At 65.5% G+C, this 57671-nt stretch carries 51 protein-coding genes, 1 tRNA gene and 1 pseudogene (1 of these 53 cut by a window edge); 24 read left to right on the top strand and 29 right to left on the bottom strand.

The genetic code is table 11. From position 1 onward, the window contains the following. The 4 genes from GFY24_RS18815 to GFY24_RS18800 all read left to right on the top strand — a co-directional run. Positions 1-1245 carry the 3' portion of an MFS transporter gene (locus GFY24_RS18815; RefSeq protein ID WP_309231028.1) on the top strand. The gene continues 129 nt to the left of window position 1, outside the view, so the window shows 1245 of its 1374 coding nt (coding positions 130-1374); its start codon lies beyond the left edge, outside the window; it ends in the stop codon at positions 1243-1245. Beyond that, a complete protein-coding gene (locus GFY24_RS18810; RefSeq protein WP_153806380.1) occupies positions 1238-1654 on the top strand; it encodes a MarR family winged helix-turn-helix transcriptional regulator in 417 nt (138 codons plus the stop codon). Before GFY24_RS18815 ends, GFY24_RS18810 begins: the two co-directional genes overlap by 8 nt. Before the next feature lie 37 nt (positions 1655-1691). Further along, entirely contained in the window at positions 1692-2465 is a 774-nt protein-coding gene (locus tag GFY24_RS18805) for an N-acetylmuramoyl-L-alanine amidase (protein WP_309231027.1), read from the top strand. A gap of 235 nt (positions 2466-2700) precedes the next feature. Then, positions 2701-4563, top strand: coding sequence for an amino acid transporter (locus tag GFY24_RS18800; protein WP_228566454.1), 1863 nt, complete (start codon positions 2701-2703; stop codon positions 4561-4563). Between the two features lie 12 nt (positions 4564-4575). On the opposite strand, the gene GFY24_RS18795 is transcribed toward GFY24_RS18800, so the two are convergent. The 3 genes from GFY24_RS18795 to GFY24_RS18785 all read right to left on the bottom strand — a co-directional run bounded on the left by GFY24_RS18795 (position 4576) and on the right by GFY24_RS18785 (position 7415). Then, a complete protein-coding gene (locus tag GFY24_RS18795) occupies positions 4576-4752 on the bottom strand; it encodes a DUF6374 family protein (RefSeq protein WP_153806378.1) in 177 nt (58 codons plus the stop codon). Between the two features lie 61 nt (positions 4753-4813). Beyond that, positions 4814-5506 (bottom strand): lysophospholipid acyltransferase family protein, encoded by a 693-nt coding sequence (locus tag GFY24_RS18790; RefSeq protein ID WP_309231026.1) that lies wholly within the window; start codon positions 5504-5506, stop codon positions 4814-4816. A gap of 46 nt (positions 5507-5552) precedes the next feature. After that, a complete protein-coding gene (locus GFY24_RS18785) occupies positions 5553-7415 on the bottom strand; it encodes a methyltransferase domain-containing protein (protein WP_194852924.1) in 1863 nt (620 codons plus the stop codon). 122 nt (positions 7416-7537) lie between these two features. Here GFY24_RS18785 and GFY24_RS18780 point away from each other — a divergent pair, with 122 nt between their 5' ends. Beyond that, complete coding sequence (locus GFY24_RS18780; protein WP_153806376.1) at positions 7538-8185, top strand: TetR/AcrR family transcriptional regulator; 648 nt, start codon at positions 7538-7540, stop codon at positions 8183-8185. Positions 8186-8231: 46 nt separating this feature from the next. Continuing rightward, entirely contained in the window at positions 8232-9371 is a 1140-nt protein-coding gene (locus tag GFY24_RS18775) for a sulfite oxidase (protein ID WP_153806375.1), read from the top strand. 102 nt (positions 9372-9473) lie between these two features. On the opposite strand, the gene GFY24_RS18770 is transcribed toward GFY24_RS18775, so the two are convergent. Further along, on the bottom strand, positions 9474-9767 hold the full coding sequence (locus GFY24_RS18770; RefSeq protein ID WP_153806374.1) for a hypothetical protein: 294 nt from the start codon (positions 9765-9767) through the stop codon (positions 9474-9476). Between the two features lie 191 nt (positions 9768-9958). On the opposite strand from GFY24_RS18770, the gene GFY24_RS18765 reads away from it, so the two are divergent. Beyond that, positions 9959-10267 (top strand): hypothetical protein, encoded by a 309-nt coding sequence (locus GFY24_RS18765; protein WP_309231025.1) that lies wholly within the window; start codon positions 9959-9961, stop codon positions 10265-10267. 154 nt (positions 10268-10421) lie between these two features. Here GFY24_RS18765 and GFY24_RS18760 read toward each other — a convergent pair whose 3' ends face one another. The 5 genes from GFY24_RS18760 to GFY24_RS18740 all read right to left on the bottom strand — a co-directional run bounded on the left by GFY24_RS18760 (position 10422) and on the right by GFY24_RS18740 (position 12948). Then, positions 10422-10631: a hypothetical protein gene (locus tag GFY24_RS18760; RefSeq protein ID WP_153806373.1), complete on the bottom strand. Its 210-nt coding sequence runs from the start codon at positions 10629-10631 to the stop codon at positions 10422-10424. 136 nt (positions 10632-10767) lie between these two features. Continuing rightward, entirely contained in the window at positions 10768-11586 is an 819-nt protein-coding gene (locus GFY24_RS18755; protein ID WP_309231024.1) for a TIGR02452 family protein, read from the bottom strand. Then, positions 11583-11963, bottom strand: coding sequence for a tyrosine-type recombinase/integrase (locus tag GFY24_RS43760; protein WP_375336065.1), 381 nt, complete (start codon positions 11961-11963; stop codon positions 11583-11585). The genes GFY24_RS18755 and GFY24_RS43760 overlap by 4 nt, the downstream gene beginning before the upstream one ends. Positions 11964-12341: 378 nt before the next feature. Beyond that, positions 12342-12415: transfer RNA gene (locus tag GFY24_RS18745), tRNA-Ile, on the bottom strand. A 161-nt stretch (positions 12416-12576) separates the two neighbouring features. Further along, entirely contained in the window at positions 12577-12948 is a 372-nt protein-coding gene (locus GFY24_RS18740) for a DUF4234 domain-containing protein (RefSeq protein ID WP_153806371.1), read from the bottom strand. 129 nt (positions 12949-13077) lie between these two features. On the opposite strand from GFY24_RS18740, the gene GFY24_RS18735 reads away from it, so the two are divergent. The 3 genes from GFY24_RS18735 (at position 13078) to GFY24_RS18725 (ending at position 15324) form a co-directional block, all read left to right on the top strand. After that, positions 13078-13506, top strand: coding sequence for a nitroreductase family deazaflavin-dependent oxidoreductase (locus GFY24_RS18735; RefSeq protein WP_153806370.1), 429 nt, complete (start codon positions 13078-13080; stop codon positions 13504-13506). A 214-nt stretch (positions 13507-13720) separates the two neighbouring features. Further along, entirely contained in the window at positions 13721-14737 is a 1017-nt protein-coding gene (locus GFY24_RS18730; RefSeq protein ID WP_153806369.1) for a TerC/Alx family metal homeostasis membrane protein, read from the top strand. A gap of 95 nt (positions 14738-14832) precedes the next feature. Continuing rightward, positions 14833-15324 (top strand): hypothetical protein, encoded by a 492-nt coding sequence (locus tag GFY24_RS18725; protein WP_228566440.1) that lies wholly within the window; start codon positions 14833-14835, stop codon positions 15322-15324. Positions 15325-15825: 501 nt separating this feature from the next. On the opposite strand, the gene GFY24_RS18715 is transcribed toward GFY24_RS18725, so the two are convergent. From GFY24_RS18715 to mraY, 5 genes are all read right to left on the bottom strand, one after another. Further along, positions 15826-17610, bottom strand: a complete 1785-nt coding sequence (locus GFY24_RS18715) for an SDR family oxidoreductase (protein WP_309231023.1) — start codon at positions 17608-17610, stop codon at positions 15826-15828. 43 nt (positions 17611-17653) lie between these two features. Then, positions 17654-18763 (bottom strand): PDR/VanB family oxidoreductase, encoded by a 1110-nt coding sequence (locus GFY24_RS18710; RefSeq protein WP_153806464.1) that lies wholly within the window; start codon positions 18761-18763, stop codon positions 17654-17656. A gap of 23 nt (positions 18764-18786) precedes the next feature. Further along, positions 18787-19692, bottom strand: a complete 906-nt coding sequence (locus tag GFY24_RS18705; protein WP_153806367.1) for a metal-dependent hydrolase — start codon at positions 19690-19692, stop codon at positions 18787-18789. Between the two features lie 200 nt (positions 19693-19892). Further along, positions 19893-20348, bottom strand: coding sequence for a hypothetical protein (locus tag GFY24_RS18700; RefSeq protein WP_153806366.1), 456 nt, complete (start codon positions 20346-20348; stop codon positions 19893-19895). A 110-nt stretch (positions 20349-20458) separates the two neighbouring features. Further along, positions 20459-21535 (bottom strand): phospho-N-acetylmuramoyl-pentapeptide-transferase, encoded by a 1077-nt coding sequence (mraY, locus tag GFY24_RS18695; protein WP_153806365.1) that lies wholly within the window; start codon positions 21533-21535, stop codon positions 20459-20461. A gap of 121 nt (positions 21536-21656) precedes the next feature. Here mraY and GFY24_RS18690 point away from each other — a divergent pair, with 121 nt between their 5' ends. Next, a complete protein-coding gene (locus GFY24_RS18690; protein ID WP_153806364.1) occupies positions 21657-23420 on the top strand; it encodes a long-chain fatty acid--CoA ligase in 1764 nt (587 codons plus the stop codon). On the opposite strand, the gene GFY24_RS18685 is transcribed toward GFY24_RS18690, so the two are convergent. Beyond that, on the bottom strand, positions 23417-23827 hold the full coding sequence (locus GFY24_RS18685; protein ID WP_153806363.1) for a PaaI family thioesterase: 411 nt from the start codon (positions 23825-23827) through the stop codon (positions 23417-23419). The genes GFY24_RS18690 and GFY24_RS18685 overlap by 4 nt on opposite strands. Positions 23828-24014: 187 nt before the next feature. Here GFY24_RS18685 and GFY24_RS18680 point away from each other — a divergent pair, with 187 nt between their 5' ends. Next, the gene (locus GFY24_RS18680; protein WP_309231022.1) at positions 24015-27185 is read left to right on the top strand and encodes a BTAD domain-containing putative transcriptional regulator; all 3171 of its coding nucleotides are present in this window, start codon (positions 24015-24017) and stop codon (positions 27183-27185) included. Positions 27186-27384: 199 nt separating this feature from the next. Here the strand turns inward: GFY24_RS18680 and GFY24_RS18675 are convergent, their stop codons facing one another. Next, positions 27385-28752: a serine hydrolase gene (locus tag GFY24_RS18675; protein ID WP_153806361.1), complete on the bottom strand. Its 1368-nt coding sequence runs from the start codon at positions 28750-28752 to the stop codon at positions 27385-27387. Positions 28753-28999: 247 nt separating this feature from the next. Here GFY24_RS18675 and GFY24_RS18670 point away from each other — a divergent pair, with 247 nt between their 5' ends. Continuing rightward, entirely contained in the window at positions 29000-30037 is a 1038-nt protein-coding gene (locus GFY24_RS18670) for an alpha/beta hydrolase (RefSeq protein WP_375336063.1), read from the top strand. 76 nt (positions 30038-30113) lie between these two features. Here the strand turns inward: GFY24_RS18670 and GFY24_RS18665 are convergent, their stop codons facing one another. The 3 genes from GFY24_RS18665 to GFY24_RS18655 all read right to left on the bottom strand — a co-directional run bounded on the left by GFY24_RS18665 (position 30114) and on the right by GFY24_RS18655 (position 33530). Beyond that, positions 30114-31727, bottom strand: a complete 1614-nt coding sequence (locus tag GFY24_RS18665) for an NAD(P)/FAD-dependent oxidoreductase (protein ID WP_153806360.1) — start codon at positions 31725-31727, stop codon at positions 30114-30116. A gap of 150 nt (positions 31728-31877) precedes the next feature. Then, positions 31878-32252 (bottom strand): metalloregulator ArsR/SmtB family transcription factor, encoded by a 375-nt coding sequence (locus tag GFY24_RS18660; RefSeq protein WP_153806359.1) that lies wholly within the window; start codon positions 32250-32252, stop codon positions 31878-31880. Between the two features lie 3 nt (positions 32253-32255). Continuing rightward, positions 32256-33530 carry an MFS transporter gene (locus tag GFY24_RS18655; RefSeq protein WP_309231021.1) on the bottom strand — a complete coding sequence of 425 codons (1275 nt, stop codon included), beginning with the start codon at positions 33528-33530 and terminating at the stop codon, positions 32256-32258. A 79-nt stretch (positions 33531-33609) separates the two neighbouring features. Between GFY24_RS18655 and GFY24_RS18650 the strand changes: the two genes are divergently transcribed. Next, on the top strand, positions 33610-34419 hold the full coding sequence (locus GFY24_RS18650) for a hypothetical protein (protein WP_153806357.1): 810 nt from the start codon (positions 33610-33612) through the stop codon (positions 34417-34419). Positions 34420-34432: 13 nt separating this feature from the next. On the opposite strand, the gene GFY24_RS18645 is transcribed toward GFY24_RS18650, so the two are convergent. Continuing rightward, complete coding sequence (locus GFY24_RS18645) at positions 34433-36112, bottom strand: TerD family protein (RefSeq protein WP_153806356.1); 1680 nt, start codon at positions 36110-36112, stop codon at positions 34433-34435. Between the two features lie 104 nt (positions 36113-36216). On the opposite strand from GFY24_RS18645, the gene GFY24_RS18640 reads away from it, so the two are divergent. After that, positions 36217-36708, top strand: a complete 492-nt coding sequence (locus GFY24_RS18640) for a hypothetical protein (protein WP_153806355.1) — start codon at positions 36217-36219, stop codon at positions 36706-36708. A gap of 191 nt (positions 36709-36899) precedes the next feature. Here the strand turns inward: GFY24_RS18640 and pabB are convergent, their stop codons facing one another. Further along, a complete protein-coding gene (pabB, locus tag GFY24_RS18635; protein WP_153806354.1) occupies positions 36900-39242 on the bottom strand; it encodes an aminodeoxychorismate synthase component I in 2343 nt (780 codons plus the stop codon). Between the two features lie 125 nt (positions 39243-39367). Here pabB and GFY24_RS18630 point away from each other — a divergent pair, with 125 nt between their 5' ends. Continuing rightward, entirely contained in the window at positions 39368-40423 is a 1056-nt protein-coding gene (locus GFY24_RS18630; protein WP_153806353.1) for a phosphotransferase family protein, read from the top strand. A gap of 107 nt (positions 40424-40530) precedes the next feature. On the opposite strand, the pseudogene GFY24_RS18625 reads toward GFY24_RS18630, so the two are convergent. Next, positions 40531-41532: pseudogene (locus GFY24_RS18625) on the bottom strand (agmatine/peptidylarginine deiminase); the annotation flags it as partial. A 100-nt stretch (positions 41533-41632) separates the two neighbouring features. Beyond that, a complete protein-coding gene (locus GFY24_RS18620) occupies positions 41633-42823 on the bottom strand; it encodes a serine hydrolase domain-containing protein (protein ID WP_153806351.1) in 1191 nt (396 codons plus the stop codon). 63 nt (positions 42824-42886) lie between these two features. Between GFY24_RS18620 and GFY24_RS18615 the strand changes: the two genes are divergently transcribed. From GFY24_RS18615 to GFY24_RS18595, 5 genes are all read left to right on the top strand, one after another. Further along, positions 42887-43477, top strand: coding sequence for an amino acid permease (locus GFY24_RS18615; protein ID WP_309231020.1), 591 nt, complete (start codon positions 42887-42889; stop codon positions 43475-43477). 48 nt (positions 43478-43525) lie between these two features. Further along, on the top strand, positions 43526-44338 hold the full coding sequence (locus tag GFY24_RS18610) for a serine hydrolase domain-containing protein (protein ID WP_309231019.1): 813 nt from the start codon (positions 43526-43528) through the stop codon (positions 44336-44338). A 119-nt stretch (positions 44339-44457) separates the two neighbouring features. Continuing rightward, entirely contained in the window at positions 44458-44988 is a 531-nt protein-coding gene (locus GFY24_RS18605) for a DUF3145 domain-containing protein (protein WP_309231018.1), read from the top strand. Between the two features lie 49 nt (positions 44989-45037). Next, positions 45038-45454 (top strand): hypothetical protein, encoded by a 417-nt coding sequence (locus GFY24_RS18600; RefSeq protein ID WP_153806348.1) that lies wholly within the window; start codon positions 45038-45040, stop codon positions 45452-45454. Positions 45455-45675: 221 nt separating this feature from the next. Further along, a complete protein-coding gene (locus GFY24_RS18595) occupies positions 45676-47067 on the top strand; it encodes an FAD-binding oxidoreductase (RefSeq protein WP_309231017.1) in 1392 nt (463 codons plus the stop codon). A gap of 123 nt (positions 47068-47190) precedes the next feature. Here the strand turns inward: GFY24_RS18595 and GFY24_RS18590 are convergent, their stop codons facing one another. The 6 genes from GFY24_RS18590 to aceE form a co-directional block, all read right to left on the bottom strand. Continuing rightward, positions 47191-48621 (bottom strand): acyl-CoA carboxylase subunit beta, encoded by a 1431-nt coding sequence (locus GFY24_RS18590; RefSeq protein WP_153806347.1) that lies wholly within the window; start codon positions 48619-48621, stop codon positions 47191-47193. Positions 48622-48790: 169 nt separating this feature from the next. Beyond that, complete coding sequence (locus tag GFY24_RS18585; protein ID WP_309231016.1) at positions 48791-50041, bottom strand: KasA/KasB family beta-ketoacyl-ACP synthase; 1251 nt, start codon at positions 50039-50041, stop codon at positions 48791-48793. 11 nt (positions 50042-50052) lie between these two features. Next, positions 50053-50358: a meromycolate extension acyl carrier protein AcpM gene (gene acpM / locus GFY24_RS18580; RefSeq protein ID WP_309231015.1), complete on the bottom strand. Its 306-nt coding sequence runs from the start codon at positions 50356-50358 to the stop codon at positions 50053-50055. Between the two features lie 103 nt (positions 50359-50461). Beyond that, the gene (locus tag GFY24_RS18575; protein ID WP_309231014.1) at positions 50462-51376 is read right to left on the bottom strand and encodes an ACP S-malonyltransferase; all 915 of its coding nucleotides are present in this window, start codon (positions 51374-51376) and stop codon (positions 50462-50464) included. A 140-nt stretch (positions 51377-51516) separates the two neighbouring features. Beyond that, positions 51517-52803, bottom strand: coding sequence for a helix-turn-helix domain-containing protein (locus tag GFY24_RS18570; RefSeq protein WP_309231045.1), 1287 nt, complete (start codon positions 52801-52803; stop codon positions 51517-51519). Positions 52804-52848: 45 nt separating this feature from the next. After that, on the bottom strand, positions 52849-55719 hold the full coding sequence (aceE, locus tag GFY24_RS18565; RefSeq protein ID WP_153806456.1) for a pyruvate dehydrogenase (acetyl-transferring), homodimeric type: 2871 nt from the start codon (positions 55717-55719) through the stop codon (positions 52849-52851). Between the two features lie 208 nt (positions 55720-55927). Between aceE and GFY24_RS18560 the strand changes: the two genes are divergently transcribed. The 3 genes from GFY24_RS18560 (at position 55928) to GFY24_RS18550 (ending at position 57631) form a co-directional block, all read left to right on the top strand. Then, positions 55928-56485 (top strand): hypothetical protein, encoded by a 558-nt coding sequence (locus GFY24_RS18560; RefSeq protein WP_153806346.1) that lies wholly within the window; start codon positions 55928-55930, stop codon positions 56483-56485. 171 nt (positions 56486-56656) lie between these two features. Beyond that, entirely contained in the window at positions 56657-57079 is a 423-nt protein-coding gene (locus GFY24_RS18555; protein ID WP_309231013.1) for a DUF3052 domain-containing protein, read from the top strand. Positions 57080-57166: 87 nt separating this feature from the next. Beyond that, complete coding sequence (locus tag GFY24_RS18550; RefSeq protein ID WP_153806344.1) at positions 57167-57631, top strand: peroxiredoxin; 465 nt, start codon at positions 57167-57169, stop codon at positions 57629-57631. Positions 57632-57671: the final 40 nt, after the last annotated feature.

Below are 57671 nucleotides of genomic sequence, written 5' to 3'. Positions count from 1 at the left end.
GATCTCGGCGCGTCGCTCACCCGGCTGCAGTGGATCGTCGACATCTACACCCTCACCCTGGCCAGCCTGCTGATGCTGTCCGGAGCCATGGCCGATCGCTTCGGCCGCAAACGTGTCTTCCGAATCGGCCTGCTCACCTTCGCGGTCGGCTCACTGCTCTGCAGCATCGCGCCCACCATCGAATTCCTCATCGGCGCAAGGTTTTTGCAGGCCGTCGGCGGTTCCATGCTGAATCCCGTTGCCATGTCGATCATTACCACCGTCTTCACCGGTCGCATGGAACGCGCACGCGCCGTTGGGGTTTGGGGTGCGGTCGTCGGTATCTCGACCGCCATGGGTCCGCTGGTAGGTGGACTGCTCATCGATTCGCTGGGCTGGCAGTCGGTGTTCTGGGTCAATCTGCCGATCGTCGCGGTGGCGCTGATGCTGACCACGATCTATGTGCCGGAATCCAAGTCGCAGCGGCATCGTGGAATGGACTGGGCCGGACAGGGTTTGGCGATCGCCTTCATGTTCACCCTGGTGTTCGGCTTGATCGAGCACAAGCCGGTGATCTTCGTGCTGACCGCTCTCGCGCTGGCCGGATTCCTGTGGCATGAGGGGCGGCACCCCACGCCATTCATCGATCTGCGCTTCTTCCGCAGTTTCCCATTCGCCTCGGCCACCATTATCGCGGTGTGCGCGTTCGCGGCACTGGGTGCGTTCCTGTTCGACGTCTCGCTGTATCTGCAAGGGGTGCGGCACTTCTCGGCCGTGCACACCGGTCTGCTCTACCTGCCGATGGCGCTGGGCATGCTGATCTTCTCGCCGATCTCGGGCCGGTTGGTCGGCCGGTACGGCACGCGGCCGTCACTGGTCATCGCGGGCACCCTGATGGTCATGGCAGCAGTCGGATTGACCCGGATGGCCCCGAATACCGCTGTGTGGCAACTGGTTCTGATGTTCGCGGTCTTCGGTATCGGCTTCGGCATGGTCAATGCCCCTATCACCACGGCGGCGGTCAGCGGTATGCCGTTGGATCGCGCCGGCGCGGCCTCCGCGGTCGCCTCCACCAGCCGTCAAGTCGGGGTGAGTATCGGTGTGGCACTGTGTGGTGCGCTCACCGGGTCGGGACTGTGGTGGACCATTGCCGCGCTCGCGCTCGCGATACCGATGCTCGGCGTGGCGGCGAACACCTCGTGGGCGTACCGTACCCGCGACCGTGTCGCGCCACTGCTCGAACAGAAGGTCCCCGCAAATGTCTGACGCGCCCACCCCCGACGAGGTCTGGGGGCAGCTCACCCACCTGGTGATGGACACTCGAGACGGCTGGCGACGCGCGGTCGTCGAGCGAACCGGGTTGCCGTTCAGCAGGTTCCGGGTCATGAAACGCCTACTGCCCGGGCCGATCTCGGTCAAGCAGCTCGCGCACGCGGCCGCCATGGACGCGCCCGCCGCCACCGTCACGGTCAATGATCTGGAGGAGCGCGGTCTGGTGGTGCGCGAGATCGATCCGACCAATCGGCGCTGCAAACTGGTCTCGCTCACCCCGACTGGACGCGAACTCATCCTGGACGCGCTCGCCACGCCCGATCCCGCGCCCAGCCCCGTCGCGGCCCTCACCCCGGCGGAACTGCGCACACTCGCGGAGTTGCTGCGCAAGCTCGAAGAGTGATTCAACGGTGCGCCGTTCGGCCCGTAGGGTGGGCCGGGTGCGTAACCGACACTGGAAAGCTATGGCGGCCATCTGCGGTGCACTACTGATCGCGGCGGGGGGAACCGGGACGGCCGCAGTGCCGCGCCCAGCGACGGAATGGCCTGCGCTGCCGGGCTTTCCGATCGCCGAGCGGGTAGTGGTGCTCGACCCCGGCCACAATGGCGGTACGGCGGGGCACCTCGATGAGATCAATGCGCAGGTCCCGGACGGGCGCGGCGGTATGAAGGCGTGCAATACCACCGGGACCAGTGCCAATGACGGTTATACCGAGCACGAGTTCAACTTCGATGTGGCGCTGCGCATGCGCGATCTGCTCAGCGCGCGCGGGATTCGCGTGGTCATGAGCCGCGACAATGACAATGGCTTCGGGCCGTGCGTCGACGAGCGCGGGACGCTCGGGCAGCGGGTGGGCGCGGCGGCGGTGGTCTCCATTCACGCCGATGGCGCTCCGGCGGGTGCGCACGGCTTCCACGTGGCCTATTCCGCGCCCGCGGTCAATGATTCGCAGGGTGAGCCGTCGAGTCGGTTGGCGACCACGCTGCGCGACGGACTGGTCGGTGCGGGCTTCACCACCTCGACCTATGTCGGTTCGAATGGGATGAACCCGCGCGCGGATCTGGCGGGGCTGAACTTCGCCGAGCGTCCGGCGGCACTGGTCGAATGCGGCAATATGCGCGATCCGGACGATGCCGCCATGCTCGAATCCCCGGACGGCCGTGCTCGATTGGCCACCGCTCTCACCAATGCCGTCATGGCCTACCTCGGCTAGCACCCCGGTCATTTCGGTCTAGCACAGGGGCCGCGGCGACTTGCGGCGCGGGGTGTGTCCGGGCTCGGAGTGTCGTGAGTACATTGGCCACGACTATTCGGCGAAATCCGGGAAACCGGACACACGGGTTCCGGGGAGGACTCTCTTGACCACGACCCAGGCGCAGCCACGCTCGCGATTCGCGGCTTGGCTGCTGGAGGACGCGGGGGAGCAACACTCCCAAATACCCGGGCCCATGGCGAAACGCGCGCCCAGGGAACATCAACATTCCTGGTGGAAGGTGATGTGCCTGACCGGTGTCGACTACTTCTCGACGCTCGGCTATCAACCCGGTATCGCGGCACTGGCCGCGGGCGTGCTGTCACCGCTCGCCACGCTCGTACTGGTGGCGCTGACACTGCTGGGCGCGCTACCGGTGTACCTGCGGGTGGCCAAGGAGAGTCCGCATGGCGGCGGATCCATTGCCATGCTCGCCAAGTTCCTGCCGAACTGGTGGGGCAAGCTGCTGATTCTGGTGCTGCTGGGCTTCGCGGCCACGGACTTCACCATCACCATGACGCTCTCCGCGGCCGACGGTGCGGCGCACATTGTGGAGAATCCGCTGGTGCCCGATGCGCTGCACGGGCACAACATGATCATCACGCTGGTGCTGCTCGCATTGCTGGCGGCGGTGTTCCTCAAGGGTTTCAGTGAGGCGATCGGCATCGCGGTGGTGCTGGTCGGTGTCTACCTATCGCTGAATCTGGTTGTCGCCGTAGTCGGTGTGGCGCAGGTGATCACGCACGGGTCCATGGTGACCGACTGGACGCACGCGCTGACCGCGCAGCACGGCAGTCCCATCGCCATGATCGGCGTCGCGCTGCTGGTGTTCCCGAAACTCGCGCTGGGCATGTCGGGATTCGAGACCGGTGTGGCGGTCATGCCGCAGATCAAGGGCAGCCCCGAGGACACCGAAGAGTATCCGCGCATGCGCATTATCGGCGCGCGCAAGCTGCTCACCACCGCCGCCTTGATCATGAGCGGCTTCCTCATCGTGTCGAGCTTCATCACCACCATCCTGATTCCCGAGGACGCGTTCAAGGACGGTGGTCCGGCCAATGGTCGCGCGCTGGCGTACCTGGCGCACGAGCATCTGGGCAATGCCTTCGGCACCGTCTACGACATCAGCACCATTGCCATCCTGTGGTTCGCGGGTGCCTCCGCCATGGCGGGCCTGCTGAATCTGGTGCCGCGCTATCTGCCGCGCTTCGGTATGGCACCGGAGTGGGCGCGCCAGATCCGGCCGCTGGTGCTGGTTTTCGCGGCGGTGTCGTTCGGCATCACCTGGTACTTCGATGCCAGTGTCGATGCCCAGGGCGCGGCGTACGCGACCGGTGTGCTGGTGCTCATCACCTCTGCCGCGGTCGCGGTGGCGCTTTCGGCGGCGCGCCGGCAACAGCGGTCGCAGGTGATCGGTTTCAGCGTGGTGACGGTGATTTTGATCTACACCACCATCGACAATGTGATCGAGAAGCCGGAGGGTGCGCAGTTGGCTCTGCTTTTCGTCGTCGCGACCCTGCTGGTGTCCTTCGCCTCCCGGTTCCGCCGCGCCTTCGAATTGCGTGCTGTCACAGTCACCTTCGACGACAAGGCCGCCGCCATGATCGACGCGCTGGCCGCGCGTGGCGAGGTCCGCATCGTCACGCACGACATCGACAAGCGCGAGCCGGAGGAGTACGCCGAAAAGGAAGCCGATCAGCGGCGCGAAAGCCACATCCCCGAAACGGAACCGATCCTCTTCCTCGAGGTAATCGTCAAGGACCCTTCGGAATTCAGCACCGAACTGCTGGTCACCGAATTGGAGATCGACAAGTACCACATCCTCTCGGTGGAGGCGGCCGCCGTGCCCAACTGTATCGCCGCCATCCTGCTCGCCATCCGCGACCGCACCGGTGTCCCGCCGCACGTCTACTTCGAATGGACCGAGGGCAACCCGCTGATGAACCTGCTCCGCTTCATGTTCTTCGGCGAAGGTGAAGTGGCCCCGGTAACCCGCGAAATCCTGCGCCGCGCCGTACCCCGCCGCTCCCAGCGCCCCCACGTCCACGTGGACAGCTGAGCCGGGATCATCTCAGCGAGGGTGGTCGGTCTCCTCTCGGAAGATTCGCAGGCCCTCGCCGATTTTTCCGGCGGCGTTCTCCAACTGCTCGGGTGTCATGTACTTTCCGAACGCGGCGGCGTCGAGCAGTTGCCGCCGCACCTGCTCGAGGTTCATCGTCGCCCACTCGTGGCGAGACAGTTCCGGCATGGGACGGGAGACTACCTCGAGTCGAACCTTTGTTCGATACCGAATGGTCTGTCGTGGCGATTCACTCGCGCAGGCCCTCGATTCGCTGCCGGAGGTGATCGAGGAGTTTGTCCGGATCGTCGAAATCGGCGGGATCGATCGGCGCGCCGAAGTGGATCGTCACCTGCTGGGTACGGTCGAATTTGGGGCCGTCGCCGCGTAGTCGGCGCATCGGCAACACCCGATCGGTGCCCGTCGTTCCCACCGGAATAATCGGAACACCGGTCGCCAGAGCAAGTTTCGCGACGCCGGGCTTGTACATCTCATCCTCTCCCGGCGCGACCAACCGCCCCTCCGGATAGATGATCAACACGCCCCCGTACCGCAGAATCCGCTCGGCCTGCGATAGCGCCGACTGCCCGGACTCGCTGTCCCGCCGCAGCACCGGAATCTGCCCGAGCCGCCGCACCAACCAGCCGACCACCGGCCAAGACCACAACTCCGCCATGGCAATAGCGACGGCCCGCCGCCGCAGCGCACCCCACAGGAACACCGCATCGAGCATCGAAATGTGATTGCTCGCGATAATCACCGGCCCGGTCGCCGGCACCAGTTCCCGGCCGATCACAGTGACACGCACAAAATTCGACCAGGCCAGCGTCCGTAGTATCCGCCGCACGAACTGGGTGGTGAGCCAAGCTCGCTTCCCCAGCCCTTTGGGCCGCCGATCCAACTTCTCATCCATCACAACCCCGCACTCTCTGTCCGCGAACACATTTCATCCTCGTCCGCGGACGGGAAGCGCGACACCGGAGAACTACTCAGTGGCGACGGGCTCGGGCGATGCCCTGGACGGCGTGCAGTCTGCCGTCGGCGAGGGCGGTGGTGAGGTTCTTCAGTTTTTCGGGGAAGTTGGGGTTGAAGGCGTGGAGGCCGAGGGGGTTCGGGGGTAGGGCGAGGATTGCTTGCATGGTGGTGGCGGATTGGTCGGTGAGGTCGTTCCACTGTTCGATCTCGAAGCCGGATGCTTCGATGATGTCGCGCAATTGGGTCGAGTCGACCAGGTGACTGAGGTTGGGAGCGTCGGCCCAGGGGAGTGGATAGTCGGGGTCGGGGAGGTCTCCGGCGGTGATATCCCAGATGGCGAGTAGTCCTCCGTCGGTCAGGACGCGGTGGGCTTCGCGGTAGAGGCTGTGTTTGTCGGGGATGTTCATTTGCACGTGTTGGCTGAAGACGGCCTGGTAGGAGGCGTCGGCGAAGGGTAGGGCGGTGACGTCGCCGTGGTGGACTGTGATTCGATCATCCAGTCCGACAAGGCGATTGAGCCAGCGGGCGGTGTCGCAGTAGTCCTCGGTGAGATCTACCGCGGTTACTCGGCATTCGAATCGGCCGGCGAGATACCTCGCGGTGCCGCCGATTCCGCTGCCCGCGTCGAGGACCTTGGTATCGGGGCCGATATCGGTGAGGTCGGCCAGTTGGGTGGTGGCGATGCGGCCCATGGTGTGGAAGTCCTCGACCAGCATCAGATCCGTTGGTTGCAGGTCGTCGAGGTTCTTGCCCGCGGTGGTCAGGGCCTGTTCGATATTGCGCCGGGAGTTCCCGGTGGAGTACTGAATCAGCTTGTCGCCCTGGTGTTCCGCGCGCCAGAAGGCTGATTCGCCCGACAGTCGGGGTTGTGCGGGCTGAGGATGCTGCTGCATGCGGTCGAACTTGTCGAGTCGATGCATCGGCACGAATGCCATCAGGAATGAGTTGCCAAGTGCGCGAGCGATATTGCCGACGGTGCGCTGGGCCGCGGGGTCGGCGGCGTAACGGCGGGCGATGGTGAGGAAGTCCTCGGGCTCGACGCCGGCGACATCGCGAACATGGGTCGTGGGCCCACCGACTTCCCAGGTTCCCAGGGCGTGTTCCGAAAGATAGTGGCGCAGACCGGTTTCGAGGAACATGTCGGCCTTCAACCGCTTGGCATCCATCCGGACGGCACGCATGAACATCGACGGCGGAACCTCGATATGCCGCACCTTCCGGCCGACAGCCTCGCCGATCGCATCGGCAATTTCCTTTGCCGACAACAGTTTCGGCCCGGTCGGCCGGTACGCCATACCGTCATGCCGGTGCGGTTCGAGCAGTCCGCCGACCGCTACTCGCGCAATGTCCTCATTGGAGGGCGGCGCATTGCGGCCCACACCGGCGGGCATGGGGAACACCCCGAGCAGTGCGGCCGTCGGAACGAGCTGCAGGTAGTTGTCGGCGAAGAACCCCGGATCAACCGCGATATGCGCGGTATCCGGCAGCAGATCGAACACCTTGTCCGTCAACCACTGCTGCCGTGTCAGCAGCGACGGATGCTCCGGACTCGCCAACCACTGCCCGAGCGCGACCACCGCCTCGACGCCGGAACGCCGTGCCGCCACCGCGAACGCGACACCACTGTCCAGCGCGTGCGGATGCACCGGCGGATTGAAAAACACCCGCCCGACCCCCGCCATCGCGGCTTCGACCTGCCGATAGTCGAACATGTCGGCCACGGCAACCTCCACCCCCAACTCGCGCAGCCGAGCGCTCCGATCATCCTCCCGATGCACCAAAGCCCTTGTCGCTACCCCCTTTTCGATCAGCTGCGCGGCGACCGCCCCGCCGATCCTGCCCGTGGCCCCCGTAACCAGCACCCGAGTCCGTGCCATCGGATTTCCTTCCACATCGATAGCCATTCGCGAAACCAGCAAAGTAACCACTGGTCACATTCAGTCTCGACACAAATGTGACCACTGTCAACACCGAACCCTGAATATGCGATCCTTGACCCATGAGCTCAGCCGATGCCGCCCCGGATCGCCGCAGGTCCTACCACCACGGCTCCCTCCGCACGGCCCTCATAGACGCCGGCATCGCACTGGCCCGCGAGGGCGGCCCCGACGCCGTCATCCTCCGCGAAGCAGCCCGAACCGCCGGCGTCTCCCACTCCGCCGCCTACCGCCACTTCGCCGACCGCGAGGCCCTACTGGCCGAAGTCTCCCGCCACGCCCGCGCCGAACTCGCCACCCAAATGCGCCAGGGCATAGCCGCCGCCCCCGACCCCCTTACCCGACTGGGCGCGGTAGGCACCGCCTACATCAACTTCGCCCTATCGCAACCCGGCCTATTCCGCACCGCCTTCAAATCCCACCCCACCCACGAAAACCATGACACCCCAACCACATCCGAACTAGACCCCGACACCGCCGAACCCTACGAAATCCTCAGCCAAGTCCTCGACCAAGCCCAATCCGCAGGCCTCCTGGACCCCGCCCGCCGCCTTGGCGCTCCCCTAGCCGCCTGGTCGGCCGTCCACGGGCTGGCAAACCTCCTGATCGATGGTCCCCTCCCCACCACGCCCGCCGAAGTCGATTTCGCCCTCAATCAGGTACTCGAATTGGTGGCGAGGGGGCTGTTGAAACAACCACCAGCCGGATAATCCGATCGCCGAGTCCATCGGCGGGGTGCGCGAGTAGCTTGAATTCATGGGCCCACGTATCGGCGAGGTCAGCGCGCCCGGTCGGCTTGCCGATCCCGGGGAGGGGATCAGCGGGGCGGAACTCGCGCTCGCGGCGTGTAATCATGGGCTGCCGTTGGAAGCGTTGCGGTACGACGTCACGCCGCCGGGTCTGCATTATGTGCTCACGCATTACGACATTCCGGCGACCGATGACACGGCATGGCAGTTGGTTGTGGGTGGGGCTGTGCGCTCGCCGCGTGCGTTCGGAGTGGGGGAGTTGCGAGAGTTCGATGCCGAGACCTATCGCGTCACGATGGAGTGCGCGGGGAATGGGCGCGCCCGGTTGACTCCGCGGCCCATCAGTCACCCTTGGCTTGTTGAAGCGGTCGGGACCGCCGACTGGACCGGCGTCCCATTGCGCGTGCTCCTCGATGAAGTCGGGCTGGACCCCGAAGCCGTCGATATCGTATTCACCGGTGCCGACCATGGTGTCGAACGTGGCGTCGAACAGGACTATGAACGCAGCCTGCCGCCCGCGATCGCGGTGGGCGACGATCCCCCAGTTCTGGTGGCGTATGAAATGAACGGTCATCCGCTACCGCCGCAACACGGCTCCCCGGTGCGGTTGATCGTGCCGGGGTGGTACGGGATGGCGAGCGTGAAATGGTTGCGCGCCATCACCGCAATCACGGTGCCTTTCACCGGATTTCAGCAGGCGGTGGCCTACCGCGTCCGGAGCACCGCGGACGAGCAGGGCGACCCGGTCACGCGAATCGCCCCGCGGTCCCTGATCCTGCCACCGGGCTTTCCCGACTTCATGAGCCGCGACCGCGTGGTCCGCCCCGGCCACATACGTGTCGAAGGCCGTGCCTGGTCCGGCAATCCGCCGATCACCCGAGTCGAGTTCAGTTCGGACGGTGGCCGCACTTGGTCCGACGGCGAACTGGCCGCCCCCGACCACCCGTGGTCATGGCGCCGCTGGCACTTCGACTGGACCGCGACCCCCGGCACCCACACCCTGTGCAGCCGCGCGACCGACTACACGGGTGTCACCCAGCCGATCGAACAAGCTTGGAACCGTGGCGGATACGCCAATAATGCCGCCCAGCAGGTCCTGGTCCACTGCATCGAAGCTGCCGTATCCGATAGTGGTGAGTTGACCTAAACGCCGCACATGGACTGCAGCACACCCTTGACAATCGGGGTGCCGAACTGTGTCGGTGCGAAGGCTGGCGTCTGGATCATGGCCAGCGGATCGGCGGCAGGTCTAGTTCAAGTAGTTCGCCCGCACCTGATCGAGCTGGGAGTCGAGGCGGATGTTGCAGGATCGGCTCCAGTTGATGAGCGCATCCTGCTCGTCGTTCAAGCTGCGAGCCTCCTGATTGGAGTTTTCGACGGCACCGCGATTGTCGCCGCTGATTGCCATAGCCTCCCCATTGTGTGCGATGATCCTGCTGACGAGCGCCCGTGCGTCCGATTGCCCTTGCTCCGCAGAGCATCCCGATGGCACTGCGCCCGCCGGTGTGGCATTGATCAGCGCTCCCACTGCGAGCAAAGCCACGCCGGACATGAGGACCGACCGTCGAATTCTCTGATTGATGATCATGCCGTCGATAGTTCTGGACGGCCGCTGTCTACGCGAGATCAATCCCGACCCGACCACGGTTTCGCCCTGCTCCTCAGCGGTTTTCGAGTTTTCCGGTCCGGACGAGCGCTACTTCCTCTTCACCTCTCGCACTATCGATCGGACAAGTGAGCCGCACTGATTTCTACCAGGATCCGAACGCGCCGAAGGCGAACAGTCTCGAGATCGCGTTGAGCGCGCTGGTTCGGGTGTCTTTCTCCAATCCCGAACATATGATCGCGTATGACGACGGAGAGGTCCGCCAGGAGTTCTCGATCTGCTTCACCGCGAAGCCGGTTGGCGGGAAGCTGCAAACGAGCTCGGAGTCGAAGGAAGTCGGTTGGATCGATCCCGAGGGGCTCGCCAATCTCAACATTCATCCCTCGATCTGGCTCCGGATCGAGCGCGCTCTAGAGGGCGAGCCTTATTACACATGAAGCCCAACACCGGATCGCGGAACGCTCACCGGCTTACTGTTCGGTGGCGGTGTGTTGGGAAGGTCGGTTGCCACGGTGTTGGCCGTGGGCGCCGTCGCCGTTGAGGCCTGAGAAGAGCGCTGGGAGTCGAGGAACGCTACTCCGACCCGATTTCTTACAGGCACCAATACAGGGACGCCGACCCCGGCAGTGGGATTGAGAAACAGAAACCAATCGATCCGTCCACGGGCTTGGCCTGCGGTTCGCTGGCCGATGCTGCCGACGCTCCGATCACGCCGAGCGAAAACACAACCGCGGTCAGAGCTGCCGAGCTTGCGATTCTTGCGATCATTTTCATCAACTCCTGTTGCGTGAAATCGATCATCCGAGAAAAACTCTCTCCCCAACGGTAGGCACCTGCCCCTCCCGCCGTAACCGCATCGGTTGGCCCTGATCAGTGGTGGCACTCGCCAGTGCCCCTTGAATCTCGAGCATGCTGTGACCCCTACATGTATTCGGATCTACTCTCCCGCGAAGACGGTTCGGAAGGTAGTGAGGATGGTCTCGCCGGGGGTCCGGTCCAGTATCGCGAAGGTGATCTCGTCGAAGTGCCCGCTGAACCGCCCACCGTCGGATAACAGTGCATGGAAGACACCGGCCACCATGCCTGGGTCATTGCCGTAGGCGCCGCAGCCCCAGGCACCCAGCACCAAACGCCGGTAGCCGACGGCTGTTTCGAGAATGCGCTCAGCGCGGGTGGCCAGCACCGCGGGTATTCGATACGCCTCGCTGGCCAGCTCCTGCACGATCACGTTGGTCCGGGGCGCCGGGCAGGTGAGGAAGCCGACCGTATACGGGCTGTCGAGCAGGATGCCCGTGTCGTCGCGGAAGAGGGGCACGGCGGGAGAAAGGATCACGCGGTCGCTGTAGAAAGGATCCGGTGTGCGGCGGTGGTGCTCGTAGTATTGCGGCACGGCCAGCAGGGTGGTGTACAGCGCCGACGCTCGGCACAGGGCTTCTTCTTGGGTGCGGGCGCCGGCGAGGTAGTGGCCGCCGGGATTACGTGCGGACGCGAAATTCAGGACGGCGACCGGCTCCGGATCGGTGTCGAGCATCCGGCGCGCCGCGACGAGGCTGCTCTCCCCGGTCACCGTGATGACGGTGGTGGCCTCGCTGCGGGTGATGACCGGGACCGGATCGGGACCGAACATCCGGGTGCCCTGGACGGCGGCTTGCACCCTCGATGTCAACGAGACATAGTGTCCGCCGGGCGTCCGGTAACCGCCGGCTGCGATGATCTGCTCGTTGTCGGCGGCGATGGCTCGCAGGCGTTCGGTCACGCCCACGATGCTCTCATGGCTCGAGACGAACCACGTACCACCGCTTGCGATCTCGGATGCGGTAGTGGGTTTTCCCGGTGGCCATATCCAACGGCCCGAATTCGTCGACACAGATCACCCGCCCACACGGTGCGGTCCGCGGTCCGCGGTCTTCGGCCCTTGCCCAGGACGAGCGCGGTGTTTTCGGTGAAGTCGAGGTCATCGAGACTGAGCCCGGCGAGTTCTCCTGCGCGACAACCAGTGTCGGCGAACATGCGAATGATGGCAGTATCGCGGAGGTCGTTGAAGCCGGTGCCGGAGCATTCGGCGAGGAGCTGGCGGAGGGCGTCATCGGGTGGGACCTCGACAAGTTGTTCCGGTGCGTCAGGCAATGTCATTTTGTCGAACGGGTCGGCGGTGATTATCTCTTCTGCCGCAAGGTATTTGAAGAATTGTTGAAGGGCGCGGTGGCGGCTGCGGGCGTACTCCGAGGTGAGCGGCGTCCCGGTGCGCTTGTTGGGGCGAGTCAGCAAGGACCCGATGAAGTCGCCGATTTGGTCGCGGGTGACATCCGGCCCAGCGATCGACAGATCGTTCTCCGCGAGGAACTCGATGAAGCAGTCGATGCGGATCAGGTAGCCGCTGATCGTGTCCTTGCTACGGTTCCGTCGCTGCAGTTAGGTGATTCGATGAGTGGAATCCATTGCTGTAGGCGCGTGGGGTGCGATCGCGGCGCGGAGCATTCGTGGCGTTGATGCTGGTCAGAGAGCAGTTTGTGGGGCGGGTGGGGCTCGAACCCACGACCAATGGATTATGAGTCCACGGCTCTAACCGACTGAGCTACCGCCCCGGGCCGCAGGTTGAAGCTGCGGGCCTCGCGATGCTACCTCGACCCTGGAGGGGAGGCCTAGTTGGGGGCAAGGGTGTCGGAAGTTCGGGGGGAGATCCCCCGGCGAGGGAGCGGCCGGGGGAGTGGAATGCCCGAATTTCGTACGGGGAGATGGGGTTCCGTTATTGGGTGGCGATCTTGTTGAGTTCGAGCTGGTAGTAGAGGATGCCTAGGCCGAAGGCGAAGTTCAGGAGGAAGCCGACCAGGGGGTTGCAGGTGCCCTCGAGGCCTGCGGCTTCTTGGGATTGCTTGATGCGGTTGCCGGTGCGCCAGAAGCTGATGAGGGCGGCGATTCCGGTCCAGGACAGGAAGATCATGACCAGCAGCGGGCCTGCTACCGGGGCTTCGGGGTCGCGGCGGAGTTCGGCCATCTCCTTGTGGATTTTGTAGTACCAGACGAAGAAGTAGATGCCTAGGGTAATGAGCGGCCAGACCAGCCAGACCAGGACGGGGTTGCGGGGTTGGATGGGGGTGGCCACCTGGGTGGGGTGCATTTGTTGAATCCTGTTGTTGTCGAGGGGAATTCGGGGTCCCGGTAGGCGGGGTGGGGTGAACCTATCGGGGGCTTCGTGATCGGATCGTGAAGGGCCTAGGCTGGGGTTGACCACTCAGCGGGAGGAATCATGGCGGATCTGTTCGTGAACGTGCTACGTGGACATCAATTCATCTATGAGAAGAGCGGCGGGCGGGTTGGGCATCGGCTGCTGTTCGGGAATCCGACGCTGCTGCTGCGGACGGTCGGGCGTAGGACAGGGCAGCCGCGGACTTCGGCACTGACCTATGCCAGGGATGGCAAGGATTATCTGGTGACGGCGTCCAATGGCGGGTCGCCGCGGCCGCCGGGGTGGCTGGCGAATGTGAAGGCCAAGCCGGACTGCGAGATTCAGGTGGGGACCACGAAGATTCAGGTCACCGCGACGGCCACGTATCCGGACGATTCGGACTATGCGCGCCGGTTCGCGTTGGTCGACAAGGTCAATGGCGGGCGGTACGCGGAGTATCAGAAGAAGACTTCGCGTCCGATCGCCGTGGTCGTGCTCAGCCCCAGGTAGACCCGGGCAAGCCGTGCTGTGGCAGCCGCTGTCACAGCGCGGCGAGTTGGACAGCTGAGCTAAGGGTCGGCTATTCTCTGCGGCGAGGGGAGTACTTCCCAAGAATCATTCCGGTCAGTACGGATCGCGCCATCGTGATCCCCGGGTGGTTGCCCATCGGACACGGGTGAAGGAGACCTCAGGCGGTTTTTTTCCTGCCCGAGGAGGTCCCGATATGAGTACTGATCTATCCGTCCTGGCGAGCCCCGCCGCCATCGAATCCGTTGGTACGCCCTGGTTGTGGGCCGGCACCATCGGTGTGGTGCTGGCGCTGCTGGTGCTCGACTTCGCCATCACCCGCCGTCCGCATGAGGTCTTCATGCGTGAGGCGCTGGCCTGGACGGTCTTCTATATCGCACTGCCGGTGGTCTTCGGCATCTTCCTGTGGACCCGCAATGGCACCGAGACCGGCATGGAATTCTTCACTGGATATTTGCTGGAGAAGTCGCTCTCGGTCGACAACCTCTTCGTATTCATGCTGTTGCTGTCCGCCTTCGCGGTACCGGTGGCGCTGGCGCAACGGGTCCTGCTGTACGGCATCGCCGGTGCGCTGGTCTTGCGCGGCATCTTCATCGCGCTCGGCGCGGCCGCACTCGCCACCCTGGACTGGGCGTTCCTGCTGTTCGGACTGATCCTGCTGATCACCGCCGTGAAACTGCTGGCCGACGCGGCCGGCGGGCATGAGCAGAACGTCGATGTCTCATCGATGAAATCGGTCAAACTGCTGCGCAAGTTCATGCCGGTCACCGACGACTACCGCGGCACCAAGATGACCGTCATGGAGGCCGGGCGCCGCGCACTCACCCCGCTCGCACTGGTAGTCGCCGCGGTCATGGCCACCGACCTGGTCTTCGCCGTCGACTCCGTGCCCGCCGTGTACGGCGTCACCGGCGACCCGTTCCTGGTGTTCGCCACCAACGCCTTCGCGCTACTCGGTTTGCGCGCACTGTATTTCGTGCTGCACGCGGCGCTCGCGCGACTGGTGCACCTGGCGTACGGCCTGGCCGCCATCCTCGCCTTCATCGGCGTGAAGCTGGTGCTGCACTGGGCGCACGGCATCTGGAGCGGTGTGCCCCAGATCCCCACGGCCGCTTCGCTGGTCGTGATTGTGGTGGTGCTGGCGACGGTAACCTTCACCAGCCTGCGCGCCACCCGCGGCCAGACCGAGAACGAGATCGAACCGGCCAATTGAGTTGCGCCGCCGGGCAGTAGCACTGCCCGGCGGTAACCGGATCCCCCAAAAAACGAGGCCATGTGCGCTCACCGGCTTCCGACGTACCGTGAATCATGATGCTGCAACGTTTCCGGCCGATCGGCGTCGACAGAATCAACCGAGTCGTCGACGAACTCGAGCTCCCCGAAGCCGTGTACAAGACCTGCCCGTGGCAGCCCCGCGAATTGGTGGAAACCGGTCTGCGGCAATGGCTTCGATGCTGCGGCGCGGCAATGCGGGACGGGCAGGTGATCGGAATGCCGTCCTTCGCGGTGGATGAGGCCTGGCACGGACTCATCCTGTGCACCATGCGATATCAGCGCTTCTGCGATGCCGCGTACGGCCGCTTCCTGCATCACTTCCCGGCCGGTGAAGGCTCGGGCAACCCGGCCGATCCGATGGTGGATCAGCTCGGCCGCACCGTGGTCGCCTGGTCGATGGTGGCGCGACCGGGCGAGGACTGCGTGCTCTGGAACCTGGACACGGTTGTGGCAGTGGATGATCCGTGGGGAATCCCATCGGAGCGAGTCGACCTCATCGAAGCGGCGCTGCGGGCCGAAGCCTGAAACCCGCAGCATCGCAATCGGAGAAAGTGATCGAGTAGTTCAGCTGCCTCCACCGCAACCTCCGCCGCCGCAACCACTTCCGCCGCCACAGCCCCCGCCGCCACAGCCGCCATGGCCGTGCCCACCTCCGCCGCAGCCGCTGCCTCCGTCATAGCCCGAACTACTCGAGCCTCCACTGCTGCCGTAGCGGTAGCTCGAACTCCGCTTGCGCGGCCGACGGGTCTCGATTTCCGATCGACTACTCGCCCGGACCATCGCCCACGTCGCCCCTGCCAGCGCGAAGAGAATTCCAAGACTTATCAGCACGGCCATTGCCAGCCACCTCCCCAGTGTTAATCGCTACGGCTGAAAGCTACTGCCTGGCTGGATGATTCGACAGACCCAGCAATTCGGGGAATTGGTCAGGGTGTGAATACCTCCGAAGATGGGTACCGGCAATTCCGGGGGTGATACGAAAGCGCCCCTCGCGGATATCCGCGAGGGGCGCGTGCTTATTTCGTGTTATGTGAGCTTCACGCGCGCCGCGAAGAACCGCGCCACGGCGGGGGCGAACCGGTTGAAGCGGTACTGCAGCCACGCCTCGGGCGTCACCGGAACCACATCCCGGTCCTGTTCGACGGCTTTGAGGATCTGCGCGGCGACCTTCTCCGGGCCGTAGCGGCGCGCGGCGTACAGCTTGTCGAAGCGCTGCTGTTTGGCGGCCTCCTCCTCGGCCGAGACGCCCGCGAATCGGGTATTGGCAACAATATTGGTGTGCACGATGCCTGGGCAGATGGTACTGACGCCAATTCCCTTGCCGGACAGTTCGGCACGCAGGCAGTCGGAGAACATGAATACCGCCGACTTACTGGTCGAGTACGCGGAGAATCCGCGCTGCGGGGTATAGGCCGCCATCGAAGACAGATTCACGATATGCCCGCCGAGCCCGCGCTCGGCCATTGCCTTGCCGAAGGCGCGGCAGCCATTGATCACGCCGTACAGATTGATATTGAGCACGCGATCGAATTCCGCTGCGGGAGTGTCGAAGAAGTCGCCGGCCTGCCCGATGCCCGCATTGTTGATGAGGATGTCCGGCACCCCGTGCGCGGCGATGACGGTGGCGGCGTGCTCGGTGACGGCCGCCTCGGAGGAGACGTCCAACTGGTAGGCGTGTGCCGTACCACCTTCGCGCGCAATGAGTTCCGCGGTCTCCTTGGCGGAGTCGAGGTTGATGTCCGAGAGCACCACCTCCGCGCCCTGCCGGGCGAAGGCCAGCGCTGTCTCACGCCCGATACCGCTGCCGCCGCCGGTGACGACCAGTAGTCGATCCTCGAAACTCCGCTGCTCCCTGCCGACTTCGGCCCGCCGCAGGGTGCGCGAGGTCTCCCCGGTGCGCAGCGAATCGATGAGTTCGCGGGTGGAGGTGGCGAGTAACTCCGGATGCGAGAACGGCAGCCAGTGCCCGCCGCCGACCTCACGCCGGTACAGGTTGGGCGCCCACTCCTGGGTGTCGGCGTACGGCGCGGGCCGCACCGCCACATCGCGGCGCGCGATGATCAACTGCACCGGCACCTCGGTGCGGCGCTCGCGCGGACCGGTCACGCGCTGCAGGATATTGGCGCGGTAGATGCGCATTCCGTCGAAGAAGTCGCGCCGGAACTCGGGCCCGAATTTGATGTTCTCCGGCGAAGTGTCGTTCATCAGCCCGACGAACCGCGACCACACCTTCTCGGTGCCCAGCGGCCGCAAGAGCACACGCGGCAGCACGGGCGTCATGAACAGCCCGGTGTAGGTCGAGGACAGCAGTTGGGTGAACGGCCCCCACAGCTTGCCGCGCGCGACATTCTTCTGCATCCAGGTGCCCATATGGTCCAGGTTCGGACCCGAGACCGAGGTGAAAGACGCTATGTGCGAGGCGCCTTGGGGCTCGCACACGGCTTCCCACATCTGCACCGAACCCCAGTCATGCGCCAGCACATGCACGGGCGCGTCCGGGCTCACCGCGTCCGCGACCGCGAAGAAATCGGCGGCGAAATGCTCCAGCCGGTAGTCCTCGGTGCGCTCGGTGCGGGTGGAACGCCCATGCCCGCGAGTGTCATAGGTGACGACGTGGAACCGGTCGGCCAGCAGCGGCACGACCTGATCCCACAGGTGATTGTCGTCCGGCCAGCCATGCACCAGCACAATGGTCTCAGCCGCCGATGGCTTGCCGTATTCGTATACGGCGATATCGAATTCGCCGCTGCGGACAGTGCGCTCGGTGGCAGGGACAATGCGCTCGGCGGCAGCAAGGATGGTCTGGGTCACGATTTCTCCATGAGGCTAGAGGTATGGAGCCGGAGGCGGGCAGCTAGAGGTCCAGCACCAAACGGTCGCCGGTACAACGGGATACGCAGATGAGCATGTTGCCCGCGGCGCGCTCGGCAGCGGTGAGCACGGTGTCGCGATGCTCGATCGCACCGCCCAGGGTGCTCACCCGGCAGGTGCGGCAGAAGCCTTGGCGGCACGAATACGGGCTGTCGGGACGGACTTTCAGCACTTGTTCGAGCACCGACTTGTCGGCGGGCACGTCGATGATCTCGCCGGTGCGGGCCAACTCGACCTGGAAGGCGGTGCCGTTCACGACCGGCGGCGGTGAGAAGCGCTCGGAATACAGTTCCACGCCCCGCATGTCGCGCACGGCATCGGCAATGGCCTGGGTCATGACGACGGGACCGCAGCAGTAGATCGAGGTGTCGGTGCCGACGCCGGTCAGCAGATCGGCGGCGGTGGGCAGGCCGTGTTCGTCATCGGTGCGCACGGTGACGCGCGATCCGAACGACTCCACTTCTGCCAGAAAGGGAATGGTGTCCCGGCTGCGGCCGACATAGGTCATGGTCCAGTCCACGCCGAGCCGATGCGCCATCCGAACCATCGGCAGAATCGGCGTGATGCCGATGCCGCCCGCCACGAAATGCACTCGAGCGGCGGAGGATCCGTAGCCGGGCAGCACGAACGGGAAGGCATTGCGCGGCCCGCGCACGGTGACCGGTGTGCCCACGGTCAGCGTCTCGTGCACTTCGAGGGAGCCGCCGCCACCATTCGGTATGCGGCGCACCGCGATTCGATACGCGTGCCGGTCGGCCGGATCGCCGCACAGTGAATACTGCCGCACCCGCCCGGACGGCAATTCCAGGTCCAGATGCGCGCCGGGCCGCCATGCGGGCAGCGCGCGGCTGTCCGGTGCGGTGAACATCAGGCTGATCACATCGGTGTCGTGCGCCTCCACCTGGCGTTCCACCAGAACCAGCGGAATCCGCCGATCGTCCACCGGCGCGGGTGGCTGCCTCCGGTTCACGAAAGTGGTCCAGCGCAAACGGCTTTCGGCGATCAGATCCAATACCCTGGTCGCCCGGTCGGAGCGGGACTTGCCGTACAGGTCCAGCGGCGGCACGGCGGGAACGGGCCGAATGACGTTCATCTCGGGTTCGTTCCGAAGGGCGGTCACGAGGCCAGGGTCCGCGCCGCCGGGGACTGCGCCAGGTAGGCCAGGGCCTGGGCGGTCGATCCGACCGGTTCGGGTGAGTAGCCGGGCTTGAAGGTGGACAGCGCGCTGATCAGCAGCGACGGAATGCCCGGCACCGAACCCCGCCACATGGCGGCGAAGATCCGCCCGACCAGCATGGGATACCGGTGATTGGGCAGCGTCGGATCCTGGTGCACCAGATACTTGGTGCCGCGCAGCAGCAGCGCGATGAAGATCGGGAAGACGATCAGCATGAGCGCCCCGCGCCGCACATATCCGACCCCGAAGTACTCGGCCACATCGTGCGCGACCATCCGATGCTCGACCTCTTCGGCCCCATGCCAGCGGAACAGATCCAGCATCTGCGGGTCGGCGTCGAACTTCTCCAGGTCGGTATTGAGGACCCAGTCGCCGAGGAAGGCGAAGAAATGCTCCAGGGTCGCGATTACACCGAGGCGTTCCACCAGCACCTGCTGCTGTGCCGCGGCGGTCGGCATATCGCGGGGGCCGAGAGTCTTGCGGAAGAGGAATTCCGCTTGGCGCACATAGGGTTCCACATCGATGCCGTGGGTGGCGAGTACCTCTTCGAGGGCCCCGTTATGGCTCTCGGCGTGCATGGATTCCTGCCCGATGAAGCCGATCATGGCCTCGCGCAGCTTCTCGTCCCGCACCAGTTCCAGGGCTTCGCCGTAGGTCACCAGGAACATGCGCTCGCCCTCGGGCAGCAGCATGCTCAGCGCGTTCAGTACATGTGAGCCGATCGGTTCCGCGGTCATCCACACGGGTGCGGTCCGCGACCAGTCGAACTGCACATTTCGGGCGTGCAGGGCTACCTCACCGGGTTCGTTCACCTCGCGGCGCGCCAGCTTCGGAAGTAGCTTCATCGATACTCCTGGTTCGTTCCAATAACACAGCGTCATGGCGTCGACGGCGGGTCGGCAGACCCGCGGCGATCGTTTGCTGCGTGAGCGTAGCAATATTCTACGCATATATGGAACCCGCAGTTACATCTAAATCCGCGGCGATTGCGCAACGAGCCCCCGGCGGCAGCTGGGCCGCTGGGGGCTCGGATCGCACGATCGGGTCAGCTGGTCTGGGTGCCCGACCAGCCGAAGCTGAAGCTGTGCCCCTTGGATGTGCAGCTGAATCCGCCGCGGCCACCGCCGTGGCAGCTGGCACCCGCGTAATTGATGGTGGAGCCGTAACCGATCGGGCCGCCGCCGAGGGTGCCCGCATCTGCGCGGGCGTAGTGGCCGAAGACGCCGAAGGTCGGGTGCGCGGGCAGGAACGGTACGTCGATGGCGAGATCGCTGACCGGAATCATATTGAGCCACTTGGCGATACCGGGGGTGATATCGCAGCCGACATCACCGTTCGCCTTGATGGAGCAGCTGGCTATGCCGCTGTTGAAATAGGCGGTGTCACCGACCAGATAGTCGTTGACGTTCACCTCGTCCGAATCGGCGTGCGCGACCGAGGTTCCGGCCAATGCGAGCGCCGCAGCCGCCATGGTGACGCCGAAGAATGCCCTTGCCTTCATAGATTTCCCTCTCAGTTCCAAGTCCCGACCCGAACTCACGACTGTAGGTATGTCGGCCCGCCGCAGGTATCAGTTACCTGCCCTAACTTTTCCGGTGTCGGACCGGAGATTCAGTGCACGGTGGCCAGGTGCTCGCCGTAGAAGAGCATCAGGCCCACACCCGCCGCGATCCCGCCCAAAAGCCAGAAACGAATGATGACAGCGGTCTCCGGCCAGGCGCTGAGCTCGAAATGGTGGTGGAACGGTGCCATTTTGAACAGGCGGGTGTGGGTGGTGCGGAAGACCGCGATCTGCAATGCCACCGAAAGAATTTCGGCGACGAAGAGCGCGCCGACAACCGCCATCAGCAGCTCGGTGCGGGTGGTGATGGACAGGCCCGCGATCAGGCCGCCCAGCGCCAGCGAACCGGTATCGCCCATGAAGATCTTGGCGGGATTGGCATTCCACCACAGGAAACCGATACAGGCCGCCGCGCCCGACGCGCAGACCAGGGCCAGGTCGAGCGGGTCGCGGACCGAATAGCAGGCCGGACCGGGCTTGATCGAACAGGCATTGGTGTACTGCCAGAGCGTGACGATCACATACGCGCCCAGCGCCAGCGCCATGGAACCCGCGGCCAGACCGTCCAGTCCGTCGGTGATATTGACGGCATTGGACCAGGCCACTACCAGGAACACCACGAACAGCAGGAAAACCACCACGCTGAAGTAGAAGAAGTTGTAGTCGCGCACGTACGACAGGTGGCGGCTGCCGGGTGTCAGGCCGGAATTGTTCGGGAAGCGCAGCGCCAGCACGCCGAACACCACGGCCGCCGTGATCTGCCCCAGGTATTTGCCCTTGGCGGTGAGGCCGAGATTGCGGCGCTTGGTGAGCTTGATGTAGTCATCGAGGAAGCCGACGATGCCGAGCGCCGTCGCCAAACCGAGCACGAGCAGGCCCGAGACGGTCAAACCCTCTGCGTCATAGCGGATTCCGATCAGATGCGAGCCCAGGTAGCCGGCCCACATACCGACCAGGATGGCAATGCCGCCCATGGTCGGGGTGCCGCGCTTGGCCTGATGGCTGGCCGGGCCGTCGGATCGGATCTCCTGTCCGACATTCCTTTTCGCGAAGAGCCGGACGAGCAGCGGTGTCAATGTGATCGACACCGCCAATGCGATCATCACCGCGAAAAGAATCTGCCTCATCTGCCCACCTCGTGCCGCCGAACATTCGCCTTGACGCTATCGCCAGCCCCCATCACGGTCGACAGGCGGGTTCGGCTCACCCGGCTGCCACCTGGTATTTGCTGAAAGTATGCTCACCTTCATGACCGCAGGATCCCCCACCATGTGCTCGGCATTCCAGGCGACCGTCGAACGGGATCCCGGGGCGGTCGCGGTCCGCACCGCCGGCGATACCCGAACCCTGACCTTCGCGGAGTGGGCGCGGCAGGCGCGCGAACTGGCCGCGGGATTCGCGGCCCTGGGGGTCGGGCGTGGATCCAAGGTCGCGCTCATGCTGGCCAATCGACCCGAGTTCTATCCGGTCGACACCGCCGTGGTGCACCTTGGGGCCGCACCGTTTTCGATGTACAACACCTCCTCGCCGGAGCAGATCAAGCATTTGCTGAGCGATTCGGGAGCCGAGGTGGTGGTGTGCGAAACCCAGTTCCTCGCCGCTGTCGAGAAGGGGCGCAAGGGAACCGGCGTCAAACACGTGGTGTGCATCGACGGATCCGGGGACGGCACGCTGAGCCCGGCCGAGGTGATCGCGGCCGCCGATCCGGAGTTCGACTTCGAATCCAGCTGGCGCGCAGTACGACCCGATGACGTGCTGACCCTCATCTACACCTCCGGTACCACCGGTTCGCCCAAGGGCGTGCAGCTCACGCACGCCAATATGCTCGCCATGGTGCGGGCCACCATTCGGCTCGCCAATGGCACCCGGGACGAGCGGGTGCTGTCCTTCCTGCCATCGGCGCATGTGGCCGATCGCTGGTCGGCGCTGTATCTCTGCATGGTGCTCGGCAATCGGATCACCACGGTCGCGGACCGCGCGGGATTCACTGCCGGACTGGCGGATTGCCGCCCCACCCTGCTCGGGGCGGTACCGCAGGTGTGGCAGAAACTGCGCGGTGGCATCGAGGAGAAGCTGGCCGAATCGACCGGAGCCAAGGCGAAACTGGCGACCTGGGCGGTGCGAGTGGGGCGGCGATACTCCGATACCCGACTCGACGGCGGGCGGGTCTCGGCCGGGCTGCGCGCGCAATACGCCTTGGCGGACCGGCTGGTGCTCGCGAAAGTCCGTGCGGCACTTGGCCTGGACAGCATCAATATCGCCATCTCCGGTGCGGCCCCGGTCTCACCCGAACTGCTGCGCTACTTCAACGGGCTCGGTATCGAGGTCAGCGATGCGTGGGGGATGTCCGAACTCTCCGGCATGGCCAGTATCTGCCCGCCGGGTCAGGTTCGGCTCGGCACCGTCGGAAAGCCGGTGGACGGCTTGGAGATTCGCATTGCCGACGACGGTGAAGTGCTGGTGCGCGGGCCGCTGGTCATGAAGGGGTACCTGAACAAGCCCGAGCAGACCGCCGAGGTCATCGACTCCGACGGCTGGCTGCACACCGGTGATATCGGCGACCTCGACGGTGACGGCTACCTCCGAATCGTCGACCGCAAAAAGGAACTCATCATCAATGCGGGCGGCAAGAATATGTCGCCGTCGAATATCGAGAACTGGGTCAAGGCGTTCGAACCGCTGATCGGGCAGGCCATCGCCATCGGCGACAATCGCAAATACAACGTGGCGCTCATCGTGCTCGATCAGGATGCCGCCACCGTGTTCGCCGAAAAGCTGGGCGTGGCAGCGGATCCCGCGATTCTCGCCTCGCACCCCGATGTCGACCGACTGGTCGCCGCCGCGGTCGAACTGGCCAATGCCAAGCTGTCGCGGGTCGAGCACATTCGAAAGTTCCGTATTGTCGGGGACTTCTGGCAGCCCGGCAGTGAATTGCTCACGCCCACAATGAAACCGCGGCGCAAGCCCATCAATGAGCGGTACGCCGCGGCCATCGAAGAGCTGTACCGCTAGAGCACGGCCTGCGTCTGGGTGACCTTGGCGACGAGTTTGCCCGCATCATCGCGGATCTCGGTCTCCAACACAATGAAACTGCGGCCCACGTGCAGCGGGCGCGCGGTCGCCGTGGCATAGCCGGAACGCACACCGCGCAGGAAATTGGTCTTGGACTCCACCGTTGTGGTGCCCTGCTTGCCGTCGGGCAGATTCAGGAACGCGCAGACCGCGCCCGTGGAATCCGCCAGCGCCATGAGTACACCGCCGTGCATCGACCCGCCCAGCGTGCACAGCGATTCATCCCAGGCAAGGCGGCTGCGCACCTGCTCCGCGCCGTGGTCGAGCACCTCGATACCCAGCCGGTCGGCGAACGGCATGGTGCTGAACAGTTGGCTGCCAATCGAATCCAGGGCGATATCCGTCATGTGATCGACTGTGCCGGAAGTCCCGCCCCGCGTCGATTACCTCACGGGTAATGCACCTCGCGCCTGCCCGTCCATGGGGTGCTGCCCGACCACGCGGCTGATATCCGCCGCCTGATGCCGTGCGTACCGGATTCCGGGTCGGATGACTCGCTCGCACAGGGCTATGCGTTTCTGCCAGACTCGGCGGGTGCGGGTAGGTGTACTTGGGCCGGTGGTGCTGTGGGCCGAGGACGGGGCGTCGATCGAGATCGGCGGCGTCAGAGTGCGCATGCTGCTGGCCCGGCTCGCCCTGGAGGCCGGGGGAGCGGTACCCGTCGCGGCGCTCATCGACGGATTGTGGGGCGAGGAGCCACCCGCCGAGGCCGGCGGTGCACTGCAGGCGTTGGTATCGCGACTGCGACGGGCGCTGCGCGGAGTGGGGACCGTCGAGCTCACCGCCGGCGGGTATCGGCTGCCCGGCGTCGAGGTGGATGCCGAGCGATTCGAGGAACTGGTCAAGCGCGGGCGGCGCGAACTCGCGGCGGGACAGGCCGATTCCGCGGCGGCCGTGCTGGCGGAGGCGCTCGGATTGTGGCGCGGGCCGGTACTCGGCGATATCGAAGACGCGCCCTTCGTCCAGGCGGTGGCGGCGCGATTGGAGGATCTGCGGGCCGCGGCCGTGGAAGATCGCTTCGCCGCCGAACTCCAATTGGGGCGCTACGCCGAGATTCTCGTGGATCTCGAGGTCGCCGGTGCCGAACATCCGCTGAGCGAGCGGCTCGCCGCACTGCGCATGCGCGCCTTGGCCGCGGCCGGACGGCAATCCGACGCACTGGCGGTGTACGAGGATATGCGCGAGCGGCTCGGCGATGAACTCGGCATCGATCCCTCAGCGGAATTGCGCGACACGCACTTGGCATTGTTGCGCGGCGAGCTCGAAAGTCCTGCCGCGCGAAGGGAACCCGTCGGGAGTACGCTGCCCGCGCGGCTGACCAGCTTCGTGGGCCGCGACAGTGAGCTGGATGCGGTAGCTCGGCTGCTCGCCGACTCCCGGCTGGTCACCATTGTCGGGCCGGGCGGGGCCGGAAAGACCCGGCTCACACTGGAAGCCATGTCCCGATACCGAAGTGGCCCGGTATTTTTCGTGCCCCTGGCCGAAATCGGGGCACCCGACCAGCTAGCCGACGCCGTCGCCGGAGCCCTGGACAGTGGTGGTGACGGGCTCCCCGCCGATAAGACCGCGCGCCTGGCCGAACTGCTGGATGTCGGTGCGGCAGTACTGGTTCTGGATAATTGCGAGCACCTCATCGCCGCCGCGGCCGAACTCGCCGAACGCCTGCTGAACCGGCTACCGCAGCTGCGCATTCTCGCCACCAGCCGCGAACCGCTCGCGATTACCGGTGAGGTGCTCTGTCACCTGGGACCACTGGCGATACCGGGGGAGGCGACCGAACCCACTGCCGCACAACGCTTCCCGGCGGTGCGGCTCTTCCTGGACCGTGTCGCCGCCATCCGGCCCGGCTTCACCCTGGACGAGCGCACCATCGGCCCGGTGGTGGAGATCTGCCGCCAACTCGACGGCGTCCCACTGGCTTTGGAGCTGGCTGCCGCGAAACTCCGCTCCATGAGCGTCGATCAGATCGCGCGCCGGCTGGACGATCGCTTCCGCCTGCTCACCTCCGGCAGCCGGACCGCGCTGCCCCGCCAGCGCACCCTGCTCGCACTCGTCGAATGGAGCTGGGACCTGCTCGAAGAGCCCGAACGTGTACTGGCGCGGCGGCTCTCGATATTCCCCGGCGGCGCGACAATCGAAGCGCTGGAAGCCATCTGCGCGGATGATTCGCTGCCGGCCGACGATATTCTCTATATCCTCGGCGCCCTGGTGGAGAAGTCCGTGGTGGAATCCTCCGACGGTGACCGGCCGCGCTACCGCATGCTCGAAACCATCCGCGCCTACGCCGCCGACCAACTCGCGGCCTCGGCCGATGACCTCGCCGACGCGTTCGCGCAGCAGTACCTCAATCTCGCCGAACAACTTGAGCCGCTCCTACGGACCAGTGAACAGCTCAGCGCCATAGCGGTTTTCGATGCCGAACACGCGAATATGGCGGCCGCCCTGCGCGCCTCGTCGGCCACGGAGCCCGTCGACACGGTCTCGGTGCGAGTCAAACGGGCCTGTCGATTCGCGCGAGCCATGTTCTGGTACTGGGGAATTCGCGGGATGAGCAGTCAATTCGAGACCGCCGTCGCCGGGGTGCTGCGATTCGGGGACGCACTGCCCGCCGACGCGCGCGCCGCGTTCCGGGTGATTCAGTTGATGGCGGGAGCACCCGCCGAGGAGACCGTCTCGGTTGCCGAGCTGATCGCGGACTGCGATCGGACCGGGGCGCTGGACTTTCATCCCGCACTGCCACTGTGGACTTCGCTGTTGGCCTTCCAATCCGGCGACACCGAGCTGGGGGAGCGGCAGCTCGAACGAGCCCTGGAATGGCCCGATCCATGGCTGCGGGCCAGCGCCCACCTCGCGCGGGATCTCGCCTGCACCGGGCGGGGCGAATTGCTCGCCGGTGCCGCCGAACGGCGAGAAGCACTGCGGGACTTCGAGATTGCCGGGGACCGCTGGGGTCTCGGCCTGGCATTGCTCGCGGTCGGCCGGGATCATTCGCTACGTGGCGCGCACCAGGAGGCCATTGCTGCCTTCGGCCGCGCCGTGGTCGTCGCCTCCGAACTCGGCATGGAGGACGATGTCTTCAACAGCCGCACCGAGCTCACCCGCGAGCGGATGCGCAGTGGCGATCTCGCCGGAGCCGAATCCGATATCCGAGCCGCCGAGCGAGTCGCCGAAGAGCGAGGTTACACCCGCATGGCCGCGATTCTCGGCTTCAGCCGCGCCGAATTACACCGCCGCACAGGCGATGTGGCGCAGGCCGACCGCGACCTCGAACTGATCGAACAACGCCTTCGCCGCCTCCCGGTCCCCGAAGGCATAGCCCTGAACCGAATCGCCATGGCCCGCATGGCAAATCGCCTTGCCGACAATTCCCCCGCCGCAGCCCGCAAACGACTCCCCGAAGTCATCGAAGGCTCATTCATCTACGGCGATGTAGCAGCGGTAACCGAAGCCCTCGCCCAAGCCGCTGAACTACTCGCCAAACTCCGCCTACAGGAAGACGATCCAACCGCAGCCGCCACCGCGCTCGGCATGAGCGCCGTAATCCGCGGCGTCTTCGACGACGGCGAACCCGAACTCCGCACCCTCATCACCGACCTTGTCACCCGCCTCGGCGAGGAAGGCTTCCGCGCCGCCTACCTCACCGGCTCCGACCTCCCCCGCGAAGCAGCCCTGACCCGCCTGCGCGCGGAGACACCGACCGGCTGAGCTGCCCGCCCTCCCCCCTCCTCGTCATCCCGGCGCGCTTTCGGCCGGGATCCACCGATATAGGTTGCTGCGCTGCGGATGTGGATCCCGGCCAAAAACATGCCGGGATGACGGGAGGAGGAGGGCTCCGCAACGGCGAGTGTGCACTCAGGGCGGGGGATTGTCGGGATTCCCGCCGTGAGTGCACACTCGGTGGTTGTCAGGCTCGGGTGAAGAGGCGGCCGGCGAGGTCCAGGCCGATGATCTTGCCGGAGTCGTTGCGGCTGAAGTAGCCGCGCTGGCCCTTGAAAGAGCCCTCGGTGATGATGTATTCGTCGCCTTCGCCGGGGAGCAGGCCGAAGGGGAATGGCGGGTGATCCTGGGGGAGTTCGGTTTCGGCGGCGGCGCGGATCTCGGGCTTGATCTTGCATTCCAGGGAGAGGCCGGAGTCGCCGGCGAGGACGGTCATGGTCATGGCGTCGATGTCGTAGGTGCCGAGCAGTTCGTGGGCGTGGGACGGGTCGAAGGGGAGGGGCTCGGGGTCCTGGTCGATGACGCCGAGGTAGTGCTCGAGCGCCCAGCGCACGATCGCCACATTGGACGGAATGCCGTCGCTGGCATTGGACATGACCGAGATGGCGAAATCGCGCTCGGGGACCAGCAGCAGTTCGGCGAATTGGCCGAAGGCCGAACCGCCGTGGCCGACGGTGCGCACGCCATCCACATCGCGCAGGAACCAGCACAGGCCGAGGGCGTCCCCGAGGGTGCTGGCCTTCAGCTCCACGGTCGGCTGCTTCATGAGTGACAGCCATGCGGCGGGCAGGACTGTCTCGCTGCTCTCGGTGGTGCCGTCGCCGAGATGGAAACGGGCCCAACGCAATTGCTCGGCCACCGAGGAGGAGATGCCGCCGCCGGGATTATTGGCGCGGGTACCGTTCCAGGACCGGATGATCGACAGTTCGCCGTCCTCGCCGCGCTCATGGCCGACCGAGAAGCGGCGGGTCATGATCTCGTTGCGAAGGTAGCCGGTGGTGGTCAAACCCAGTGGCGCGAGCACCCGGGTGCGGACCACATGTTCGAAGCTCTGCCCGGTGACGTTCTCGATGACCCGGCCCAGCAGATTGTATCCGGCCTGGCTGTAGGAGGCGCGCGCTCCGGGAGCGCCGATGAGCGGAATCTCGGCCAGTTCGGCGACGAACTCGGCGAGCGCTTCATCGCCCTCGCCGGTGTCGTTGATGAGGTTCCAGTCCAGTCCGGCGGTGTGGTTGAGCAGCTGCTTGACGGTAATAGTGGCCGCAGCGGTCTCGTCTATGAGGGTGAGCTCCGGCACGTAGGTCCGTACCGGTGCGTCCAGGTCGATGCGGCCCTCGGCGACCAACTGCATGACGGCGGTGACGGTGAAGGTCTTGCTGACCGAGCCGACGGTGAACAGCGTGTCGCGGTCTACCGGCACCGGGTTCTCGATGCTGGTGACGCCGTGCGAGGCGAAAATTTCCCGGCCGTCGACCCAAATGCCGACGGTAATGCCCGGAATGCCGAACTTGGTGGCGGTGGCCTCGACGAACTCCTGCAGCGCGGTGTCGGACATTTCAGTACCTCTCGTATGGCGTGGTGTGCGGCCCGTTTCCCGGGCGCTCATCCGGTCTGAAATCAGAGTGCGGGGGGTCGCTGACAATCGGCCGACAGTGCGCTGACAGTCATCGCGAACGCGTTGACAGAGGTCAAGTAGGCTCTCTCAGGTGCCGATAAGGCTCGATATAGCAAACGCACAGTGAACTAGAGCAGGGTGGGTCCTTCCATGAACAACTAGTTCATCTACTGAGGAGATAACCGGCGTGCGATTGTCCAAGACCTGGGGAAGCGCGGTTGTTGCATTGACCGCAACCGTCCTGCTACCAGTCGCCGCGGGTACCGCCTCCGCCGATTCGCCCGCCATGCTGAGCCCTTCGGGCACCTCTTCGGATGGTTCCAAGGTCGTCTCGAGCACCGCCTCGGACTCCCGCACGCTCAAGCTCGAGGTCTACTCGGCGGCCATGGACAAGAACATCGAGGTCGACGTCCAGCGCCCCGCCGACACCTCCACCCCGGCCCCGGTGCTCTATCTGCTCAATGGCGCCGGTGGCGGTGAGGACTCCGCCACCTGGCAGCGGCAGACCGATGCGCTGAACTTCCTGTCCGACAAGGACGTCAATGTGGTGCAGCCGGTGGGCGGCGGCTTCAGCTACTACACCGATTGGCGCGAATCCGATCCCAAGCTGGGCGTGAACAAGTGGAAGACCTTCCTCACCGAGGAGCTGCCTCCGCTCATGGACCGGGCGCTGAATACCAACGGGCGCAACGGGATTGCCGGACTATCCATGGCGGGTACCTCGGTGCTGCAGTTGCCCATCGCCGCGCCGGGGCTCTACCAGTCGGTGGCCTCGTACAGTGGCTGCGCGCAGATCAGTGATCCGATCGGCTGGAATCTGGTCAATACCGTGGTGGCCGCGGGCGGTGGCGATTCGGCGAATATGTATGGCCCGCAGGGTGATCCGATGTGGGCGGCCAATGATCCCTATGTGCACGCCGATCAGCTGCGCGGACTGAATCTGTACATCTCCAGCGGCTCCGGCCTGCCGGGTCCGTGGGACACCCTCGACGGTCCGCGCACCCTGCCCGGCTGGGGTGGTCTGGTCAATCAGGTCGGCTTCGGCGGTGCTTTGGAGGCCGCGACCAACTACTGCTCGCACAATCTGCAGGCCAAATTGGGGCAGCTGGGTATCCCGGCCACCTTCAACTTCACGCCGACCGGCACCCACTCCTGGGGCTACTGGCAGGATGACCTGAAGAATTCCTGGCCCGTGCTGGCAGCCGGACTCGGATTGCCCGCCTGACCGGAATTCTTTCCCGCACAAAGACACCGGCTCGCCGCCAAGGGGATGTGGAGGCGAGCCGGTTCTTGTCGCGTTGTTACCCGGTGAACTCGAAGCTGGGGTAGCCGCTCTCGCGCTCGTCATCGCAGAACCGGCGGTAATTGCCGAAACCGCCTATGTACGGCATGAATACGCGCTTCTTGCCCTCCACATTCGCGCCCATGTACCAGGAGTTCGCCTTCACGAACAGCGTGCCCTCGGCGACCTCCATGAGGTGATCGGTCCACTTGGCCGCCGCCTCTTCGCGGGCCTCGACCTGCCGAATCCCTTGTGCACGGCAATGTTCGACGAGTGCGAGCACCCAATCCAACTGCTGCTCGGAGTGCAGCACCATATTCGCCATCACCGACGGGGTACCGACGCTGTTGATGCTGAACATATTCGGGAAACCGTGAATACCGAAGCCCAGGTAGGTGACCGGGCCATCCGCCCAAGTGTCCCGGAGCTCGGTATTGCGCGCACCCCGGATATCGATGCGCAGTAGCGCACCCGTCATGGCATCGAAACCCGTTGCGTAGACCAGGGTGTCGATCTCGATGAACTTGTCCCCGGTGCGAATACCGGTGGGAGTGATCTCCTCGATCGGCTCGCGGCGCAGATTCACCAGCCCGACATTCGGGCGATTGAACATCTCGTAGTAGCCCGAATCGGTGCAGATGCGCTTGGTGCCGATCGGATGATCATTCGGAATGAGATCGTCTGCGACAGCGGGGCTCTCGACCTTGGCGCGAATCTTGGCGACCGCGAATTCGCGTACGACCTCATTGGCGGCCATATCGCTGTTCTGGTCCGGGAACACCTTGTTGAACAGCACACCGCCGCCATTCCAGCGATCCTCCATGGCCTCCTCGCGCTCCCGCGCGCTGAGCTCGAGGGCCTTGGTCTGAATGCTGGGGTGTGGGGTGGCGGCCGGAGCGTAGTAGGACTTCTCCCGGCGCTGCCGGTAGGTGGCGCGGATCTCCGTCTGTTCCTCGGCGGTCCACGGCCGATTCGGTATGGGCACGCTGAAATTGGGGGAGCGCTGGAAGACGGTGAGCGCCTGCGCTTCCCGGGCAATGATCGGGGAGACCTGGATACCGGAGGAGCCGGTACCGATCACGCCGACCCGCTTACCCTCGAAGGACGCGCCCTCCTCCGGCCAGCGCGCGGTGAAGAGCTCTTCGCCCGCAAAGGTTTCCACGCCCGGGATATTCGGCTTGATCGGCGCGGAGAGACAGCCGGTGGCGAAAACCACGAAACGGGAACGGAACTCGTCACCCGACGCGGTGGTCAGCGTCCAGATCGAGGATTCGTCGTCGAAGCGGGCCGCGGTCACGGTCTGCTCGAAGCGGTAGCGCTGCTTCAGATCGAAGCGGTCCGCCACATGATCGATGTAGGCCAGGATCTCCGGTTGCGCGGCGAAACGCTCGGTCCAGGTCCAGGACTGCTGCAGGTCCTCGTCGAAGGAGTACGAGTAGTCGACGCTCTCCACATCGCAGCGCGCGCCCGGATAGCGATTCCAGAACCAGGTGCCGCCGACATCCGCACCGGCCTCCAGGCCCAGCACGTTCAGCCCGGCGCGGGCCGCCCGATGGACACCGTAGAGCCCGGCGAATCCGGCGCCGATGATGATCACATCGTATTGACTGGCCTGCTCTGCGCTGGCATGCATGCGTGCCCTCTCGACTTCGTCTAGAACTATTTCGACTAGGCATATCGTCGAGTGCGCAGCGGCAGGTCGCGAGAGTACGTCCCACTGACCAGGAGACGAATCCCCGTCATCGCGGCGTGCTTTTGCCGGGATCCCCCTTACCGGCGTGGATTATTCGTGCGAGGGCTCGCCCGTAACCACATGGTCGGCGTGGTTCAAACCCTCGCGAACCAGTCGCGCCAGGTGCCCATCGCGAATGCGGTAGATGATGCGGCGGCCATCACGCCGGGTATCCACCAGTCCGGTGAAACGCAGCTTGGCCAAATGCTGGCTGACCGCCGTCCGCGACGCCTCACACGCCTCGGTGAGCGCGCTGACATCGGCCTCACCCTCGGTGAGAATCCAGAGAATATGCAGCCGAGTCGGATCCGAGAGCATACGGAAGGTAGCGGTCGCCGCATCGAGACGAGGCTGATCGGGTACGACCGGGTGGGCGAGACTGGGCGCGGGGGCCGTCAATGCCTTCGCATCGCGCTTGCTCGCCATCACTCACCCTTCTGCCGCCACCACCTCATCGCCCACCGGTATGGACGCGGGCCACACCCGAGCGGCCGTCGTAGCAGCCAGTGTAGCCAGCACCGCGAGCACAACCGCCGTGATCGGCAACCCGGCCAGCGCGCCGAGACCGCCCGCGATCGGATAGGTGAGTAGGAAACACGCATGCGACAGCGAGAACTGCGCGGTGAAAACCGCTGTGCGGGAATCGGAATCCGATTCCGCGCGCAGCAGGCGGGCCGAGGGAGTGTTGATCATGGACGTGCCCGCGCCGAGCGCCATCCAGGTCACCGCGAGGAGTATGCCGGCCGTTCCCGTGGTGAGCACGCTGAATGCCCGGGTAGCCGCACCCGCCGGTGCGGTCAGCAATGGAATCACCGCCGCCGCCACCAGACCGACCGGCAGGATGCGACATCCGGTCAGCATGACCCGGCGATCCGGGATATCCGCCAGCACCCGCGGCAGCACCAGCGCCACCACCATGGAGCCGAATCCGAAGCAGCCCAACGCCAGGGCCACGCCGGTATTCGATCCGCCGAGCCGATCACGCACGTAGACAACGGTATTCACGACCACCAGCGAAGTCGCCGCCGCCACAACCAGATTCATGGCGAGCAGGCCACGCAGTACCGGGCGATCCAGCATGAGACGCGCGCCGTGGGTGATGCGCGCCCACAGTGGGCCTGCGCCGGTACCGGTGAGCCGGGGCAGGCGCGCGCTCCACACCATGGTCGCCGAAACCACGAAACCGGCCGCGGTGCCGACGAACAGCGCGTGATAGCTGATCACGGTGAGCGCGGCGGCCGCCAGAATCGGGCTGAGCAGCGACTCCAGGTCGTAGGCCAGGCGGGACAGCGACAGCGCGCGGGTGTATTCCCGCTCACCCGGCAGCACATTGGGTATCACCGATTGGAAGGCGGGCGTGAAAGTAGCCGAGGCCGATTGCAGCAGCGCGATGAGGATATAGATCTCCCAGGTGCGCGTCACGAACGGCAGCAGCAGCGCGATGGCGGCGCGTATCGCATCGGCCGAGATCAGTAGCGGGGTGCGTGGCACCCGTTCGGTGAGGGCCGAAATCACCGGTGCGACAGCCACATACGCGAGCATCTTGACGGCCAGCGCGATGCCCAGCACCGCGCCCGCGTTCGCCCCGGCCAGGTCGTAGGCGAGCAGTCCGAGCGCCACCGTGAGCAGTCCGGTGCCGATCAGTGCGACCACCTGGGCCGTGAAGAGTCGCCGGAATTCGGTATTCCGCAGAGCGTCGATCACGATGCCAGTATATGCCAATACGTGCGCAGCTGTGCACATGATGTCCGGTAGGCGGCGGCGGACCGCTATTCTCGCCGTTATGTGGAGGAAGCTTGCGGTCTGCACTGTGGCCGCGGTTTCGGCACTGCTGCTGACCGGCTGCGCGCGACAGGACACCGAAACCACCGCCACCCTCGAGGCGACCGTGGTGCCGGTGGCCTCCGGCAACGCCGCACCCGCGCCGAACGGTGCCGCGCCCACATCGGATCCGCCGGCCGTTGACGTCGACGCACCACTCTCGCCCTGCGGCGATATCGGCACGGCCGCAACGCTTCCCGACTGCATGCTGCAATCCCATGATGCCGCCGCACTGGCCTTCGAGGTCCGGCACACCGGCAGCCGCGCGCACGTCGTCACCACCGTGAACGTGCTCAGCGGCGGCCAGGCCCGCCAGAGCATTGTCGAATCCGATACCGACGCCGCCGGAGCCATCCCGAAACTCCGCGATCTGGACGCCGACGGTCGCGACGAACTGATCATCCCGCTCGCCCTGACCACCGCGAATGCCCGCTATGCCATCTACCACGTCACCGGCGGCGCCCTCGACTATCACCGCGCGGGCGAACTCTCCGGAGTCGGCATGGACACCTCCGGGGCGGGCTACGTCATCGTCTCCGCGCGCGCCGGCTACGCCAGCTGGGACATCGAATTCTGGACCTTCGTTACCGACACACTCCACCCCCTGATCACCGCCCAGGTCCGCCCCATCGACGACGGCAGCGGCAAGGTGGCCGGAACCACCTGCACCACAATAGATTCCGGCGGCCTCGACATCACCGGCCTCACCCAGGACCAGGCCACCCAGCAATTCTGCGCCGAACCCGCCGTTCAGCGAGTCCGCCGGCACTAGGGATTTCGAGCGGTCAGATATTGGCCCCCTTCGTGCGATTGCAAGCGCGGCAGAGGATTTGGAGGTTGGCGGCACTGGTCGCACCACCCCGGCTGAGCGGGATGATGTGGTCGAATTCGAGGTAGTGGCTGTCACCGCACTCGATGCATTTACCGCCGTCACGCTGCCAGACCTGGGCCTTGATCTCCTGCGAGATGCTGCGGGTATCGCGGCGGCCGGGGGACAGGGCCAGGCGTTTGGCCACCCGCAGCGCACCCTCCATGGTGGCCGCGACATGATCCGGATCGGCCACCTCGAAGACCGCGCCACCGCGCGCCGACGTGGCGGACACCGCCACCCGGCCGCTGGTGGTGGTCACCGAAACCACTCGGGCCCACGGCATTTCGGTGCCGGTATCGGGGCCGGTGAAACGGAGCTTCTTATTGCTGCAGATGAGCCGGCCCTCGGTGAGCTTCGGGCCGCGCGCCAGCTGACGGATGTGAATCGCCGGAACATTCAGGTGCAGTTGCTCCGCGGGATCCAGGTGCAGTCCGGTCGCGGCCAGCATCGGCAGCTCCCCACCGCGCAGCCGAGTCAGCATGCGGCCCCGGCCCATTCGGCGGCGCAGATCCTCGATGAGCGGGCCCTGCAGGGCCAGGGCGGTAATCGCGGCGTCGAAATCGTCCATCTCGGACTGCTCGATAGTGCCGTCCGCGAACGCGAATGCCACCAGCCGCTCCACATGATCGTGCGCCATCGGTTGCAAGGTGCCGAAGCCCGCCGCCGCGTCGATCCGCTGATAGCGCAGCGCCGTCCACAATCCATCCCAGTCGTCGCCGCGCGGGCCACCCGCGCGCAGTACACGCTCGGCTCGGCCACGCCACCCCGACAGGTACGTCTCGATCTCATCGGCGCACTCCCGGCACAGCGCGGGACCACCGAACACTCGCCAGCGCCGCGCCCGGCCACAGCGTGAACAATGCCGCGCGTCCGTGGGTAGTGCCGCACGCGTCGCGGCCGTCCAGGTCTGCCCATCCCACCAGCGCAGTCCCGTCCCCTCCGGGTTCGGATGCCAGTCCGCCCGTTCCGGATTCGGCGGCAGGATCGGCGCGGGCGGCGGTACCTCCCGCTCGATGGAGAACCCGCGCCCGGTCGAGCGCGCCGGTGCACTCGCGGCGGCCGCGGAGCCGGGCCGGTCTCCCTCGCCCGCTCCCGAATCGTCCACCCGGACCCCGAATTCGGTGACGATTCCGGCCAGCCCGCCGGCCCACCCCTGTCCGATCGCCCGGAACCGCCACTCACCGTCGCGGCGATAGAACTCGCCGAACATCATGGCGCGCACCGGTTCCGCATCGCCGATCTCGTACCACGCCACCGGGCGATTGTGATCGAAGACGGTGAGAATCAACCCCGGCACCTCGGTGAACGACCCGGTCACCGATCCGGTCACCACAATCCGCGCCACCTCGGACTCGGTGCGCGGCAATGAGACCGAGAGTCTCGCCGACCCCGGGTCCGGCTCCGGATCGAGCGTCACCGCCTGCGAGACATGCCGGGGCGCGTTGAAGAAGACGAAATCCCGATCCGAGCGCACCCGCCCGGCTTCGGAAAGCAGCAAGGCGTGCGCATCCACCTCATGATCGGACTGCCACGAAAGGACAACCGTCAGAAGCGATGTGGGGACCGGCGCATGACCACCCTTGGTGAGTTTCATTGTGATCGAACTATGCCACGCGCCTCCGACACCCTCCGACACGCGGAAAACCACCCGGTCCGATACCTGATGTACACGGCCCGAACCTGCGGCACAGTGGAAACATGACCACCCCCAAGGGTCCCGGCCGCCAGCCCCCACGCGGCAAGCCCCAAACCCCGCGCGTGCCGACGCCCGGTGAAATCCTCGCCGCCGCCCAGGCCGCGGTCGTCGCCGCCCAGGCCGCCGCCGGAGACGCCCTCGACTCCGCCCAGTCCACCGCCACCCAAGCCTTCGACACCGCCGTCCGACTCCCCCCGGCCTCCATGCAACTGGCCGCCCAACTCCCCGACCTCATCGGAAACCTCACCACCGCGGTCGAACGCCTCAACTCCACCATCGACCGCCTGGACCGCACCCTCACCCTGGCCGAACCCGCCCTGGTCGCCTACGACAAACTCCTCACCCGCCTCGAATCCATCTCCGCCGCCGGCGAAGACCTCATCTCCCGCCTGGATAAACTCCCCGGCGCATCCCTGCTCGGCCGGCTCACCGGCATCACCCGCGAACAACCCGAACCCGAACCACCCCACCCCCGGCCCCGCCGAATCAAATAGCCGCGCAGCTTTCCCCGTCATCCCGGCATGGTTTTGGCCGGGATCCATGTCGGCTGTACTCCAGCGGGTTTCGTGGATCCCGGCCAAAAGCGCGCCGGGATGACGGGGTGGTGTCGCGCCGGGATGACGGGTGGTGTCGCGCGGGGTTGCGGAAGTGGTGTCGCGCGGGGGACCGGCCGCCCAAGGAGCGGCTAGGCGGAGGGGAGGGGGGTTTTGGGGGGGACTGCCAGGCCGGGGAGGGCGCGCAGGGCGGTGGCGGCCTTCCATAGCATTTCCTGGTACTCGGCGTGCGGGTCGGAGTCCAGGACGATTGCGCCACCTGCGCCGACGCGCCAGGAACCGTTGTGGCGCACCGCTGTTCGGATGACGATATTCAGGTCGGCGGTACCGCCCAGTCCCAGGAAGCCGATGGTGCCGGAGTAGATGCCGCGCGCCTCGGTCTCCAGGGCATCGATGATCTCCATCGTGCGGAGCTTCGGCGCACCGGTCATGGAACCGCCGGGGAAGCAGGCGCGCAGCACATCGATCACATCGAGGTGCGGGAGCAGGGTGCCGCGCACGGTCGAAACCAGTTGGTGCAGAGTCGTATACGTCTCCACAGCCATGAGGTTGGGGACGTGCACCGAACCGATCTCACACACCCGGCCGAGGTCATTGCGGAGCAGATCCACGATCATGAGATTCTCGGCGCGGGTCTTGGGATCCAAGGCCAACTCCGCCGCCAGCCGCTCATCCTCGGCGGGCGTATGGCCGCGCGGGGCGGTGCCCTTGATCGGCTTGCTCTCCACGATGCCCGCGCGATCCAGTTTGAGGAAGCGCTCGGGCGACGACGACGCCACTTCGAGGTCCTGGAAACGCAGGAAAGCCGCGTAAGGGGCGGGATTGCAGCGGCGCAGCGTGCGATAGACACTCAGCCCGTCACTGTCGGCGGGGAGATACGCGCTGTCGGTGATACAGATTTCGTAGGACTCGCCGGCGTGCAGTTGCGCCTGGCAGGCTTCGACATCGGCGAGATAGCGTGCGCGTCCCCGGGTCAGCAGGGGAGCGACCATGCTCTCATCGGTGTGCAGCTCCAGATCCGGCGGATTCGCCCAGGTCGGCAGCGCTTCCATAGTCACACGTGTGGTGTCCAGCCAATCCCGCGCGGCGGCGACGGAATCCGGGGCGGCAGCCGTGGGTTCCGGCGTGGTGGCGAGGGAAATCGGGTCGGTGGCAAGGGAATCCGATTTCGACTCGGCCAGGGCAAGTAGATATGTGCGCCCCGCTTCGTGATCGACCACGATCAGTCGATCGGCGAAGAGCCACTGCGCATCCGGGGTTGGTGCGCGATGCGTGACCTCGGCGCCACAATCGGCCTTCATCTCATAGCCGAGATATCCCACATATCCGCCGACGAAATCGAAAGGCACATCCGGGAATTCGATATGTCTGCGGCGTAGCTCGCCGGATAGGTAATCCAGCACCCCGCCCGGCACCCGGCGCGCTCCGGCGGCGGAGGTGACCTCGACCATGCCCGAACCCACTCGGTAGCGGACGGTTTCGGCCAACGGCCCCGAGTCGTCGCCCAGGAAGGAGAATCGATCCAGCCCGGGCTCGACATGCTCGCTGTCCAGCCAGAACGCGGTGCGGGAATCCCGGTACAGCCGATCGAAGACCGCTTCGGCATCCACCGCCCGATCCAAGACCGTGTGCTCGACCCGGTAATGGATTGCGGGCGGCGCGGTTTGGGGGAGCGGGTCACCTGCGCGATTCGATTTCACGCCAATTGGTGTGTGCGGCAACGTCATCGGTGATGCGTCGTGGACCTTCGCCCGAGTGCCCGTGGCCTGACCGCCGACTGTGACGGGAACGACACTACCCGCTCGCGCAGATCCACCCTTCGGCTCCTGGACTACTGCGGCCCCGCGCTCGTTGGAACCGATCGGATTGCCCGCCACCGTGATTCGATTCGCATTACCCCGGTGCGCCCGGGTGAGTTCGGCGAAATTGCGCAGCAGCAGCGGACCGTACTCGCTCGAAATCGATTCGGGATGGAACTGCACCCCCCATTGCGGCCGGGTGCGATGCCGGACGCCCATGATCACACCGTCGGGCGCGGTGGCGGTCACCTCCAAGGAGTCCGGCAATGGCCTTGCGGCACATAGTGAGTGGTAGCGCACCGCCGTGAAGTCCTGTGGCACACCGGCGAAGAGTTCCCGGCCGTCATGGGTGATTCGATCCGGATAGCCGTGCCGCGCCCGCGGAGCGCTGGTCACCGCACCGCCCGCGGCGATCACGATCCCCTGATGTCCGAGGCATACGCCCAGCAATGGGAGTTCGGACTCCGCGATCACCGCCGCCGAGATCCCGAAATCGCGGGCGATATCCGGCCGCCCCGACCCGGGTGAGATCACGATATTGTCGAAGCCGTCGAGCGTCGAACCCTCGACCTCGTCATTGCGCACGACGACGGGTTCCACCCCGTTCACCTGACTGATCAGTTGATACAGGTTGTAGGTGAACGAGTCGTAGTTGTCGATCAGCAGCGTGCGCATTTGGCTGGCAACTTTACGCCACGCCCACCCGCGCCCCGGGTCTCGACCTGCGTGAACGAGGTCACCACCACTTCTGCTGGCATACGCCTTCAGTTGCACTGGACGGCTGCGGCACAATGTGGGACATGTCTGAAGTGCAGCCGGTCGATGTGGATCGTGACCTTGTCGACTTCGCGGTCGTCGGGAAGTGGATGGATGAGCAGGGCTTGCCCAGCGGTGAATTCGAGGAGGTGAAACCCCTCGGCGGCGGCACCCAGAACATCATGCTGCGCTTCAGCCGCGGCGGACGCGACTACGTACTGCGGCGCGGGCCCAAGCATCTGCGGGCCGCCAGCAATAATGTGATCCGCCGCGAATCCCGCATTCTCGAGGCCCTCGCCGGGACGGGCGTGCGCGCGCCCCGGGTGATCGCCGCCGGGGCCGACGAATCGCTCATCGGGGCCTACTTCTATCTGATGGAGCCGATCATCGGCTTCAACCCGCAGAACGAACTGCCGGCGCTGCACGCGGGCGATCCGGAGATCCGGCGGCAGATGGGGCTCTCGGCGGTGGAGGCCATCGCCCGGCTCGGCTCGCTCGACCACGAGGCGCTCGGACTCGCGGATTACGGTAAGCCCGAAGGCTTCCTGGAGCGTCAGGTACCGCGCTGGCTCAAGGAGCTCGAGTCGTACGGCGTCAACGAGGGTTACCCCGGACCCGAGATCCCGGGCGTCGACCGCGTCGGCGAATGGCTCGACCGCAACCGCCCCGCGCAGTGGCAACCCGGCATCCTGCACGGTGACTGCCACCTCGCCAACATGATGTTCTCCTATGACGGCCCGCAGGTCGCGGCCATGGTCGACTGGGAGATGTCCACCATCGGCGACCCGCTGCTGGACCTGGGCTGGCAGATCGCCACCCGCCCCGAACCCGGCACCACCGGCGCGGCGCTCATCGGCAGCCTCGGCGCGGTCGGCGGCCTGCCCACCGCCGCGGAGATGATCGAGCACTACGGCAAATTCTCCGACCGGGACCTGAGCAATGTCACCTGGTACACGGTGCTGGCCTGCTTCAAACTCGGCATCGTGCTGGAGGGCACGCACGCCCGCGCGTGTGCGGGCAAGGCGCCCAAGGAGATTGGCGACTTCCTGCACGCCATCACCCTGGAGCTGTTCGGCAAGGCGCATCAGCTGATGGAGTGAGACCGGCCGCGACTGCGCCCACCACGGTCGGCGGACGCAGTCGCGGTTCACGATCTTGCCGGGGTACACCATGCCCACGATGTCGAGAACCGCGGTGCCGCAACCGCTCAGCCGATCCGCGGCTCCTGCTGGGTGGTGCAGTGGATGCCGCCGCCACCGGCCGCGATGGCGTCGATATTCAGCTGAACCACCTCGCGGTCGGGGTACAGGCGCTGCAAGGTGGATTTGGCGGCCGCATCGCGTGGGGTGTCACCGAATTGCGGGGCGATGACCCCGCCATTGCAGAGGTAGAAGTTGATGTAGCCCGCCGCGAAATCCGCGTCCACCCACTCCGAACGCACCGTGTCCGGGCCCTCGATCACCTCGATCTGCAGGGGTCGCCCATGCTGGTCGGTCGCCTCTTTCAGAATGTCCAGATGGGTGCGGGTGACCTCGTAGTCGAAGGCGTCCGGATCGTTCTCCAGGCCGGCGACCACCACGCCCGGGCGGGCGAAGCGGGCGTAGAAATCGGTGTGGCCGTTGGTGATATCGCGTCCGGCGATACCCGGCAGCCAGATGATCTTCTCCACCCCGAGCAGGCGCTCCAGCTCCTGCTCCACCTCCGGTTTGGTCCAGCCCGGATTCCGATTGTCGTTCAGCACACAGCTTTCGGTGATGATCGCCAGGCCCGCACCATCCACCTCGATGCCGCCGCCCTCCCAGACGAGTTCGGTGTGCACCGCCTCCGCCCCGGCTCGCGCGGTGATGAAACTGGCCACGAGGGCATCCTCGGCATGCTCCTGCTTATCGCCCCAGCCATTGAAATTGCAGTCGATACCCGCCCGCGCGCCGGACTCGTCGACTACGAAGACCGGGCCCGAATCGCGCAGCCACAGATCATCCAGGGGCGTTTCGAGCAGTTCGATATCGGGGCCGACCAGGGTGCGCGCTGCCGCGAGCTCCTGCGGGCGTACCAGCATGGAGACCGGTTCGAAACGGGCGATGGTGCGGGCGATATCGGCCAGGGCGCGCCGGGCCAGTGGTAGCAGGTCCGCGGTCCAGACCTGCTCGCTCGCCCCGAACGCCATCCAGGTGCGCTGGTGCGGGCGGCCTTCGTCGGGCATCCGGTATCGCTGCATCGAACGGCTCCTGACCTCATAACAGTGCGGGCAAACCGCTGGCGAATACGAGGTTAGCGGGTGTTCGAGGCGGTTCCGGGGAGGAACGCGATCACACGCTGCGGCGCAGCGCCTCGCGCAGATTGCGGGAGCGGACATCGTCCAGCACGGCCATACCCAGGCGGTTCATCGTGTAGCCGAAGCCCAGACCCGTTGCCGGATCAGCGAATCCGAGGGAGCCGCCATAACCGGTGGTGCCGTAGGCGCGCGCATCGGTGCCGAAACGGAAACTGCCACAGGACTTCCGGAAACCCAGGTGATAGCGGCTCGGGGTGAGCAGCACCAGATCCTCGGCGGGGACATCCTGGGCGGTATCGGCGGATGCCAAGCGGTCCAACAGTTCCGCGTCGATCGGGAGCTCACCGGTGTTGCCCGCGGCAGCACCGTAGACGCGGGCCAGCGAACGGGCGGTGCCGACACCACCGGCGGCCGGGCTCTCCACCTCCAGGAATTCGCGGCGGGCGGCGCGGGCAGGCGCGCCGACCTGCGGGGAGTTCAAGGCGCGGAAGGAGAGTCCGCGCTTGGCGTACAACTGCACGCCGATACGCAGCGGCAGATCACGCTCGTAGCGCAGGATATCCAGGCCCTCGGTGGCGGACAGGGTGGCCACGCGATCCAGCGAAACCGATTCCGGCAGACCGATATAGAAGTCCAAGCCGAGCGGCTTCGCGAAATCCTCGGCGAAAACCCGGCCCAGCGTGCGGTGCTCCGGATCGACACGGCGAATCAACTCGCCTTGATAGAGACCCGCCGTGATCGGGTGATACCCGTGCCGAGTTCCCGGCTGCCACAAGGGTTTCTGCTCCGCGAGCACGACGGCCAGCCCATCCGGATCCGCCATATCCCGCAGCCGCACCGGCCGATCCAGCGCCGCCAGCCCGGCCTGATGATCCAGCAATTGGTGAACGGTAATCGACTCCTTACCGTTCACCCCGAACTCCGGCCAGTACTTCGCCACCGGAGCCTCATAGTCCAGCAAACCCCGAGAGACCGCCGCCGCCACCACAAAAGCCGTAATCCCCTTGGTAGACGACCACACCGGAGCCATAGTGTCCCGCTCCCAAGGCAGCCCCCGCTTGCGATCCCGCCACCCCGCCCAAAGATCCACCACCGGCCGATCCCCCTCGAAAACAGCCACCGCCGCCCCGATCTCCCCATGCCCGGCGAAATTCCGCCGAAAAGCATCCGCGACCGCCCCGAACCCGCTGTCCACCTCACCGTGGACCGTGACCTGCTCACTCATGGTGAACCCGATCGTAGCCGTGCTGATCACGCCCAATGCTCGTGGTGCCGAGGCCGAGGGCTGGTGGTTGCGGTTACGGCATTCGACTCCGGCAATCTGCATCCGTTCGCACCGGAGGGCGTGGCCGGGATCGGGGCGGCGGCGTCCATGGTTTTCTTCTCGTTCATCGGCTTCGATGCCGCCTCCACCGCTGGTGAGGAGGCCGAGAATCCGCAGCGGGATCTGCCGCGCGCCATCATCATCTCGCTCGGCATCGTGACCCTGGTGTACGTGCTGGTGGCATTGACCGCAGTGGCGGCCGTCGGCGTGGACGATGTCAGCTCCTCGGGTGCGTCACTGGCGACCGTGCTGTCGCAGGTCACCGGAAGGGGTTGGCCCGCAATGATTCTCGCGGCCGGAGCGGTCATCGCGATTGCCTCGGTGGTGCTCACGGTGCTGTACGGTCAGACCCGAATTCTGGTCGCCATGTCCCGCGACGGGCTCATGCCCAAGGTGCTGTCCGAGGTCGGCGCCAAGCGGGTACCGACCACCAATACCCTCATCGTCGGCGGTGTCGTCGCGGTGCTGTCCGCGCTGATTCCGCTGGGTGAACTCGTCAATGCCACCAATATCGGCACCCTGGTCTCACCTACGGCCGCCACCGCTCCGCCCTGAATCGGTCCCGGCCGGACGCGGTGCGGGCCGGGTCGTAGGCTCGTGAGTGTGCGAGCGCTGGAGCAGATTCGAGAGTGGCCGGTCCGGCATGCCGCGGCGGGTGTCGTGGTCCGGGGTAAGGGTGTCGTGGATGCCGAGGGCGAGCTCGATCGGGCATTCCGCCTCGCCTCGGTGACCAAACCCCTTGTGGCATACGGGGTACTGGTCGCGGTCGAGGAGGGCGCGATCGAGCTGGACCAGCCTGCGGGCCCGCCCGGGTCCACCGTGCGGCATCTGCTCGCGCACACCTCCGGCCTGGCCTTCGATACCACCGAGGTGCTGGCCGAGCCGGGTATGCGGCGCATCTACTCCAGCGCCGGGTTCGAGGTGCTGGCCGATTTCGTCGCCGAGCAAACCGGTATTCCGTTCGATCGCTATCTGCACGAGGCCGTTTTCGAACCGCTCGGCATGGAATCGTCGGTGCTGGCCGGGTCCGCCGGGCATGCGGCGCGCTCCTCGGTCGCAGATCTCCTGCGGTTCGCCGGAGAATTGCTGAACCCCACCTGTGTTACTGCCGAATTGCTCGGTGAGGCAAGCACAGTGCAGTTCCCAGGACGCAATGGCGTACTCCCCGGTTACGGGTCGCAGCGCCCCAACGACTGGGGTCTGGGATTCGAAATTCGTGATCACAAAGTCCCGCACTGGACCGGTGGCGCGAATTCCATGCGCACCTTCGGGCACTTCGGGCAATCGGGGACTTTTCTCTGGGTTGATCCGGAAGTCGGCATGGCGTGTCTCGCTTTGGCGGACGAAAATTTCGGTGACTGGGCGCGCGCGGCCTGGCCGACCCTCAGTGATGCCGTGATCGCGGAGTTTGCGTAGAACTCCGACACGGCCGATAAGTAACACACGTAACTCCGAGCACTCCAGTAAACTCGGGCAACGCTGGCTGGAGCGGGTCGTTGGGGAAGACGTCCCCGTCGAAGCCGGAGGTGTTAGTGGTGCGCGGAACGAGTCAGTTCGCCGACGCGACGTCTGGTGTGGTCTACATTCATTCGTCGCCGGCCGCGCTGTGCCCGCATATCGAATGGACGCTCACCTCCACCCTCAAAGCACCCGCGAAACTCCGCTGGACCGCACAGCCCGCGGCCCCCGGAAATTTGCGGGCGACCACCGATTGGTACGGCCCAGTCGGTACCGGCGGACGGTTAGCCGGAGCATTGCGAGATTGGCCGGTACTCGCCTTCGAAGTCACCGAGGACCCCAGTGAAGGGGTCGACGGCGAACGCTACAGCTTCGTCCCCGGCCTCGGCCTCTGGCACGGCGCGACCAGCGCCAGCGGCGATGTCATGGTCGGCGAGATGCGACTGCGCTCGATAGTCGCCGAGGCGCGCGAGCGTCGCGCCGACGCCAATGACATTGCCGCCGAGATCGATCGCGCGCTCGGCACGGCATGGGACGATGCCCTCGAACCCTTCCGCCTCGGCGGCGAGGGCGCGGAGGTCACCTGGCTGCGCCGCGACGTCGGCTGATCCACCGCAACGCAATAGCCCGATCGGTCTGTGCGAAAAGGAGATTTCTGTGCGGGGAATCCAGGGTCCACTAGCTGTGGCGGCCGTCGCTGCCGCCGTACTCACGGTGACGGCCTGCGGTAACGGTGATCGCGCCGCTGCCGCCGTCACCAACGCATCGCGGCCGAGCACCACTCCGGCCGCCGCCTCGACACCACTGCCGGGCCAGGAGTCCGTCCAATGTGGTACCGGCCCAGGCGGACTCGCCGTCGTCACCTACACCACCAAGGGCGCGGACTTCTGCCCGACCGCCCTGCTCGTGGCCACCACCTACACCCAGGAACGAGCGAAGAAGACCGGCGGCGACTTCGCCATCCAAGTCGCCGATATGCGCTGGGTCTGCGGCGAGCGCCAAGGCGACCCGAACCCGTATCAGGAATGCGCCAGCCAGAACGAATCCGCCGACAAGGTCCGCCTGCTCTCCTGATCGAACGCTCGGCGCGCCTTTCTTCGCTGATCTTGCTTCGGCTTCGCAAGATCGCATCGTGCGCGATGAACTCCGCATCGCGTCGCCGCGTAACTCTCGTGTGGCGGCATGAGACACGTCAGCGCCGGGCAAGAGCGACCGACCATACGGGGTGCGACTCCGCCACGCGCTCCGGTTATCGCTTCCCGGCAGCATGACGCGGCACGCGAGGGAGCGGCACCGTGACAACGGCTGGAATCGATATCGAAGGACTGCGCGCCACGATAGACGGCGCGGTCATCACCCCGAAGGACGCCGAATACGATACGGCGCGACAAGTATGGAGTGGCTGTTTCGATCGCCGTCCGGCAGTTATCGTGCAGCCCACATCGGCGGCGGGAGTGGCCCGGGCGCTGCTGCACGCGCGGCGGCACGGACTGGAGATCACCGTGCGCGGCGGGGGACACAATTACGCCGGGCACGCGGTCGCCGATGACGCCATGCTCATCGATCTCGCCGCGCTCGACAGCGTCACCGTGGACCCGGAGGGCAAGACCGCCCGCGTCGGCGGCGGAGCCACCTGGGCGCAGGTCGACGCCGCCACCGCCGAGCACGAGCTCGGCATGACGGGCGGATTCATCAGCGATACCGGAGTCGGCGGTCTCACCCTCGGCGGCGGTATGGGCTGGCTCACCATGCGCTGCGGATTGTCTTGCGACAGTGTGGTTTCCGCGCAGGTCGTCACCGCCGACGGGCATATCGTCACGGCCTCGGCACAGGAGAATCCGGATCTGCACTGGGCGTTGCGGGGTGGCGGCGGCAACTTCGGCATCGTCACCGAATTCACCTTCGGCCTGCACGACCTGCCGCCCATGGCTCAGCTCACCATGCTCTGCTGGACCCCGGCGGATGCCCCGGCCGGTCTCTCCGCCGGTGTCGCGCGCCTGTCGGACCTGCCCGCCGGATACTGCGGTGCGATCCTGGCCGTGAGTGCCCCGCCGCTGCCGTTCGTGCCCGAGCAGTATCAGGGCCAACCCGGATTCGTCACCGCCGTAGTAGGTTTCGGCACACCCGAAGAGCTCGCCGCAGTGGTGGAGCCGCTCCGCGCGGCAGCGCCCGCTCCCGCCTGGGAGTTGGTGACCCCCATGCCGTACACCACACTCCAGCAGATGTTCGACGATGTCGCCCCGCGCGGCTTGCCCGCCTACGAGAAGTCGCTCTACATAAACGATCTCAACGATGAGGTGATTGCCGAACTGGTGCACCGCTTCCCGCAGCGCCGATCCCCGCTCACCATCGCGCCGATCTTCCCGCTGCGCGGCCGCTACACCGAAACCCCGGATGAGGCAACGGCATTCGGCGGCTCCCGAGATGCGTGCTGGGCCGTCAACATCAGCGCCCTGTGCCCCGATCCGGCCGACTTCGATGCCGAACGCGCCTGGGTCCGGGAGACCTGGGACGCGCTGCTCCCGCATGCCCGTTCGGACGCCGGGTACATCAATTTCCTGGTCGACGACGACCAGCAACGCATTCGGGATACCTACGGCGACAAGTACTCTCGCCTCACCGCCCTCAAGACCACCTGGGATCCGGACAACGTCCTGCACCACAATGCCAATATCCATCCCGCATGATCGGCCCTGTGGGACAACGACTTCCGTCCTGAGCGACCACATGGGGACAGGAAAGCGGGCGGTCTCTTGTGGAGACCGCCCGCCTTCGCTGTGCCGCGTATTCTCTACTTCCCCCGTAATCCCTTACAGCGGAATGTTCTTCAGGTGGCTCGGACGAGCCGGGGCCGCGGCCAGGGCGGCGGCGATGATGGAACGGGTCTTGGCGGGATCGATGATCTCGTCCACCACGCCGATCGCCACGGCGCGCTCGACGCCACCCGCGATCTGCTCGTGCTCGACGGTGAGGCGCTCGATGAGGGCCTCACGCTCCTCCTCCGGCGCCGCGGCAATGGCCTTCTTGTGCAGGATGCCGACCGCGGCCTTCGCGCCCATGACCGCCACTTCGGACTCGGGCCAGGCGTAAACCGCTGTGGCACCGAGGGATCGGGCATTCATGGCGATGTACGCGCCGCCGTAGATCTTGCGGGTGACCAGGGTGACACGCGGGACGCGGGCCTCGGCGAACGCGTGCAGCAGCTTCGCGCCGCGCCGGACGACGCCCTCCCACTCCATGCTGACACCGGGCAGATAACCCGGAACATCGGTGACGACCACCAGCGGAATACCGAAGGAGTTGCACAGGCGCACGAAACGCGCTGCCTTCTCGGCACTTTCGGAGTTCAGGCAGCCGCCCATGCGGATCGGGTTATTGGCCAGGACGCCGACGGTGCGCCCGCCCATGCGGCCCAAACCGGTGACGATCGACCGCGCGTACCCGCCCTGCAGTTCCTCGAAAGAGCTTTCGCCGTCGACATTGTCGAGCAGTTCGTGCACGATCGGCTTCACGTCGTAGGCGCGCTTGGCCGAAGCCGGAAGCATGGCCTTCAGGTCCACATCACCGTGCGCGGCGGCGACGAGATCGAACTCGCCCTGCTCGGCGAACATGGACACCAGGCGACGACCGCGATGCATGGCATCGGCCTCGTCATGGGCGACGATATGGCAGACGCCGGACTTCTTACCGTGCGTGACAGGCCCACCCAGAGTCGCCATATCCACGTTCTCACCGGTGACGCTGCGAACCACGTCCGGTCCGGTGACGAAGACACGGCCCTCGGGAGCCATGATCACAATGTCTGTGAGTGCGGGACCGTAAGCGGCGCCACCGGCGGCGAAGCCGAGCACCACGGAGATCTGCGGGACCAGGCCGGACGCGCGGACCATGGCCTCGAAGACCAGTCCGACCGCGTGCAATGCCTCGACACCCTCGGCCAGGCGCGCGCCACCCGAATGCCAGAGGCCGACAATGGGCATCTTGGAGTCGATGGCGGTATCGATCGCATCGACCATGTGCTTGCAACCCTCGACACCCATCGCACCGCCCATGACGGTCGCGTCGGAGCAGTAGGCGACGGTACGCACGCCGTCGATCTCACCGATGGCGGCGAGTACGCCGGACTTGTCGCGCGGGTGCAGCGGAAGAACGGTTCCCGGATCGAAGAAACGTTGCAACCGGCCCAGCGGATCACGGGGATCGGTCGCGGTGTCGGCGTGAGCAGGGGCCATGATGGTCATCGCGAACTCTCCTCTTGATTAAGGAAGTGCGGTCGCCTGAGAGCGGCTGCGAAAATGTCGAAGTCCCGGGGGGATTCGGATGCGGGATCGCATTTCCGAATCCCCGCCGGGACCACTTGTCTTACAAACCGGCGCTGATGCCGAACCGGGTTACCGGTTCAACCGTGCGTCAGTACCGGCCGAAGGCGAGCGCGACATTGTGCCCACCGAAACCGAAGGAGTTGTTGATCGCGTACTCGATGTCCTGACGGCGAGCCTCGCCGTGCACGACATCCAGATCGATCTCCGGATCCTGGTTCTCCAGGTTCAGCGTCGGGGGGACGATGCCATCCCGAATGCTGAGAACCGTGAGCACCGACTCGAGCGCGCCGACAGCGCCGATCGAGTGGCCCAGGGCGGACTTGGGTGCGTAGATCGACGCATGCTGAACGCCTGCGTGATGAATCGCGTTCTTCTCCGCGTAGTCACCGATAGGGGTGGCAGTCGCGTGCGCGTTGACGTGGGTGATGTCCTTGGGGGACAGACCCGCGGTCTGCATCGCGCGCTGCATGGCCCGACCGGCACCGGTGCCCTCCGGATCCGGCGCCACCAGGTGGAAGCCGTCCGAAGTGATGCCCGCGCCCATGAGCCGGGCGTGGATCGTGGCGCCACGAGCCTTGGCGTGCTCCTCGGTCTCGACGACCATGAGCGCGCCCGCCTCGCCGAAGACGAAGCCATCGCGATCCTTGTCGAAGGGCCGCGAAGCGCCCTTCGGATCGTTATTGCGGGTGCTCATCGCACGCATCATCGAGAAGGCCGCGATCGGCACCGAATCGATGAAGCCTTCGACGCCACCGGTGACGACGATATCGGCGTCACCCATGACGATCATCCGCCACGCGTTGGCGATGGCCTCCGAACCCGACGAGCACGCCGAGACCGGAGTGATCACTCCCGCCCGGGCCTTGAGCTCGAGACCGACAACGGCGGAGGGACCATTCGGCATGACCATCTGAACAGCCAGCGGCGAAATCTTGCGATAGCCACCGTTCTTCAGCTTGTCGACCGAGTCGATGAGGGCATCGCCGCCACCGAGGCCGGTGCCGATGGCCACACCGAGGCGCAGCGGATCGACCTCGGGTGTTCCGGCGTTCTTCCAGACCTCACGACCGAGGACGGTCGCCAGTCGCTCGACATACGCCATACGGCGGATCTCGACGCGGCTGAGCAGAGTATCCGGAGACACCTTCAAGTGACCGCCGATACGGACCGGAAGGTCGTACTCCTCGATGAAATCATCCTCGAGAACGTCAATGCCGCTCTCGCCGTTGAGGAGTCCCTTCCACGTCGCATCGACGTCACCAGCGATCGACGTGGTCGCCGCCATGCTGGTCACGACGACGTTGGGGAAGTTCCCGTTCAAGGTGGAAGGAGTGGTCACGGTGTCTGTTCCTACTCGCCGTCGTTCGAGAACTTGGCCTTCATCGCCTCGGCGGCGTCGGCGTTCTCGGCCTCGAGCTTCTGGATGTAGGACACGGCGTCGCCGACGGTCTTCAGGCTGGCGAGGTCCTCATCCGGGATCTTGACGCCGTACTTGTCCTCGGTCTGAACGGCGATCTCGACCATCGACAGGGAGTCGATGTCCAGGTCGTCGACGAAGGACTTCTCGACGGTCACCTCGGAAGGCTCGATCCCGGTCACCTCTTCGATGATCTTGCCGAGCTCTTCGACGATCTGTTCCTGGGTCAGAGCGGCCACTGTGGTGGCTCCCTTCTTATTTCCTGTAGGTGGGTCGGATGAAATTCAATGCTTGCGGTCCGTTTGCCTTCGTCGCCGTTGACGAAGCGGGCCGCGAGTCAAGCTAGCCCTTGGTGGAGAGTTCGGCCAGCGCGGGGAGGTCCGCGGGGGTCTTCAGTGCCAGATTCGGGGTGCCCTTGAGCTCCCGCTTGGCAATGCCGACCAGGGTGCCCGCCGGCGGCAACTCTGCCACCGCGGAAACACCTGCCGCGCGAACGGTTTCGGTGCACAGATCCCAGCGCACGGGGCGCGTGACCTGGGCAGCAAGCTTATCGACCGCATCCCGGCCGGAGGCGACCGGCTTGCCGTCGAAGTTCGACAGCAGGGTCCGGATCGGCTCGCCCGGAGTGATCTTGGCGATGGCGGCCGCCACGGCGTCCTGGGCAGGTGCCATGAACGCGGTGTGGAAAGCGCCCGCGACCGGAAGTGCCCGGACGCGCGCCTTTTCGGGCGGGTTGCTCGCAAGTTCTGCGAGCGCGCCCAGCTTACCCGCCGCCACGATCTGCCCGACCGCATTGCGGTTGGCCGGGATCAGGCCGAGTTCGTCGAGCCGAGCGAGCACGACGGCTTCGTCACCGCCGAGCACCGCGGACATACCGGTCGGCTCGAGTGCGCAAGCCTTGGCCATCTCTCCGCCACGGAGAGCGGCGAGTGCCACCGCGTCATCGGGGGAGATGACTCCGGCGATGGCGGCGGCCGCGAGCTCGCCGACCGAATGTCCGGCGACGATGGTATCCGCGGGAAGTACATCCGTGGGGATTTCCGCGAAGGCCAAAAGCGCCGCCGCGACAACCAGAGGCTGTGTCACCGCGGTATCGGTGATCTCCTCCGCGGTCGCGGTAGTACCCAACCGCAGCAGGTCCAGTCCCGAAGCCTTCGACCACAGCGCGATTCGATCGGCCGCGCCGGGCAGTTCGAGCCAAGGGGTGAGCATGCCGGGTGTCTGAGAGCCCTGTCCTGGGGCGAACACTGCGATCACGTCTCTAAGAAAACACTGTGGTGGTGCTCTCAGGAGATGTCGGCGCGAATGAAGCTTTGGTGGGTCTTTTGTGAGGTGTCCACAAAAGGGCACGTGGGTTGGTCGGATCGTTCGATTCGCCGGACGCGTTACATTCGAACTTACGCATCTGTGACGGGGGTTACATCTGAGGCCGAAGTGGGTGATTCGTTACGGGTTCGAGTCAGACGGCCTATCGTGGACGCGATTCGTAACACGTAGGCATCGCGCGGGTTCATCGGATCCCGGCCCGTGATATCGGCGATTCGCTTCAATCGATAGCGGACGGTATTTGGATGAACGAACAGTTGGCGCGCGCAGGTCTCGACGGCTCCGCCACAGTCCAGGTAGGCGTCCAAGGTATTGGACAGCTCGCCCGCAGCGGCGGCCAACGGTAGCACAAGCAGCTCATTGAGGGCGGTTACGGCGGCACGATCGCCGAGAAGTGCTCGCTCGGGCAGCAATTCGGTCGCGTGCACCGGGCGTGGCGCGCTCCGCCAGCCGACCACGGCCTCCATACCGGCCATCGCCTCGACAGAACTTATATGTGCGACCGAGAGCGTGCGAGTGGTCGGGCCGATCACCACGGGGCCATCCGAGAAAGCCTCGCTGAGCAGGTCGGCGAGGAACGGCGAGGGGTGCATGGTGTCACCGAGATGACCGCTGACCACCATCACCAGGCGTGAACCCTGAACTACCGCAAGGGCATTGCGGCCGTGCCGGGCGGCCACCGAATGCACCGAACCGACCACGGCCACTTGATCTTTCGGGGGCGTGCCGACCAGCACCGTCGCCGGTGCGGTGGCATCCCAGTTGAGAGTCGCGGCGCGCGAGAGCATTTCGGGCCCGGTATCGCCGCGCACCACCGCGTCGACCACCAGCGCCTCCAGGCGGGTATCCCACGCGCCACGCGATTCCGCGGCACTGGCATACACCGAGGCGGCCGCGAAACCGAGCTCACGCCCGTATCGCAGCACCGCCTCGGTCAATGCCACCAGCTGGCGATCGTTGCGCGCGAGCGCGGGCAGCCACTGCTCGAAGAACTCCATGGCCACCCGGACCATGTCCACGGTCTGGCGCAGCGTCAGCCGCCGCGCCAGATCATCCGGGATGACCTGGAAAGCGTCCAGGCTGAACCTGATATCGCTCTCCGGATCCTGCAGCCACTCCAGGAAGTTCACCACAGCCGTCTGCACCAGCATCTGGACCCCGGCGCGTTGCGCGGCATCCAGATTGGCGAAGAACGGCAACCGCTCCTGCATCGAGGCCACGGCCTCGGTGGATAGCCGGCCCGAGAACTGTTTGACCCGCTTGAGCAGCGTGTCGGGGAGTGGATCTCGGGTCTGCCGGTTCGGCGAGAGCGCGCCGGTCGGAAGGTAGACCTCGTGTTCGGAGGAGCCTTCGTTGATCCGGCGCGGTCTCGGCGGTTTGCGTTCCACGGGGTTAATCGTGCGTTATGCGTCGCCACCTTCACTACCTGGTGCCGCCTTCGGCGCGGCGTTCACATCATCGATGCGGTATGTGGCGGCCGCCTCGACCAGCGTGGCGCGGTCGATTCTGCCCGCCTCGGCGAGGCCGGAAAGGGCCGCTACCACGATCGATGCCGCATCCACATTGAAGACGCGGCGCGCGGCGGGACGGGTATCGGAGAAGCCGAAACCGTCCGTGCCGAGCGAGATGAACTTTCCGGGTACCCACTGGCGGATCTGATCCGGTACCGCGCGCATCCAGTCCGAGGCGGCCACGAACGGGCCCTCGGCCTGAGACAGCGCCTGGGTGATGTACGGCTGTCCGGGATCGGCGTCCGGGTGGCGCAGCCGCTGGATCTCCTTGGCGAGAGCCTCTTTCCGGAGCTCACCCCACGAGGTCACCGACCAGACATCGGCCTGTACACCCCACTCGGCGAGCATCTCCTGCGCGCGCAGGCCGTCGGGCATGGTGACGCCCGCGACCAGGATCTGTGCGCGCACCGCGCCCTCACCACCGCGCTTGTAGAGGTAGATGCCCTTGAGCAGGCCCTCCACATCCAGATTCTCCGGCTCGGCCGGCTGGGACTGCGGCTCGTTGTAGAGGGTGATGTAGTAGAAGATGTCCTCGCCACCGAACTCGTGGTGCACCGAGTGCGCCTCGGGATCGGTGCCGGGCAGGGCCTCCTGATAACCGGTGATACCGACACCGCCGCCGTACATGCGGCGCAGGCCATCTCGCACGATATGAGCGATTTCGAAGGCGAAGGCCGGGTCGTACGGGACACACGCCGGATTGGTCGACGCCAGCAGCAGCGAGTGACCGTCGTTGTGCTGCAGGCCCTCTCCGGTGAGCGTGGTTCGCCCGGCGGTTGCTCCGAGCACGAATCCGCGCGCCATCTGATCCGCGGCGGCCCAGAGACCGTCACCGGTGCGCTGGAAACCGAACATCGAATAGAAGATGTAGAGCGGGATCATCGGCTCGCCGTGCGTGCTGTACGAGGTGCCCACCGCGGTGAACGACGCGGTCGATCCGGCCTCGTTGATGCCCTCGTGCAGAATCTGTCCGGTGGAGGACTCTTTGTAGGCAAGCATCAACTCGGCGTCGACCGATGTGTACAACTGGCCGTTGCGGTTGTAGATCTTCAACGAAGGGAACCACGAGTCCATACCGAAGGTACGGGCCTCGTCCGGGATGATCGGCACGATGCGCTTGCCGATTTCCTTGTCCCGCAACAGGTCCTTCATGAGGCGGACGAACGCCATCGTGGTAGCGATGCTCTGCTTGCCCGAGCCCTTGCGGACCGAACGGTAGGCCTCATCGCCCGGAAGTTGCAGAGGCTTTGCTGCGGTGCGCCTTTCGGGGACGAAACCGCCCAGCTGCTTGCGGCGGCCCATCATGTACTGGATCTCCGGCGCGTCCATACCGGGGTGGTAGTACGGCGGCAGGTAGGGATTGGCCTCGAGCTGCTCATCGGTGATCGGAATCCGCTGCACATCGCGGAACGACTTGAGATCATCCAGGGTCATCTTCTTCATCTGGTGCGTGGCGTTGCGCGCCTCGAAGTGCTTGCCCAGGCCGTAACCCTTGATGGTCTTGGCGATGATGACCGTCGGCTGTCCCTTGTGTGCCATGGCCGCCGCGTACGCCGCGTAGATCTTGCGGTAGTCGTGGCCGCCGCGCTTGAGGTTCCAGACATCGCTGTCGGACAGGCCCTTCACGAGCTCCTTGGTGCGCGGGTCGCGGCCGAAGAAGTGCTCGCGCACGTACGCGCCGTCATTGGCCTTGTACGTCTGGTAGTCGCCGTCCGGGGTGCTGTTCATGAGGTTGACCAGCGCGCCGTCGCGATCGGCCTGCAGCAGCGAATCCCACTCGCGGCCCCACACCACCTTGATGACATTCCAACCGGCGCCGCGGAAGAACGACTCCAGCTCCTGAATGATCTTGCCGTTACCGCGAACCGGGCCGTCGAGGCGCTGCAGGTTGGCGTTGACGACGAAGGTCAGATTGTCCAGGCCCTCGTTCGCGGCGACCTGGATGAGGCCGCGCGATTCCGGCTCGTCCATCTCGCCGTCGCCGAGGAACGCCCACACATGCTGATCCGAGGTGTCCTTGATGCCGCGATCATGCAGGTAGTGATTGAAACGCGCCTGGTAGATGGCGTTCATCGGGCCCAAACCCATGGAGACCGTGGGGAATTCCCAGAAGTCCGGCATGAGCCGCGGATGCGGATAGGACGACAGACCCGCGCCCAGACCGCCGTGGGAGTACTCCTGGCGGAAACCGTCCATCTGGTCTTCGGTGAGCCGGCCCTCGAGGAAGGCGCGCGCGTAGATGCCGGGGGAGGCGTGGCCCTGGATGTAGACCTGGTCGCCGCCGCCCGGATGATCCTTACCGCGGAAGAAGTGGTTGAAACCCACCTCGTAGAGGGCCGAAGACGACGCATAGGTCGAAATATGGCCGCCCACACCGATTCCGGGCCGCTGCGCGCGGTGCACCATGACCGCGGCGTTCCAGCGGATGTAGGCGCGGAAGCGGCGCTCGGTCTCCTCGTCGCCGGGGAACCAGGGCTCGTTCTCGGTGGGAATGGTGTTGACGTAGTCCGTCGAAGTCAGTGCCGGGATGGCGACATGGCGTTCGCCGGCGCGCTCCAGCATCCGCAGCATGAGGTAGCGGGCGCGGCCGGGTCCCTCCCGCTCGAGCATTTCGTCGAAGCTGTCCAGCCATTCGCTGGTCTCCTCCGGATCGATGTCCGGAAGGTATGACGCCACCCCCTCGCGGATCACTCGGACCCGGCCCCCCGCCGGGCGATTACGTGCCGTGCCATTTGTGGGACTCGACGAAGGATTGGGGTGCATCAGGTCGGTCAAGACGTTTGCTCCTCGTACAGGGTGGGACATCTGATAGGCGTCATTCACCCGGGCTGCCGCTGGTGTTGGCATACCCGTAACGATTGGTTTGGGGCGCACCTCACATCCTTGTGCATGGTGCGTCCCAGGTCATCATGTCAGCAGAGAATCCAGTACGGTTCTCCAGGGAACCGGCTGAGGCAGGAACGGGGAGACGATGAAGCTGCTGAACCCGCGTGGGTTCGGATTGGCGAGCGCGACCGTAGCGGTGGGTCTGGGGCTCGTTATCGCAGGTTGCGCCAGCACGGTCGAGGGTACTCCGACGGCGAATCAGGCGGAGGCGACCTCGTACAAGGCCGAGGCGGCGACGTCCTCGGCGGCGGCTTCAGCATCGAAAGCGGCGGCGGCACAGGCCAAAGCGATCACCGACAACTGCGATCCATTCCGCAAGACCACTGGAACCGCTGTCGATCGCTACAACGATTTCGTGGACGCGCACGACGGCCAGACCGCGGACCAGGCGGACAAACGGGACGGCGCCGCGAACGCTTTGGACGATGCGGCCCGCACCGTCGAGACTCAGGTGAACGCGTCGGGTTCGGACTTGCCCGCGGATCTCGGTCAGAAGTTGACCGACTACATCGGGGCGGCGCGCGGACTCGCCGCGGAGGTCCGCAAGATCGGCAACAACTCGTCGGTGGGACCGTTGAATGACGCAAGTCACAAGGTCAACGATGCTTTGAACGCGGTCCGAAACGCTTGCCCCACGCGGTGATTCGGGTCGGTCCACGCGGCGTTTCGCGGCTGTCGCGGGTTTCGGCCGGGGTGGGCGCAAGGTCTCACATACGACATTTAGAGTGCGAATTCGGCCGATCAGCTTGCGCTCGAGGCCATAACCATGTTCGCTTGCATCTACCTATTGTCTGGAGTTGAGGAGGACGCCACCGTGGTCGCCGCGGCGGACGCGCAGAACTACGCTCAGAAGCTTGGCATTACTCACGGAATGGTGATTCAGGAACTGGGCTGGGATGACGATACCGACGACGACCTGCGGGCCGCCGTTGAAGAGGCCATCGGGTCGGAAATGCTCGACGAAGACACCGATGAGGTCGTCGACGTCGTGCTCTTGTGGTGGCGAGAGGGTGACGGCGACCTGGTCGACGAACTCCTCAATGTCATCACTCCTTTGGCCGATGAAGGCATCGTCTGGGTCTTGACACCCAAGACCGGGCACGACGGGCATGTCGATCCGGCGGAAATCGCCGAATCCGCAACGCCCGCAGGGCTTACCCAGACCTCGTCGATCAGCCTCGGTGACTGGTCCGGCAGCCGCCTGGTGCAGCCCAAGACGCCCTCGAAGCAGCGCTGACCAGCGTCTTCGCTAAGGTTTTCGCAGGACGGCGTACCACCAGTGGTACGCCGTCCTCGAATGCCCGGACACGATGGAGGTTTCCGCATGCCACTAGAGGTCGGCACGGTCGCACCGGACTTCACCCTGAAAGACCAGAACAACCAAGACGTTTCACTCGCCGACTATCGCGGTGAGAAGAACGTCCTGGTGGTCTTCTACCCCCTCGCCTTCACCGGCATCTGTCAGGGCGAGCTCTGCAAGGTGCGAGACGAGCTCCCCAAGTTCCAGAACGACAACGCCGAAATCCTGGCCATCTCGGTAGGCCCCCCGCCCACCCACAAAATCTGGGCAGCCGAACAGGGCTACACCTTCCCGCTGCTCTCCGATTTCTGGCCGCACGGCGAAGTAGCCTCCGCCTACGGCGTCTTCAACGAAAAATCCGGCTACCCCAACCGTGGCACGTTCGTAGTAGACAAAGACGGAATCATCCGCTTCGCCGAAATGAACGGTCCCGGAGAAGCCCGTGACCAGCAGGCTTGGGAGAAAGCGCTCGCCGCGCTAGATTCATAACCCGTTGCCCCGGATTTTTCCTCCGGAAGCAACATCCGGC

This window comes from Nocardia sp. SYP-A9097 (assembly GCF_009649815.1).
GTDB lineage: Bacteria > Actinomycetota > Actinomycetes > Mycobacteriales > Mycobacteriaceae > Nocardia.
The sequence above is the reverse complement of the archived record's forward strand: the minus strand, read 5'-3'. Positions and strand labels throughout refer to the sequence as shown.

What these genes read in the sequence shown, in the direction of transcription:
- GFY24_RS18810 (WP_153806380.1), top strand. Translation starts at nt 1,238, where the DNA reads ATGTCTGACGCGCCCACCCCCGACGAGGTCTGGGGGCAGCTCACCCAC.
- GFY24_RS18800 (WP_228566454.1), top strand. Translation starts at nt 2,701, where the DNA reads ATGGCGAAACGCGCGCCCAGGGAACATCAACATTCCTGGTGGAAGGTG.
- GFY24_RS18795 (WP_153806378.1), bottom strand. Translation starts at nt 4,752, where the DNA reads ATGCCGGAACTGTCTCGCCACGAGTGGGCGACGATGAACCTCGAGCAG.
- GFY24_RS18785 (WP_194852924.1), bottom strand. Translation starts at nt 7,415, where the DNA reads ATGGCACGGACTCGGGTGCTGGTTACGGGGGCCACGGGCAGGATCGGC.
- GFY24_RS18780 (WP_153806376.1), top strand. Translation starts at nt 7,538, where the DNA reads ATGAGCTCAGCCGATGCCGCCCCGGATCGCCGCAGGTCCTACCACCAC.
- GFY24_RS18775 (WP_153806375.1), top strand. Translation starts at nt 8,232, where the DNA reads ATGGGCCCACGTATCGGCGAGGTCAGCGCGCCCGGTCGGCTTGCCGAT.
- GFY24_RS18760 (WP_153806373.1), bottom strand. Translation starts at nt 10,631, where the DNA reads ATGATCGATTTCACGCAACAGGAGTTGATGAAAATGATCGCAAGAATC.
- GFY24_RS43760 (WP_375336065.1), bottom strand. Translation starts at nt 11,963, where the DNA reads ATGACATTGCCTGACGCACCGGAACAACTTGTCGAGGTCCCACCCGAT.
- GFY24_RS18740 (WP_153806371.1), bottom strand. Translation starts at nt 12,948, where the DNA reads ATGCACCCCACCCAGGTGGCCACCCCCATCCAACCCCGCAACCCCGTC.
- GFY24_RS18735 (WP_153806370.1), top strand. Translation starts at nt 13,078, where the DNA reads ATGGCGGATCTGTTCGTGAACGTGCTACGTGGACATCAATTCATCTAT.
- GFY24_RS18730 (WP_153806369.1), top strand. Translation starts at nt 13,721, where the DNA reads ATGAGTACTGATCTATCCGTCCTGGCGAGCCCCGCCGCCATCGAATCC.
- GFY24_RS18725 (WP_228566440.1), top strand. Translation starts at nt 14,833, where the DNA reads ATGATGCTGCAACGTTTCCGGCCGATCGGCGTCGACAGAATCAACCGA.
- GFY24_RS18710 (WP_153806464.1), bottom strand. Translation starts at nt 18,763, where the DNA reads ATGAACGTCATTCGGCCCGTTCCCGCCGTGCCGCCGCTGGACCTGTAC.
- GFY24_RS18705 (WP_153806367.1), bottom strand. Translation starts at nt 19,692, where the DNA reads ATGAAGCTACTTCCGAAGCTGGCGCGCCGCGAGGTGAACGAACCCGGT.
- GFY24_RS18700 (WP_153806366.1), bottom strand. Translation starts at nt 20,348, where the DNA reads ATGAAGGCAAGGGCATTCTTCGGCGTCACCATGGCGGCTGCGGCGCTC.
- mraY (WP_153806365.1), bottom strand. Translation starts at nt 21,535, where the DNA reads ATGAGGCAGATTCTTTTCGCGGTGATGATCGCATTGGCGGTGTCGATC.
- GFY24_RS18690 (WP_153806364.1), top strand. Translation starts at nt 21,657, where the DNA reads ATGACCGCAGGATCCCCCACCATGTGCTCGGCATTCCAGGCGACCGTC.
- GFY24_RS18685 (WP_153806363.1), bottom strand. Translation starts at nt 23,827, where the DNA reads ATGACGGATATCGCCCTGGATTCGATTGGCAGCCAACTGTTCAGCACC.
- GFY24_RS18675 (WP_153806361.1), bottom strand. Translation starts at nt 28,752, where the DNA reads ATGTCCGACACCGCGCTGCAGGAGTTCGTCGAGGCCACCGCCACCAAG.
- GFY24_RS18665 (WP_153806360.1), bottom strand. Translation starts at nt 31,727, where the DNA reads ATGCATGCCAGCGCAGAGCAGGCCAGTCAATACGATGTGATCATCATC.
- GFY24_RS18660 (WP_153806359.1), bottom strand. Translation starts at nt 32,252, where the DNA reads ATGGCGAGCAAGCGCGATGCGAAGGCATTGACGGCCCCCGCGCCCAGT.
- GFY24_RS18650 (WP_153806357.1), top strand. Translation starts at nt 33,610, where the DNA reads ATGTGGAGGAAGCTTGCGGTCTGCACTGTGGCCGCGGTTTCGGCACTG.
- GFY24_RS18645 (WP_153806356.1), bottom strand. Translation starts at nt 36,112, where the DNA reads ATGAAACTCACCAAGGGTGGTCATGCGCCGGTCCCCACATCGCTTCTG.
- GFY24_RS18640 (WP_153806355.1), top strand. Translation starts at nt 36,217, where the DNA reads ATGACCACCCCCAAGGGTCCCGGCCGCCAGCCCCCACGCGGCAAGCCC.
- pabB (WP_153806354.1), bottom strand. Translation starts at nt 39,242, where the DNA reads ATGCGCACGCTGCTGATCGACAACTACGACTCGTTCACCTACAACCTG.
- GFY24_RS18630 (WP_153806353.1), top strand. Translation starts at nt 39,368, where the DNA reads ATGTCTGAAGTGCAGCCGGTCGATGTGGATCGTGACCTTGTCGACTTC.
- GFY24_RS18620 (WP_153806351.1), bottom strand. Translation starts at nt 42,823, where the DNA reads ATGAGTGAGCAGGTCACGGTCCACGGTGAGGTGGACAGCGGGTTCGGG.
- GFY24_RS18590 (WP_153806347.1), bottom strand. Translation starts at nt 48,621, where the DNA reads ATGACCATCATGGCCCCTGCTCACGCCGACACCGCGACCGATCCCCGT.
- aceE (WP_153806456.1), bottom strand. Translation starts at nt 55,719, where the DNA reads ATGCACCCCAATCCTTCGTCGAGTCCCACAAATGGCACGGCACGTAAT.
- GFY24_RS18560 (WP_153806346.1), top strand. Translation starts at nt 55,928, where the DNA reads ATGAAGCTGCTGAACCCGCGTGGGTTCGGATTGGCGAGCGCGACCGTA.
- GFY24_RS18550 (WP_153806344.1), top strand. Translation starts at nt 57,167, where the DNA reads ATGCCACTAGAGGTCGGCACGGTCGCACCGGACTTCACCCTGAAAGAC.